This window comes from Cupriavidus sp. 01L45 (assembly GCF_056399885.1).
On record NZ_JBFTSG010000017.1, the window covers coordinates 57,672 to 115,342 of the forward strand.

The 57,671-nt window shown below is 66.4% G+C and carries 49 protein-coding genes (2 of these 49 cut by a window edge); 24 read left to right on the forward strand and 25 right to left on the reverse strand.

What is annotated here, in order from left to right; all coding sequences use genetic code 11:
* The 6 genes from AC1DT6_RS13800 to AC1DT6_RS13825 all read right to left on the reverse strand — a co-directional run.
* A protein-coding gene (locus tag AC1DT6_RS13800) for an Hpt domain-containing protein (protein WP_477114733.1) crosses the window boundary here: on the reverse strand, window positions 1–5,914 show its 5' portion. The gene continues 281 nt to the left of window position 1, outside the view; 5,914 of the gene's 6,195 nt are visible here — the first part of the coding sequence; it begins with the start codon at window positions 5,912–5,914; its stop codon lies off the left edge, out of view.
* A gap of 70 nt (window positions 5,915–5,984) precedes the next feature.
* Window positions 5,985–8,153: a methyl-accepting chemotaxis protein gene (locus tag AC1DT6_RS13805; RefSeq protein WP_477114734.1), complete on the reverse strand. Its 2,169-nt coding sequence runs from the start codon at window positions 8,151–8,153 to the stop codon at window positions 5,985–5,987.
* A gap of 62 nt (window positions 8,154–8,215) precedes the next feature.
* On the reverse strand, window positions 8,216–8,785 hold the full coding sequence (locus AC1DT6_RS13810; protein ID WP_441637088.1) for a chemotaxis protein CheW: 570 nt from the start codon (window positions 8,783–8,785) through the stop codon (window positions 8,216–8,218).
* Window positions 8,786–8,842: 57 nt separating this feature from the next.
* Complete coding sequence (locus tag AC1DT6_RS13815) at window positions 8,843–9,211, reverse strand: response regulator (protein WP_035859363.1); 369 nt, start codon at window positions 9,209–9,211, stop codon at window positions 8,843–8,845.
* 32 nt (window positions 9,212–9,243) lie between these two features.
* Entirely contained in the window at window positions 9,244–9,744 is a 501-nt protein-coding gene (locus tag AC1DT6_RS13820; protein WP_441637090.1) for a response regulator, read from the reverse strand.
* Between the two features lie 419 nt (window positions 9,745–10,163).
* Window positions 10,164–10,334, reverse strand: coding sequence for a rubredoxin (locus tag AC1DT6_RS13825; RefSeq protein ID WP_006159034.1), 171 nt, complete (start codon window positions 10,332–10,334; stop codon window positions 10,164–10,166).
* 215 nt (window positions 10,335–10,549) lie between these two features.
* On the opposite strand from AC1DT6_RS13825, the gene hemL reads away from it, so the two are divergent.
* Entirely contained in the window at window positions 10,550–11,839 is a 1,290-nt protein-coding gene (hemL, locus tag AC1DT6_RS13830; RefSeq protein ID WP_441637092.1) for a glutamate-1-semialdehyde 2,1-aminomutase, read from the forward strand.
* A gap of 44 nt (window positions 11,840–11,883) precedes the next feature.
* Here the strand turns inward: hemL and dapA are convergent, their stop codons facing one another.
* Entirely contained in the window at window positions 11,884–12,804 is a 921-nt protein-coding gene (dapA, locus tag AC1DT6_RS13835; protein WP_441637094.1) for a 4-hydroxy-tetrahydrodipicolinate synthase, read from the reverse strand.
* A gap of 436 nt (window positions 12,805–13,240) precedes the next feature.
* On the opposite strand from dapA, the gene AC1DT6_RS13840 reads away from it, so the two are divergent.
* Genes AC1DT6_RS13840 through AC1DT6_RS13850 form a run of 3 tightly spaced genes read left to right on the forward strand, consistent with a single transcriptional unit; the run spans window position 13,241 to window position 15,253 of the window.
* Entirely contained in the window at window positions 13,241–13,861 is a 621-nt protein-coding gene (locus tag AC1DT6_RS13840; RefSeq protein WP_441637096.1) for a LemA family protein, read from the forward strand.
* 15 nt (window positions 13,862–13,876) lie between these two features.
* Window positions 13,877–14,743 (forward strand): TPM domain-containing protein, encoded by an 867-nt coding sequence (locus AC1DT6_RS13845; RefSeq protein ID WP_477102636.1) that lies wholly within the window; start codon window positions 13,877–13,879, stop codon window positions 14,741–14,743.
* Window positions 14,744–14,749: 6 nt separating this feature from the next.
* Window positions 14,750–15,253, forward strand: coding sequence for a TPM domain-containing protein (locus tag AC1DT6_RS13850; RefSeq protein WP_441626407.1), 504 nt, complete (start codon window positions 14,750–14,752; stop codon window positions 15,251–15,253).
* A 39-nt stretch (window positions 15,254–15,292) separates the two neighbouring features.
* Here the strand turns inward: AC1DT6_RS13850 and AC1DT6_RS13855 are convergent, their stop codons facing one another.
* The 3 genes from AC1DT6_RS13855 to AC1DT6_RS13865 all read right to left on the reverse strand — a co-directional run bounded on the left by AC1DT6_RS13855 (window position 15,293) and on the right by AC1DT6_RS13865 (window position 20,105).
* Complete coding sequence (locus AC1DT6_RS13855; RefSeq protein WP_477102637.1) at window positions 15,293–16,261, reverse strand: phosphatase PAP2 family protein; 969 nt, start codon at window positions 16,259–16,261, stop codon at window positions 15,293–15,295.
* Window positions 16,262–16,310: 49 nt separating this feature from the next.
* Window positions 16,311–18,608 (reverse strand): spermine/spermidine synthase domain-containing protein, encoded by a 2,298-nt coding sequence (locus AC1DT6_RS13860; RefSeq protein WP_477114735.1) that lies wholly within the window; start codon window positions 18,606–18,608, stop codon window positions 16,311–16,313.
* Window positions 18,609–18,800: 192 nt separating this feature from the next.
* Window positions 18,801–20,105, reverse strand: a complete 1,305-nt coding sequence (locus AC1DT6_RS13865; protein ID WP_477102639.1) for an MFS transporter — start codon at window positions 20,103–20,105, stop codon at window positions 18,801–18,803.
* A 77-nt stretch (window positions 20,106–20,182) separates the two neighbouring features.
* Here AC1DT6_RS13865 and AC1DT6_RS13870 point away from each other — a divergent pair, with 77 nt between their 5' ends.
* Window positions 20,183–21,187, forward strand: a complete 1,005-nt coding sequence (locus AC1DT6_RS13870) for a LysR substrate-binding domain-containing protein (RefSeq protein WP_477114736.1) — start codon at window positions 20,183–20,185, stop codon at window positions 21,185–21,187.
* Here AC1DT6_RS13870 and AC1DT6_RS13875 read toward each other — a convergent pair.
* Together AC1DT6_RS13875 and AC1DT6_RS13880 are read right to left on the reverse strand one after the other, a co-directional pair.
* Window positions 21,184–22,344: a M48 family metallopeptidase gene (locus AC1DT6_RS13875; protein WP_477114737.1), complete on the reverse strand. Its 1,161-nt coding sequence runs from the start codon at window positions 22,342–22,344 to the stop codon at window positions 21,184–21,186. The two genes, AC1DT6_RS13870 and AC1DT6_RS13875, sit on opposite strands and share 4 nt — an antisense overlap.
* A 77-nt stretch (window positions 22,345–22,421) precedes the next feature.
* Complete coding sequence (locus AC1DT6_RS13880) at window positions 22,422–23,510, reverse strand: YjgN family protein (protein ID WP_477102640.1); 1,089 nt, start codon at window positions 23,508–23,510, stop codon at window positions 22,422–22,424.
* Window positions 23,511–24,771: 1,261 nt separating this feature from the next.
* Between AC1DT6_RS13880 and AC1DT6_RS13885 the strand changes: the two genes are divergently transcribed.
* The 14 genes from AC1DT6_RS13885 (at window position 24,772) to AC1DT6_RS13950 (ending at window position 38,195) form a co-directional block, all read left to right on the forward strand.
* A complete protein-coding gene (locus AC1DT6_RS13885; RefSeq protein WP_477102641.1) occupies window positions 24,772–24,960 on the forward strand; it encodes a Flp family type IVb pilin in 189 nt (62 codons plus the stop codon).
* A gap of 107 nt (window positions 24,961–25,067) precedes the next feature.
* The gene (locus AC1DT6_RS13890; RefSeq protein ID WP_477102642.1) at window positions 25,068–25,595 is read left to right on the forward strand and encodes an A24 family peptidase; all 528 of its coding nucleotides are present in this window, start codon (window positions 25,068–25,070) and stop codon (window positions 25,593–25,595) included.
* 396 nt (window positions 25,596–25,991) lie between these two features.
* Complete coding sequence (gene cpaB / locus AC1DT6_RS13895; protein WP_477102643.1) at window positions 25,992–26,843, forward strand: Flp pilus assembly protein CpaB; 852 nt, start codon at window positions 25,992–25,994, stop codon at window positions 26,841–26,843.
* A gap of 66 nt (window positions 26,844–26,909) precedes the next feature.
* Window positions 26,910–28,838, forward strand: a complete 1,929-nt coding sequence (locus AC1DT6_RS13900) for a type II and III secretion system protein family protein (RefSeq protein ID WP_477114738.1) — start codon at window positions 26,910–26,912, stop codon at window positions 28,836–28,838.
* Window positions 28,839–28,876: 38 nt separating this feature from the next.
* On the forward strand, window positions 28,877–29,185 hold the full coding sequence (locus AC1DT6_RS13905) for a hypothetical protein (RefSeq protein WP_477114739.1): 309 nt from the start codon (window positions 28,877–28,879) through the stop codon (window positions 29,183–29,185).
* 75 nt (window positions 29,186–29,260) lie between these two features.
* Window positions 29,261–30,472 (forward strand): CpaE/TadZ family protein, encoded by a 1,212-nt coding sequence (locus tag AC1DT6_RS13910; protein WP_477102646.1) that lies wholly within the window; start codon window positions 29,261–29,263, stop codon window positions 30,470–30,472.
* A 64-nt stretch (window positions 30,473–30,536) separates the two neighbouring features.
* Window positions 30,537–31,892 carry a CpaF family protein gene (locus AC1DT6_RS13915; RefSeq protein ID WP_477102647.1) on the forward strand — a complete coding sequence of 452 codons (1,356 nt, stop codon included), beginning with the start codon at window positions 30,537–30,539 and terminating at the stop codon, window positions 31,890–31,892.
* Between the two features lie 31 nt (window positions 31,893–31,923).
* Complete coding sequence (locus AC1DT6_RS13920) at window positions 31,924–32,898, forward strand: type II secretion system F family protein (protein WP_477102648.1); 975 nt, start codon at window positions 31,924–31,926, stop codon at window positions 32,896–32,898.
* 49 nt (window positions 32,899–32,947) lie between these two features.
* Window positions 32,948–33,904, forward strand: a complete 957-nt coding sequence (locus AC1DT6_RS13925; RefSeq protein ID WP_477102649.1) for a type II secretion system F family protein — start codon at window positions 32,948–32,950, stop codon at window positions 33,902–33,904.
* 57 nt (window positions 33,905–33,961) lie between these two features.
* Window positions 33,962–34,423 (forward strand): TadE/TadG family type IV pilus assembly protein, encoded by a 462-nt coding sequence (locus tag AC1DT6_RS13930; protein WP_477102650.1) that lies wholly within the window; start codon window positions 33,962–33,964, stop codon window positions 34,421–34,423.
* A complete protein-coding gene (locus tag AC1DT6_RS13935) occupies window positions 34,423–35,055 on the forward strand; it encodes a TadE family protein (RefSeq protein WP_477102651.1) in 633 nt (210 codons plus the stop codon). Before AC1DT6_RS13930 ends, AC1DT6_RS13935 begins: the two co-directional genes overlap by 1 nt.
* Before the next feature lie 20 nt (window positions 35,056–35,075).
* Window positions 35,076–36,566 carry a vWA domain-containing protein gene (locus AC1DT6_RS13940; protein ID WP_477102652.1) on the forward strand — a complete coding sequence of 497 codons (1,491 nt, stop codon included), beginning with the start codon at window positions 35,076–35,078 and terminating at the stop codon, window positions 36,564–36,566.
* 50 nt (window positions 36,567–36,616) lie between these two features.
* Window positions 36,617–37,288 (forward strand): methyltransferase family protein, encoded by a 672-nt coding sequence (locus AC1DT6_RS13945; RefSeq protein WP_477102653.1) that lies wholly within the window; start codon window positions 36,617–36,619, stop codon window positions 37,286–37,288.
* A gap of 118 nt (window positions 37,289–37,406) precedes the next feature.
* A complete protein-coding gene (locus AC1DT6_RS13950) occupies window positions 37,407–38,195 on the forward strand; it encodes a metallophosphoesterase (RefSeq protein WP_477102654.1) in 789 nt (262 codons plus the stop codon).
* A 132-nt stretch (window positions 38,196–38,327) separates the two neighbouring features.
* Here AC1DT6_RS13950 and groL read toward each other — a convergent pair whose 3' ends face one another.
* The 3 genes from groL to AC1DT6_RS13965 form a co-directional block, all read right to left on the reverse strand.
* The gene (gene groL / locus AC1DT6_RS13955) at window positions 38,328–39,971 is read right to left on the reverse strand and encodes a chaperonin GroEL (RefSeq protein ID WP_150988476.1); all 1,644 of its coding nucleotides are present in this window, start codon (window positions 39,969–39,971) and stop codon (window positions 38,328–38,330) included.
* A 40-nt stretch (window positions 39,972–40,011) separates the two neighbouring features.
* Window positions 40,012–40,302: a co-chaperone GroES gene (gene groES, locus AC1DT6_RS13960; RefSeq protein ID WP_006160236.1), complete on the reverse strand. Its 291-nt coding sequence runs from the start codon at window positions 40,300–40,302 to the stop codon at window positions 40,012–40,014.
* 364 nt (window positions 40,303–40,666) lie between these two features.
* Window positions 40,667–41,815, reverse strand: coding sequence for a YebO family protein (locus AC1DT6_RS13965; RefSeq protein WP_477114740.1), 1,149 nt, complete (start codon window positions 41,813–41,815; stop codon window positions 40,667–40,669).
* 389 nt (window positions 41,816–42,204) lie between these two features.
* On the opposite strand from AC1DT6_RS13965, the gene AC1DT6_RS13970 reads away from it, so the two are divergent.
* Window positions 42,205–43,209, forward strand: coding sequence for a zinc-dependent alcohol dehydrogenase family protein (locus tag AC1DT6_RS13970; protein WP_477102656.1), 1,005 nt, complete (start codon window positions 42,205–42,207; stop codon window positions 43,207–43,209).
* Between the two features lie 12 nt (window positions 43,210–43,221).
* Here AC1DT6_RS13970 and AC1DT6_RS13975 read toward each other — a convergent pair whose 3' ends face one another.
* The 7 genes from AC1DT6_RS13975 to AC1DT6_RS14005 all read right to left on the reverse strand — a co-directional run bounded on the left by AC1DT6_RS13975 (window position 43,222) and on the right by AC1DT6_RS14005 (window position 48,532).
* The gene (locus AC1DT6_RS13975) at window positions 43,222–44,076 is read right to left on the reverse strand and encodes a LysR family transcriptional regulator (RefSeq protein ID WP_441626450.1); all 855 of its coding nucleotides are present in this window, start codon (window positions 44,074–44,076) and stop codon (window positions 43,222–43,224) included.
* A 135-nt stretch (window positions 44,077–44,211) separates the two neighbouring features.
* On the reverse strand, window positions 44,212–44,430 hold the full coding sequence (locus AC1DT6_RS13980) for a hypothetical protein (protein WP_441626452.1): 219 nt from the start codon (window positions 44,428–44,430) through the stop codon (window positions 44,212–44,214).
* Between the two features lie 612 nt (window positions 44,431–45,042).
* Entirely contained in the window at window positions 45,043–45,759 is a 717-nt protein-coding gene (locus AC1DT6_RS13985; protein WP_441626454.1) for a Crp/Fnr family transcriptional regulator, read from the reverse strand.
* A gap of 63 nt (window positions 45,760–45,822) precedes the next feature.
* Window positions 45,823–46,431 carry a 2OG-Fe(II) oxygenase gene (locus AC1DT6_RS13990; RefSeq protein WP_477102657.1) on the reverse strand — a complete coding sequence of 203 codons (609 nt, stop codon included), beginning with the start codon at window positions 46,429–46,431 and terminating at the stop codon, window positions 45,823–45,825.
* A 159-nt stretch (window positions 46,432–46,590) separates the two neighbouring features.
* Window positions 46,591–46,875: an ArsR/SmtB family transcription factor gene (locus AC1DT6_RS13995; RefSeq protein WP_045239210.1), complete on the reverse strand. Its 285-nt coding sequence runs from the start codon at window positions 46,873–46,875 to the stop codon at window positions 46,591–46,593.
* A 346-nt stretch (window positions 46,876–47,221) separates the two neighbouring features.
* Window positions 47,222–47,602 (reverse strand): cupredoxin domain-containing protein, encoded by a 381-nt coding sequence (locus tag AC1DT6_RS14000; RefSeq protein ID WP_441626458.1) that lies wholly within the window; start codon window positions 47,600–47,602, stop codon window positions 47,222–47,224.
* Window positions 47,603–47,650: 48 nt separating this feature from the next.
* The gene (locus AC1DT6_RS14005) at window positions 47,651–48,532 is read right to left on the reverse strand and encodes a metallophosphoesterase family protein (protein ID WP_276286770.1); all 882 of its coding nucleotides are present in this window, start codon (window positions 48,530–48,532) and stop codon (window positions 47,651–47,653) included.
* A gap of 100 nt (window positions 48,533–48,632) precedes the next feature.
* Here AC1DT6_RS14005 and AC1DT6_RS14010 point away from each other — a divergent pair, with 100 nt between their 5' ends.
* Both AC1DT6_RS14010 and AC1DT6_RS14015 read left to right on the forward strand, forming a co-directional pair.
* Window positions 48,633–49,421 (forward strand): RNA polymerase sigma factor, encoded by a 789-nt coding sequence (locus tag AC1DT6_RS14010; RefSeq protein WP_477102666.1) that lies wholly within the window; start codon window positions 48,633–48,635, stop codon window positions 49,419–49,421.
* Window positions 49,408–50,298 (forward strand): anti-sigma factor family protein, encoded by an 891-nt coding sequence (locus AC1DT6_RS14015; RefSeq protein WP_477102658.1) that lies wholly within the window; start codon window positions 49,408–49,410, stop codon window positions 50,296–50,298. Before AC1DT6_RS14010 ends, AC1DT6_RS14015 begins: the two co-directional genes overlap by 14 nt.
* Before the next feature lie 12 nt (window positions 50,299–50,310).
* On the opposite strand, the gene AC1DT6_RS14020 is transcribed toward AC1DT6_RS14015, so the two are convergent.
* Entirely contained in the window at window positions 50,311–52,557 is a 2,247-nt protein-coding gene (locus AC1DT6_RS14020; RefSeq protein ID WP_441626464.1) for a xanthine dehydrogenase family protein molybdopterin-binding subunit, read from the reverse strand.
* 20 nt (window positions 52,558–52,577) lie between these two features.
* Window positions 52,578–53,036: a (2Fe-2S)-binding protein gene (locus tag AC1DT6_RS14025; protein WP_441626466.1), complete on the reverse strand. Its 459-nt coding sequence runs from the start codon at window positions 53,034–53,036 to the stop codon at window positions 52,578–52,580.
* Between the two features lie 260 nt (window positions 53,037–53,296).
* Between AC1DT6_RS14025 and AC1DT6_RS14030 the strand changes: the two genes are divergently transcribed.
* A complete protein-coding gene (locus tag AC1DT6_RS14030; RefSeq protein WP_477102659.1) occupies window positions 53,297–54,508 on the forward strand; it encodes an acyltransferase family protein in 1,212 nt (403 codons plus the stop codon).
* A gap of 38 nt (window positions 54,509–54,546) precedes the next feature.
* Here the strand turns inward: AC1DT6_RS14030 and AC1DT6_RS14035 are convergent, their stop codons facing one another.
* Entirely contained in the window at window positions 54,547–54,960 is a 414-nt protein-coding gene (locus AC1DT6_RS14035) for a nuclear transport factor 2 family protein (RefSeq protein WP_477102660.1), read from the reverse strand.
* Window positions 54,961–55,357: 397 nt separating this feature from the next.
* Here AC1DT6_RS14035 and AC1DT6_RS14040 point away from each other — a divergent pair, with 397 nt between their 5' ends.
* Window positions 55,358–57,671, forward strand: partial view of a diguanylate cyclase gene (locus AC1DT6_RS14040; protein WP_441626471.1) — the 5' portion only. The gene runs 1,070 nt beyond the window's last position; only the first 2,314 of its 3,384 coding nucleotides appear in the window; it begins with the start codon at window positions 55,358–55,360; its stop codon lies off the right edge, out of view.

A 57,671-nucleotide genomic window follows, 5' to 3' on the forward strand; every position in this document is an offset into this window, starting at 1 on the left:
CATCCGGCATCATCTCCTGCAACTGCCGCAACGCATCCACGCCGTCCCGCGCGAGCGCCACCTGATAACCCGCGCGTGTCAGCAAGCGATGCGTGACCTTGCGCACGGTCAGCGAATCGTCCACCACCATGACGGTAGGCTGCGTGCCCAGGCCCTGCACCGGCGCGGCTTCGCCGTGTGAGAGTTCAGCCACCGCGCCCAGCAGCGCCGGTTGCGCCAGTTGCGCCGGTTGTTGCGCCAGGTAGGTGAGATCGGCGATCCGCGGACGCGCCGCCTCGCCGCGTTCGCGCACGAAGCGCTGCGCCAGCACCACCGGGTTGTAGATCAGCACGATCTCGCCATCGCCCAGCGTGGTCGCGCCGGCAATGCCTTCCAGGCGCGCCAGGTGCGGGCCGATGTGCTTGACCACCACTTCGCGGTTGCCGATCACTTCGTCCACGTGCACGGCGATGCGTTCGGCGCCGCTGCGCACCACCACCACCGGCGAATACTTCTTGCCCGCGGCAATCGCGGGCGTTTCCTCCAGCAACGTCCCGAGGTAATGGAACGGCACCGCGCCGCCGGGCACGTCGAGGCTGCCCTGGTTGTAGGCTTCGAGCAGCCCTTGCGAGCGCAATTGCTGGACCTGGTCGATCATGCCGCTCGGGATGGCGAACGGCCGGCCGCCCAGCGTGACCAGCAGCACCTGCGTGATGGCGGTTGTCAGCGGCAGGTGCACGGTAAAGCGGGTGCCTTGTCCGGATTGCGTGGCCAGCGCGATGCGCCCGCCCAGCGCCACGGTCTCGGCGCGCACCACGTCCATGCCGACGCCACGCCCGGCAAGTTCCGAGACGCTATCGGCCGTGCTGAAGCCGGGGGCGAAGATCAGTTCCGTGAGCCGCGCATCGCCCGCGTCGTCGTCCGGGGACAGCAGCTCTCGCTCGATGGCCCGTGCACGGATGCGGGCGAGGTCAAGGCCGCCGCCATCGTCGACGAAATGCAGCACCACCTCGTTGCCTTCCTGCTGCACTTCCAGCGTCAGCGCGCCGGCGGCCGGCTTGCCCGCGGCGCGGCGGACCTCGGCGGCCTCGATGCCATGCACCACCGCATTGCGGATCAGGTGTTCGATCGGGCCGGCCATGCGGTCCAGCACCGAGCGGTCGACTTCCACGGTGCCGCCCTTGATCAGCAGGCGCACGTCCTTGCCGGTCTCGCTGGAGGCCTGCCGCGCCACGCGGTACAGGCGTTCGGCCAGCGCGTCGAACTGCACCATGCGCGCCTGCATCAGGCTGCGCTGCAAGCCGCGCGTGAGGCGGGCCTGCGCATCGAGGTCGCCAGTGGCGCGGTCAAAGCCCCGCTGCAGGTTCTGCTCGACGGTTGCCACGTCGTTGACCGACTCGGCCATCATCCGCGTCAGTTCCTGGAAGCGCGTGAAGCGGTCGAACTCGAGCGGATCGAATTCCTGCTTGTGCTGGGCGTCGGCGATGCGCGAGGCCATCTGCGACTCCGCCTGGATCTCGATCTCGCGCAACTGGCCGCGCAAGCGCGCCACGTTGTCGTTGAGTTCGCCCAGGTAGCTGCGCATCGCATCCAGTTCGCTTTCCAGCCGCGCGCGCGTTGCGCCGACTTCGCCGGCGTCGGTGATCAGCGTATCCAGCGTGCGGGCCTGGACTCGCACCAGCGCGCGCTGGCGTTCGCCGGCGTCCGCTGCCGGCGCCAGCGCGTCGCCCGGCGCAGGCACCACGGGGCGCACGGGCCCGGCTTGCAGCCAGGGCTGTACGGCGGAACGCGCCAACGGCGCCGGGCTGCCCTCGCCACCACCTTGCGGGGCATCCTGTGGTGCATCTTGGGCGGGTACCGGCGTGCCGGCCATGTCCGCCGGGGCCCGCGCCGCCGGCGCGCTGTTCAGCCCGGTCAGGGCGTTGATCAGGTCGGCATCGTCCACCGGCAGCAGGCGGCCAGCCTGCAGCGCCTCGCTATGCGCGAGGATGCGGTCGTACCAGGCATACAGGCGCACGAACAAGACCGGCCCGACGCGATCCGCGCGCACGGCGGCGTCGAGCAGGGTCTCCATCTCGTGGGCTGCCTGGCCCAGCGCCATCGCGCCGGCCATGCGCGCACTGCCCTTGAGCGTATGCAAGGCGCGCAGGATCAGGCCAGCGTGGCTGGCGTGCCGGCCATCGCCGGACGCCGTCTCCCAGCCGCGCAGCAGCTTGCCCAGTTCGGGGAGGCTGCCGTGCGCCTCTTCCAGGAAAATCTCGACGAGCGCCGGATCGAGGGATTCTTCCGCAGCCATTTCATCGGCCAGCGGGTGCGCAGCGCCCGCGATTTCATGCACATCCGCGGCGCCGGGCGCCGGCGGGATCCTGCCGGTGTCGGCATGCGCGAAGAAGGAAGCTTCGCCCGTGTTGGCCGCATCGGCATGACCGGCATCCACACCCGCCGTATCCAATACCGTGATGGCGGCATCGTACAGCGCGCCGGCATTGGCCGCGGGCGCCAGCTTGCCGAACAACAGCGCAACCGGCGCGTCCTCCGCCTCGGGCGGCAACTCCGGCGCCGCCGGCATCGCCAGCCGCGGCCGCACCATGGCACGCTCGCCCAACTCGGCGAGACTGCGGCAGAGCGCTTCGTCGGCGGCCGGCCAGATGCCGGCGGCAAACTGGTGCAACATGCCGCGCACGCGCTCGACCGCCTGCTCCAGCAGGCGGAAGTCGCCAGGGTGCATCGCCACCGGGTGCGCGCCGAGTTGCAGCATCAGGCGCTCCAGCACCTCGGCAATCGCGCGCACCGGCTCCAGTCCGACCGTGGACGCGCTGCCTTGCAACGTGTGCGCCACGCGCAATGCCAGCTCGCTCGGGCAGGGCCGGCCTTCGTGGCGCCACTCGGAAACATCGGTGGCGAACTGGCGGATCAGGTCGTCGGCTTCCTGCAGGTAGACGTTGTACAGCGGCAGGCTGATACGCACCGGGCCGATCAGCTTGTAGTGATCGTTTTCCTCCGCGGGCGTGYTGGCGAAACGGAAGGGAATGACTTTGGCGTCCGCCCCGGCGCTGGCATCGTCGCCGGCTCCGGCCGCCGGAAGACCGGCCTGTGCCTCCTGTTCCGGCTCCGTTTCCGGTTCCGGTTCTGCCTGCCCTTGCTGCACCTGCCCGCTCTGCGCATCCAGGGACTGTGGCGCCACAAGGTCATGGCCCGATGCCGGCTCCGGCTGTTCGCCCGCGCGCACGGACTGTGCCACGGCCAGCAGGCCGGCGGCATCGTGCACCGCCTCGGCATCGCCGCGCAGCGCCTGGGCCCAGCCGGCAAGCTCCTGGTGGGCGCGCAACAACAGGTCCAGCAGGGCCTGCGCGGGGGCGCGTGCCTCGGCAATCCACAGATTCATCACCTGCTCGATGGCCCAGGCCACCTCGCCATAGCGGTGCAGGCCCACCATCCGGCTGGAACCCTTCAGCGTATGGAAGGCGCGCCGCAGGCGGCTGATGGTATCGGCATCCTGCAGCGCCGGCAGACCGCCGTCGAGATCGCTGGCGACCTCGCCCAGCACCTCGACGGATTCGCTGAGGAAAATGTCGAGCAGTTCGGCATCGATGCCGGCCGCATCTGCCTTCTCGGGCTTCTCGCTCTTCTGCGCATCCCCGGCCGCAGCCGGCATCGCGGGTGCGCCCGGTGCACCGGCCGGCAGCGCATCGGCCAGCGCCACCACCAGCCGCTCCGCCGCGCCGTGGGAACCGGCCAGCCAGGCATTGAGCTGGGTGGTGGCTTCGATGGCCTGGCGGCGCAAAGCGGCAGCATCGTCGATGGCGGCCTGTTCATTCATGGCCTGCAGCGCCGCGCGCAGCGTCTTCACCTCGGGCGCGTCGGCGGCGGCCGGGTGGCGCACGGCATCGCTGGCAGCCGCGCGCGCCCTGGCAAGCAGGGCCGCGTGGGAGACGGCGCCGCTTTGCACGGCCTGGCCGTCAGCCTTGGCGGCCTCGTCCCGCACCTCCGCCGCCGGGCTCCGGCCAAAGGCCAGCGCATCGATAAAGGCATGCACGGCGCCGAGTTCGCCGGCGATCGCGGCAAGCCGGGCGGCGCGCTCGCTCGCGGCGTGGGCCTCGTTGCCCGCACCGGTAGCGGCATCGCCCGGGACTTGCGTGGCGCGGGCGCCAGCGAGCCACTCCAGGGCTGGCATCACGCGCTCCAATGCCATCGCTACCGCCTGCGCGTCGGCGCGCAGCGCGTCGGGCAGCGCGCCGGCGTCGCGCAATTGCTCCAGCGTGCCGGCCAGCGCCACGAACGCGCGCTCGGCATCGCGCAGGTGTGCGCCGGCCTCGGCGCGGGCGGCGTCGCGGTCATAGGCATCGAGCCACGATTCGCCGCTGTCGAGATGGCCGCGCAACTGCGCGACCGCGGCCTCGCGCAAGCGTTGCGCGCGCGCCTGGTCCACCATCTGTGCGAGCCAGCGCGGGGGCGGCGTCGCCTGGTCGCCGCGCTGGCGCTCGCCGAGATGCGAGGCCAGTTCATCGCAACGGTGCGCGAATTCAGCCGCCGCGGCATGGCCGGTGCTGCCATGCACACGCCACGGCAAGGCAAGCGCACGCCCCAGGAACAGCGCGATGGCGCCGATGCCGCCAAGATTGTCATCGCCGGAACGGACCTGCAGCGCAGGGTGCGCGGCGGCATCCAGGCAGCGCTGCAACGCCGGCTGGGCCAGCGGCTGCGCGGCTTCGGCCAGCACCGCCAGCGCGTTTTGCCATTCAATGTATTCCGCGCCGGCGCCCGCCGCCCGTTCGAGCGCGGCGGCCGCCTGCTGCAGGTTGTGCGTATCGATCGGGTCGAGCCAGCCGTAGTAGCGCACGCGGAAATCGGCATGCGCCGACGCATGCGCCGCGTCGATGCGGAAGGCTTGCATGCACTCGCGGATGGCAGAGCGCAGCACCAGCACGGCCGCGCTCTCCGGCTCGCTGGCGGCCGGCATCCTGCTCGTGGTGACCAGCAAATACACGGCATCGTTGAGCAGCGCCTGGGGCACCCGCACCTGGCCCTGCAGGTACTGGCGCAGCAGCAGATGCGCACGCCCCGCCAGCCGCTTGGCCAGCAGGTCCGACGGCAGCAGGCCGTGGGCCAGCGCGCCAAACACCAGCGCCAGCACGTGCCACACGCCGCGGTCCGGGTGATCGGTGGCGCGGCGCAGCTCCTGTTCGCTCGCGCGCACGTCTTCCAGCGCGGATTCCAGCGGCAGATACGCTTCGCGCAACAGGCTGGGTTCGGAGCATGGCACCGGCAGGCGCAGCGCCTTGAGCAAGGCGCCCTCGAAACGCTGGCGCGCGCGCGTCACGGTGGAGGCCATGCGCGTCGGCAGCAGGATGCCGGGCAGCATCTGCAGTTCGTCGACCCACAGGTCGGCAGGGTGCACGCGGTCCTCGCCGAGCCGGCCCAGCACGTCGGCATAGGAGCAAAACAGCCGCACCGGATCTTCATCGTCGCCGACCATCAGGTCATCGACGTACTCGGCCAGCGCCTGCACGCCAAGGCGGAAGGCGGCCAAGGTCTGGGCGTCGGCGGCGACTGCCCCGCCGTCGATGCCTTCCAGCAGCCGGCGCAACGCCTGGCAATACGGATCGACACCGCGCAGGCCAACGATATGCACGGCGCCCGCGGCCTGGTGCAGATGCTGCCCCGCCAGGCGCAGCGAGGTGGTGTCCCGCGCGCCCAGCGCTTCGGGCGCCTGCTGCACTTCATCGACGTAATGACCCAGTTCGGCCGCGGCATCGTCCAGCGCGGCGCGCAGGCTCGGCGCCAGCCAGGCCAGCACGGAAAGGTCGCGCGCTACCGGGGCGGCGGGCGGAGCGACGGACAGGTCCCGTGCCGCAAAGGGCATCGGCGCCAGTGGATCCTGCACGGCCGGATCGGAGCCGGCGGCCTCGCGCGAGACAGGGAAATTCAATGACATGACTGCTTCCAATGCGTCCAATGCGGTGGCGCCGGCCCGTGGCCCGCTCGCGCGGCCCTTGCGTAACCCGTCAGGCGATCTTGAATCGCAGCACGGAGTTGCGCAGCTCTTCGGTCAGCAGAGTCAGCTGGCGCACCGACAGTGCGGTCTGCCGCGTGCCCGAGGAAGTCTGCTCGGTCACATGCAAGATGCCTTCGATATTGCGAGCCACCGCGGTGGCGAGCCCCGCCTCGTGCGAGGTGGTCTGCGAAATCTGCTCGATCAGCTCGGCGAGCTGGCGCGACACGCGGCCGATCTCCACCAGCGCGGCGCCGGCATTGTCGGACAGCTTGGCCCCTTCCACCACGCCTTGCGTGCTGCGCTCCATGGCGTGCACCGCATCCTGCGTATCGGTCTGGATGGTGCGGATCAGCGCGCCGATCTGCTTGGTTGCCTCGCCGGAGCGCTCGGCCAGGCGCTGCACTTCCTCGGCCACCACCGAGAAGCCGCGCCCGGCTTCGCCAGCCGATGCGGCCTGAATGGCGGCGTTGAGCGCCAGCACGTTGGTCTGCTCGGTAATGTCGGAAATCAGTTCGACGATTTCGCCGATCTCCTGCGACGATTCGCCCAGGCGCTTGATGCGTTTGGAGGTGTCCTGGATCTGCTCGCGGATGTCGTTCATGCCGACGATGGCGTTCTGCACCGCGTGCTGGCCCTGCTCGGCCGCGGCCAGCGAGGCGCGCGCCACGTTGGCGGATTCCGCCGCGCCGCGCGACACCTGCGTGATGCGATCCGCCATCTCCACCACCGATTCGCCGGTCTGGCGGATCTGGCGCGATTGCTCTTCCGACGCCGCGACCAGCTCGGTCGAGGTGTCCTGCACCTGGCTCGATGCCTGCGTCACCTCGCCGGCGGTCTGCTGCACGCGGCCCACCAGTTCGCGCAGTTCCTCCACCGTGTAGTTCACCGAGTCGGCGATGGCGCCGGTGATGTCCTCGGTCACGGTGGCCTGCTTGGTCAGGTCCCCGTCGGCGATGTCCTGCAGTTCGTTCATCAGCTGCAGAATGGCCTTCTGGGTAGCGTCGTTGTTGCGCTTTTCGTCCAGGCGGCGGGCTTCCGCCTCGCGTTCGCGGGCCTCCGCTTCGAGGGTACGGGCGCGGGAGTCGCGCAGGTACAGCGCGGCCAGGCCAGCCAGGAACAGCAGCGTGAGCAAGGCCGAGACGACGGTGGCGCCCAGCGTCAGCGGGCGCACGCGCGCGCCTTCGGCATAGGCTGCCTGCAGCGCGGACAGTTCGCCGCGCAGCGCCTCGTTGTCATTGAAGATCTGCTGCTGGGCGCGCTTGGCGGCGATCAGGCCGGGCAGGTTCTGCAGAATGGTCTGGGTGGTCTTCTGCACCGCGTCGAACCGCTGCGACAGCAGCTGCAGGTAGCCGCGGGTCTCTGCATCGCCGGCGGCGGACAAGCGCAGCGCTTCGCTGCCGTTCATCAGCCCGTCCAGGGTTTCGCGGAAGGTATTGGTGTCCTTGCCCAGCAGGAACGCGGTTTCCGGATTGACGCCTTCGCCCGCCAGGAACTCGTTGAGGTTCTTGCCCAGGCGCTGCGTCAGCATCACCAGCTGCGCGGAGGCAGCCACCTCGCGCGCATTGGCGCCGCTCTGCAGCTTGATCGCCGCCACCTGCTCGGCGCTTTCCAGCAGTTCCGGGTTGGAAGCGTTGAAGATCTGCAGGGTCTGGYCGATGGTGGTCAGGGTTGGCTGCTGGGCCAGTACGTCGCCAGCGCTCTTCTCGGTGCGCTGCCAGGACTCCATGGCCTTTTCCAGCAACGGCGCGGCCGCCCCGCCGGTGGCACGCACGTGCTTGGCGTCGCTGCCGTTTTGCAGCGCCTGCAAGTCGCCGGCGAGTTCGCTCTTGGACTGGCGCAGCTGCGTGAAGGCCTGCGCATTGCCCAGCAGGGCCACCGGCACCGCCTTGGCCAGGCGCTGGGAGTGCATCAGCATGTCGCCCGCGATCTCGATCTGCGCGGCGCCGTTGTTGGCTTCACGGTTGTCGAAATACACCGAGGCCAGCAGGGCGGTCAGCGACAGCACCACGCCCGCGGTCAGCGCGCGTTGCTGGCTGGCAAACGGGAGGCGGGAAAGCCTGTCCGAGAACCGCCGGGCCGGGGTGCTACGCGTGCCAGGCGCGGCGGCGGCATTCACCGCCGGTTCGGCGGCACTGACCACCTGTGCCTGGCGACCCAGGTTGAACATCTTGAAGCCCATAGCACCCTCTGTCCGTTATTTTTCGATTTTGATTTGTTGCAGCGGGCATGCCCGCGCGACGCTCAGGCGGCCTGCCGGCCCACCTGCAGGAAGGCCGGAGACGCCAGCAACCTGCGCACGTCGAGCACCTGCCAGTCACGCCCGTCGCGGTCGGCAAAACGGGCGCCCTCCCACTCCGGCGCCGCCTCCTGCCGAGCCGGCGCCCGGTCCGCGGACTCCGCCGGCAAGGACAGGTCGCCTGCATGACGCAGCCCGATCACGCGCGTGGCAAGAATGCCGCAAGCGCGCTCCACCTGGCGCGACAGCACCACGATCTTGCTGCCCGGCTGCAGCGCGGTGGCTCCCTCGCCGCAGAACAGGCCGAAATCGATCACGCCCAGCAGGCTGCCGCGTGCATTCACCAGTCCCGTGTACCAGGACTGCGTCAGCGGCACGCGGCTGGGCTGGCGCATCTCCAGCACCTCGCCCGTCTGCGGCAACGGCAGCAGCCAGTGCCGCTGGCCTACCTGCAAACCCAGGTAGCTGTCCACCGCCGGCAGGTTGCGCGCCTCGCGCAGGCGGCGGGCCAGCATGGCCTGGTAGTCCTGCAGCCGGGTCTGGCGGGCACGGAGGTCCTGGCGCGGCGCGTTCATGGTCTAGGTCCGGATGATAGGCGTAGGGAGGGAGCGGGTGCAGGATCGGCGCCTGGCTCAGTGGGTCAGCGCGGCGATCTTGGTGAGCAGTTCTTCGCCGTCGACCGGCTTGACGATGTAGTCTGCCGCGCCCTGGCGCATGCCCCAGATGCGGTCGGTGTCCAGGCCCTTGCTGGTGCACATGATCACGGGAATGTCCTTGAAGCGGTCGTCGCGCTTGATCGCGCGGGTCGCCTGGTAGCCGTTCTGGCCAGGCATCACCACGTCCATCAGGATCAGGTCGAAGGCTTCCTTCTCGAGCCGGGCGAAGGCCTGGTCGCTATTGCCGGCCACCGACACCTTGAAACCCTTCTTGCCGAGCAGGTCGGACATGAACAGGGCTTCGGTCGGGGAGTCGTCAACGATAAGGATTTTGCTGATAGTCATGAATATTCCTTGATATGCGCCTTGATATGCGCTCAAGCCGGCAAGGGGCTGGCCACGGCGGCGGCGCGCGGCACGCAGGCATCGACCGCCAGCAGCAGCGACTCGCGGGTAAACGGCTTGGCGAGATGGTCTTGCGCGCCGACCAGGCGGCCGCGCGAGCGGTCGAACACGCCGTCGCGGGAGGACAGCATGATCACCGGGATGGCATGGAATCGGGGGCTTTTCTTGATCAGGGCGCAGGTCTGGTAGCCATCCAGGCGCGGCATCAGGATGTCGCAGAAGATCAGGTCCGGATGCATGTCGCCGACCTTGGCGAGTGCCTCGAAGCCGTCTTCGGCGAGCAGCACCTGGCAGCCTGCCTGGGACAGGAAGATCTCGGCGGTGCGGCGGATGGTGCTGGAATCGTCGATGACGAGCACCTTGCGGCGCGCCGGCGCAGGCGCAGCAACGCCGCTGGCGCTGACGCCAGTTTCGACCGCGCCGCTGACCTCGGCGTTGACCCGAATGCTTTCTTGTAGTTGAGCGACCCGCATCTCGTTCCCGCGACCAGCGTGCTTCCCAGGGGGAAAGCGCCGGCATTCACTTGAGAACTTCCGCGCGGCGCAGCTGCCTGCCCCGACGGACCCCCGAAACAAAAACGATTTGATTCCCGAAAACGCGCCGGACCGGTGACCCGGTACGCGGCAAACGGCGGCGCGTGGTACCCGCGCCTGCCAAGGTCCACCCCCCTAAGGGATGGATTTTCAAATTTGAAACAGAGTGTGACAAGTCGCCGTGGGGCCGTCAATCCGGAAACCGGGGCAGCCCCGCCCGATCTGTCGCATTGACGCGACGCGCTACGGCGGGCCGGCGGCGTTCGTCACGGCCGCGTCATGCCCCCGCATTGCCAAATCACGCCGGCCGGCCTGACCTGGCGGGCGACGAACGGCTTGCGCGGTACGATGCGGCAGCTTTACAGGGCCACCATCTCGAAATCTTCCTTGCGCGCGCCACATTCCGGGCAGGTCCAGTTGATGGGCACGTCTTCCCATTTGGTGCCGGGGGCAATGCCGTCTTCGGGCGCGCCGGTGGCCTCGTCGTAAATCCACCCGCAGATCAGGCACATCCAGGTCTTGTATTCCATAACGGTACAGTCACTCTCCATTAAAATTCAGGGCCAGATGGTACCGAATCGGCGCCGCCGGCGCCAGCAGGGCAAGTACGATTCGGGCCAAATACGCCGTGTTCGCGCACGTTACCCGGCAAATGCCTCGCATTTCGACTCTTTTGCCGGCATTTTCCACGTAACTTGCTGCCTGATAGAACGCGTTTCTCCCGCTTTTGATTTCACGCAAAGCCATGTCTCGTAACCAGCAGCTCTTCGACCGCGCACAGCAAACCATTCCGGGCGGCGTCAATTCGCCCGTGCGCGCCTTTCGCTCGGTGGGCGGCACCCCCCGCTTCATCACGCGCGCCGAGGGCGCTTACATGTGGGACGCCGATGGCCAGCGCTACATCGACTATATCGGCTCCTGGGGCCCGATGATCGTCGGCCACGCCCACCCCGAGGTGGTGCGCGCGGTGCAGGAGACCGCTGGTCTCAGCTTCTCCTTTGGGGCGCCGACCGAAGCCGAAATCGAGATGGCCGAGGAAATCTGCAAGCTGGTGCCGTCGATCGAGCAGGTGCGGCTGGTTTCCTCCGGCACCGAGGCCACCATGAGCGCGCTGCGCCTGGCGCGCGGCTTTGCCAAGCGCGACCTGATCGTCAAGTTCGAGGGCTGCTACCACGGCCACGCCGACAGCCTGCTGGTCAAGGCGGGGTCCGGCCTGCTGACCTTTGCCGACACCACCAAGAACGCGCCCTCCTCGGCCGGCGTGCCCGCCGACGTGACCAAGCACACCATGGTGCTGGAATACAACAACGTCGAGCAGCTGGAGCAAGCCTTTATCAAGCATGCCGACGAAATCGCCGCGGTGATCGTGGAGCCGGTGGCCGGCAATATGAACCTGGTGCGCGCCAGCGATGCCTTCCTGCAAGCGATGCGCTCGCTGTGCACCAAGTACGGCGCGGTGCTGATCTTCGACGAGGTGATGACCGGCTTCCGCGTGGCGCTGGGCGGCGCGCAGGCGCACTACGGCATCACGCCGGACATGACCTGCCTGGGCAAGGTGATCGGCGGCGGCATGCCGGCGGCGGCCTTTGGCGGCCGGCGCGACATCATGGCCTGCCTGGCGCCGCTGGGCGGCGTGTACCAGGCCGGCACGCTATCGGGCAACCCGCTGGCGGTGGCGGCCGGGCTGACCACGCTCAAGCTGATCCAGGCGCCGGGCTTCCATGACCGGCTCGCCGCGCAAACCCGCAAGCTGGCCGACGGACTGGCCGCGGCTGCCCGCGAAGCCGGCGTGCCGTTCGCCGCGGACGCCATCGGCGGCATGTTCGGCCTGTACTTCCGCGAGGGCGTGCCGGGCAGCTTCGCCGAAGTCACGCAGTGCGATACGGCCCGCTTCAACCGCTTCTTCCACGCCATGCTGGATACAGGCGTCTACCTGGCGCCGTCCGCCTACGAGGCGGGCTTCGTCTCGGCGCAGCACGACGACGCCATCCTGGCCGCCACCATCGACGCCGCCCGCAAGGCCTTCGCGGCCTGAGGGTTCGCCGGCCGCGACCGCCCCGCCCTGGGGCTGGGCGCGGCTCAGCCGAGCAGATCGGGCGCAGCCGCCCCGATCTGCTCGCAGGCCTGCGCCAGTGCCGCCTGCAGCCCTGCGCTGGCGGGGGTCATCGGCGCGCGCAACTCATCGCGCAGCCATCCCTCCCGCGTCAGCATGGCCTTGAGCGGACCCGGATTGGGCTCCGTGAACAGCAGGCGGATCATCGGCATCAAGGCATGGAAGATCCGGCGCGCCGGGTCCAGCCGCTGCCCGGCCACTGCCCTGGCCAGCGCCGCGAACAGTTCCGGATATAGGTGGGCCGACGCGATGATCGCGCCCGTGCCGCCCAGGCACAGCGTACCCAGCACCTGGTGATCCTCGCCCGCCAGCACGGCGAGGCGTCCGTCCGCAATCACGGACTGCGTGCCGTGGTAGTCCCCGCCGCAGTCCTTGATGGCACGGATATTCGGATGGGTGGCCAGCGCCAGGATGGTTTCCGTCTCCAGCTTCACGCCGGTCCGGTAGGGAATGTCGTACAGCACCAGCGGCGCGGCGGCGCTGTCGGCCAGCGCATGGAAATAGTCCAGCAGGCCCGCCTGCGACGGGCGGACGTAGTAAGGCGCGGGCGCGAGCAGCCCGGCCAGCGGCCGCTCGGCAAGGCGGCGCACGCGCACCTGCACCTGCTTCAACTGGCTGCCCGCCACGCCCATGATCACCGGCAAGGCGCCGGCGCCGGACAGCACGGTGTCGAGCACGGCCAGTTGCTCCGCTTCGTCGAGGGCAGCCGCCTCTCCGGTGCTGCCACACACCACGAAGCCAGCGATGCCGCTACCGGCATAGCGCGCCACTAGCCGGGCCAGCGCGCCATGATCGACGGCGCCGCCGGCAAACGGCGTCACCAGCGGCAGCCAGATTCCAGAAAATACTTGTTGTGCTTGCTGCTGTGCTTGTTGAACTGCTTGCATCGGATCACTCCTGTGCGACCGGTCAATAAAACCGTGCAGAAGTGCGCCGGGTGGCAGATGAGCCCGCGTGGGCAGTGGGAAAGCATGAACCTGGCCTCGCCCCCTGTACGCCTGTGCGCAGGTGCCGTTCCGTCGCTCATCTGACGGAACAGCGCCCCGGTCAGACGAGCGGCTGTTTTTTGGCTTTGGCGCGCGCCGGCACCTGCCGCTGCGAGGCAGCGGAAGCAGGAGCGGAAATCATCGAAAAGGCGCGCATTGCAGGTTCGGGCTGGATGGTGATGCGGCACGGCGCCCGGCGGACACCGCCGTCGCAACCACGGCAGAGACGACAATCTACCCGTCTGGCCATGCCGCCGTCAAGCCACCCCCAAGTCATTTTGATTGCCCAGCCGGCCCCTGCGCTACACTGGTAATTCCACGAATTCCGGAGTCCTCGATGCGCGCATCCCTTCCCCTGTCCCTGTCCTCCGGGCAGTCCGTCTTGCGCTGGCTCATGCTGGCCTTGTGCGCGAGCCTGTTGTCCGCCTGCGGCTACAACGACTTCCAGACCAAGGACGAGGCCGTCAAGGCGGCCTGGGGCGAGGTGATCAACCAGTACCAGCGCCGCGCCGACCTGATCCCCAACCTGGTCAACACCGTCAAGGGCTACGCCACGCATGAGCGCGAGACGCTCGAGGCGGTCACCAAGGCCCGCGCCGCGGCTACCAGCATCCAGGTCTCGCCCGAGACGCTCAACGATCCTGAAGCGTTCAAGCGCTTCCAGCAGGCCCAGGGCGAGCTGAGCGGCGCGTTGTCGCGCCTGCTCGCGGTGTCGGAAAACTATCCGCAGCTCAAGGCCGATGCCTCCTTCCGCGACCTGCAGTCGCAGCTCGAAGGGACGGAGAACCGCATCACGGTGGCGCGCCAGCGCTACATCGCCGCGGTGCGCGACTACAACATCCTGGCGCGCAGCTTCCCCACCAACCTGACCGCGATGGTCTTCAAGTACCCGGTCAAGCCGTCGTTCTCGGTGGAAAACGAGAAAGCCATCTCAGCGCCGCCGGCGGTGAAGTTCTGATACGGACCGATGGCTATGCCGCATCTCCCTGAGCGCAGTGGCTGGACGGCCGCCATGCTGGCGCTGATGCTGTGGCTGGGCGCGCTGCTGGCGCCGCCCGCCATGGCCGCCGGCGACGGCTTCGTGGTGGTGCCGCCGCTCACGCAGCGGGTCACCGACCTCACCGGCACGCTGAGCGCCAGCCAGCGCGGCGCGCTGGAGAACGTGCTGGCCGAGTACGAGCAGCAGCGCGGCAGCCAGATCTTCGTGCTGATGGTGCCGACCACCGAGCCCGAGCCGATCGACGCCTACAGCATCCGCGTGGCCGACGCCTGGCGCGCCGGGCGCAAAGGCATCGACGATGGCGTGATCCTGCTGATCGCCAAGGACAATCCGCCCGGTCTGCGCAAGATGCGCCTGGAGGTGGGACGCGGCGTGCAGGGCTCGCTCACCGACGCGATGTCCAAGCGCATCCTGCAAGACGTGATGGCGCCGCATTTCCGCCAGAACGATTTCTACGGCGGCATCGCGGCCGGCGTATCGGCCATCCAGGCCACCATCGACAAGGAGGCCCTGCCGGGCCCGCAGGCCGGTGGCAAGCCGGCCCAGAGCGGCTCGTGGACCGACTGGCTGCCGGTGCTGTTCCCGCTTGCCATCATCCTGTTCTTCTTTATCTCCGCGGCACGGCGCTCGGGCGGCTCGCGCATCGTGACGCGCGGGCGCGGCTGGGATGCTGCGGCCGGCGGACTGGGCGGCACCCTTGGCGGTCTCGGGGGCGGCGGCTGGGGACGTGGCGGCGGCGGTGGATTCGGAGGCGGAGGCGGAGGCGGTGGTGGTGGTGGCGGCTTCGGTGGCGGCGGCGGTGGTGGCTTCGACGGAGGCGGCGCCTCCGGCAACTGGTAACGGCATATGCCCCATTTCAAACGCGCACTGCGCCACCTGGGCACGCGCCCCGGTGCCGCCAGCAAGCACTTCCCCGCCGAAGCCCAGCAACAGTTGCAGCAGGCGGTACGCGCCGGCGAACGGCAGCATCGTGGCGAAGTGCGGGTGGTAATCGAATCCAGCCTGCCCGTGGGGCTAGCCTTCTCGGGCGTCAGCCCGCGCGAGCGCGCACGCGCCTTGTTCGGTGCGCTGGAGGTGTGGAACACCGAAGGCCATACCGGCGTGCTGCTGTATATCAACCTGGCCGATCACGCGGTCGAACTTCTGGCCGACCGCGGCATCGATGCCCGTGTGGGCCCGGATACCTGGCGCGCGATCTGCGACGAGCTGGCGAGCGGGCTGGCGCGGGAGCTGTCGGTCAGGCCTGTGCTGGCGGCGGTGGAGAAGATCCATCAGCTGCTGGCTGTGCATTTCCCCGCGGGCGACCGGCCCAATCCCAACGAACTCGACGACCGGCCGGTCATGCTGTAGCGCGCGGCGCGATGAAGCGGGCGCCGCGGCGCATCCCGCTCAGCGCGCCCGCCCGAACCTGCCTGCAGGCACGAGCGGTATTGCCGCAACCCACTGCAGTGGATTGCCTGCGCGCCGCAACGCGCGCACCAGCGCCGCCGTGATCGCCCACACGGCCACGCCTGCCAGTACGTCGGCCAGGTAGTGGCCTCCCTGGGTCGGCGTGGACAGGATCATCACGACATTGAACGGCAACACCACGATCAGCGCCAGGCGTGACCACCACATCGCCTGGATGAACAGCAGCCCCATGACCGTGTGAAACGATGGCATCGAAACCAGGCCCTGCGCCGCTTCAAGATCGAACACACGCAGCGTGCCGTCGCGCAGGGGAATGAAGTGGGACGTCTGCGCCAGCTCCGCCGCCGACACGCCACCGAAATAGTGATAAGCGCCGCTTGCCGGGAACGGCGTCGACACGAGCAGCACCAGTGACAACGAGATGAACAGGCCGGACAGGAACTCCCGCAAGCTGGCTACAGGGCCAAACAAGGCGATCGCCAACGGAACCAGAAACAGCTCCATCCGACCCGAGTTGTAGCACCAGTCCAGCGCTTCGCTCAGCTCGGTCCGCGCACGTACCCAGGCATGCACGGCCGGCCAGTGGAAACCCAGCGCGGCATCCGTGGCGGCAAGCTGGCCATCGATCAGCGGCGGCGCCAGCGTGACCAGCAAATACGAAAGCACGCACATGCTGCTCATGAACACCGTCAGCCAGCAAAGGCTGTGCATCGCCACGGCCAGTTCACCGATGCGCAGCCTGCGCGATGACTGGCGGCTGGCCACAAGGACGAGGAAGCCGCTTATCGCGCCAAGCGCGGCGAAGGCTTGCAACCGCCCCTCGAGCCCCTGCGCGCCGATTGTCCTGCCGCTGCTTTTCAGCCACAGCGCTTCGACGGCCAGCAACAGCAGGACCAGTCCCCACCTTATCGTATCGCCCCGCGTCCAGAGCCTGCTATCCGATGTCATGCTGCCTCCCCGTGCCGGCCAGCGTGCGGCACCGCCGATTAGGCGGTCCTCAATCAAGCCCCATCAAATGACGCCACTCGCTGCCCATGTTGTCATCGGTAACCACCGGCAGCCCTGCCGTGCGAGCCAGGATGCCCGGGCRTCCCTCTATCACATTGGAGCGCCCAGCCTCACCGCTGTCCTGGGCAGCTTTCCACTCGCCCAGCATGCCATCCACGATGCGGCGATCGTGGCCGCCGCCTGCGTCGAGCACCGGGCGGCCGTCGATGCGATAGGCGGCCAGCGTCTTGCGCCAGTGCTCGAAATCCCATGCCAGCGGCGCACGCGATACTACGACGTGGTTCTTGAAACGGGCGCCGTGCGGGAATGCCAGGCAAGCCGTGCGCTGGACCCGCGGCGAATCGGTGGTGTTGTAGTAGAGGACGCCCCCCGGAGCCAGATGCGCGTCGGCCAGGCGAAGGAATTCCATGGACAATAGATTGGTGGTATTGGCCCTGAAGTGCCAGGTCGTGTTCGACACGATGGCATCGAAGCGCCGTTCGGGATGCATGCGCAGCCATCGGCGCCCGTCGTCGGTCACGATCCGCACCTTGGGATTGCTGAGCACGGAGGCCTCGGCCGGCATGCGCGCCACCAGGTCGACATAACCAGGGTTGATCTCCACGATGGTGAGCGAGCGCACCTCGGGATTGTTGGCGATCACCTGCGCCCACGAACCGGACGAGAGGCCAATCATCAGAACATCGCGCGAGTGCGGCTGGAACAGGTTCAGTGCATAGGGCCGGATGATGCCGTTGGTGTCATTCCGCAGGTCGACATTGAAACGGCCGTCATACATCCCGCCGCCGTACACGGCGCCCTCGCGGTCCACAGCGATGATGCCGCTGCGATTCTCGATCACGTGGGCAAACGGTCCCTTGGGGTCCGGCGCATCCTTCCACAGCAGCGCCTCGAGCACGCCGCGGCTCGACACYGGCAGCGCCACCACGGCCAGCACCCACAGCGCGGCGGCAGCGCCCGCATGCCAGCGCCGCGTCTGCCGCGACAACGGCAGCCATGCGTTCAGCAGGACGGCGCATGAAAGCCCGGCGCATACCAGCGCCACGCCAATGCCAACCAGGCTGATATGCTCCATCAGGATGAAGCCGGTCAGTATGCTGCCTGAGGCGGAGCCGACGATGTTCGCGAGATACAACAGTGCGGTGCGCATGCCCGCCCGGTGGTCGGCCGCGACACCCCAATGGGCCAGACACGGCAGCAGCGCGCCCCAGCCTCGCGCGACCAGAAACACAACCAGCAACATGGCGCAGAGCAACACGATCCCGGGCACGGCGAGATGCGCCAGCAGGGGCAGGAACAGCAGACCCGCAAGGTTGGCCGTGAGCATCCCGCCAGCCAGCCTGCGCATGCCATGCCCGACCGCGGCACTACACCAGTCCCCGGCCTGGCGCGCTCCCGATGCAATACCGATCAGGAAGATGCCAAGGGTCAGCGCGAATGCGGAGGCGTTGCCCCCGGTGGCATAGGACATCGTGCGAAAGAAGAAGATCTCGTACGACAACGAGATGGCCCCACCGGCGCAGGCAAGTACCAGCACCGCGCCAAAGCGCAGGACGGGCGCGGCAGCCGCCGCCCGCTGCGCGATGGGCGCAACACCATCACGCCCATCGCCTGCGCGCCAGTGCGCCACCAGGGCCCCCAACGCCACCGTGACATTGATGGCAACTGCCACGTACACCGTGGCCCGCATGCCGAGAAAAGGGAACAACCCGAAAGCGCCAATCAGGCAGGCCGCGCCGGCACCCAGGGTATTGACGTAGTACAGAAGCCCGACAGAACTGCCCACATTGCCGGACCGGCGGGCAAGCTGGCCGACGAGCAGCGGCAGCGTCGCGCCCATCAACAAGGTCGGCACCAGTACCAGCGCCAGTGCAAGCGCCGCCGTCGCGCTCAGCGGCAAGCCCAGTGCGAAGGCCCCCACCCGGTCGAAAACGTCGAGCGACACCAGGCCGAAGGCGCCGGTGAGCAACTCGATGGCGGCCAGCAGCGGAAGCAGCGCCAGGCCGCGCCGCCTCGACAACAAGCCGCCTGCCAGGCTGCCGAGTCCCAGCCCCAGCATGAAGGCGGTGACGACGATCGTTACCGATTCGATATTGACGCCGAAGATGCGAAACAGGGCGCGCTGCCACACCAGCTGATAGATCAGTGCCGGGAATCCGGAGAAGAAAAACAGGACGCAGAGGGTGCGTCGCCAGCGCAAGGCCTGTGCGCCAGCCGCTGCCATGCGAATGTCTTCTGGCAGGGCGGCCGCCGGCACGGCGCCAGCAACCGGATTGCTCAGTTTCATGGGACCCCCTTCCCGTTTTCACCTTCCGGTCAGGTACCGCCGAGCCTGCCGGAAAGCCTTTCGAGCCACTGTATGTCATGGCGTCCCGATCCGGGATCGGCTTTTCGGGGGGTCATCCCAATGGACTAGCATGGCCTTGCGGGCCAGCGCGCGACGCCGGGGCGGCGTCTGTCCAGCCTGTCTATATAGAGGTCATTGCGCCGATGCCGCGTGGCCGGCGGCCGCGCGCTTGCGGCCCGTCGCATACCAGATTGCCGCCGCCACCTGCAGCGCCACCAGGCCGCACCATACCGCGAGATGGGCCTGCCGGGGATATTGGCCGCCCGTTGCCGGCCACAGGTCTAGCACCAGCCCCACCCCGACCTGGCAGGCAAACGTCGCCAGGAACACGGTCAAGGTCAGCGCCGTGGTGGCGCGGCCGATCAGTGCATCGGGAAAGCTGCGCGCCAGCACGGCGTAGGCTAGGATGCCGCTCGATCCGAATACGCCGTAGGCCGCCCATGTCAGCGCCGGGGGCAGCGGCGCGCCGGCGATGATCAGGCACTGGATCACGATGAACCCGCTCATGCCGGCGCCGGCGAAGGTGTACAGGCTCACGCCGGCGCGCTCCAGATGCCGTGCGGCCCAACCGGCACACACGCAGCCGCCCATCATGGCAAAGCCGATGACCGACACCAGGCGCGCGCTCTGCTCCGGCGAATAGCCGGCCACGTCACGCAGGAACGCCCCCACCCACAGGGTCTGCACCGCGAGGAAAACCCCCTGGTTAAGCAATGCCAGCGGCACCACGCGCAGGAAGCGCTCATTGCGGAACACCTGCCAGGTGCCGCGCAACTGATCCGCCAGGCGCTGCTTGCCGGCGCGGCTGGTATCGGGGGCGCCGAACCACAGCAGCGCTGCCATGGCCAGCGTCAGCGCGGCCAGGCCGTAGCTGACCGTGCGCCAGTCGGTCCAGGACAGCAGCCAAGCCAGCGGCGCGCCGACCACTACGGCGCCGAGGCCGCCAATCGCCATCACCACGCCATTGAGCAAGGGCATGCGCGACAGCGGGAACCAGATCGACAGGGCCTGGATGGCGGCGCCCAGGCAAACCGAAACGCCAACCCCGATCATCAGGCGCCCTGCCGCCAGCGCCGCCATATTGGGCGCGGAGGCGAATACCAAGGCACCCGCCACGGCAGCCAGCAGCAACGCGGCCTCGGTACGGCGCGGGCCGAAACGGTCGAGCAGCAGCCCGGCCGGCAACTGGGCACAGGCGAAACCCAGGAAATAGAAGCTGGTCAGCAGGCCCAGATCGGCTGCACCCAGGCCCATCTCGCGGGTCAGGTGGGGCGCGAAGCCTAGGTTGACGCCCCGGAAGATATAGGAAACCAGGAAACCGAGCGAAAAAATGCACAGCACGCGCCAGCGTGCGGCGGCTAACGGGGGAGCGCTAGCCCGCGTGGTGGCAGAAGAGGCGGAAGAGGCGGAAGAGGAGGATGAGGAAGCAGAAGTCATGTCTGCATTGTCGCCAGTCGCCCGGCGCAACACCAACGAAAGATACCCGCYGCAATTGTGAGTAGAATTTGACGGCAATGACCTCCAAACACCCAAAAGCCTCCCAGGCCGGCCTGCCGGTCCAGCCCGCCGGGCACGACGAACCCGCCGGACTGGCCCCGCCGCCCGAGCCGCACCGCGCCCAGCGCCTGCCTCACCTGCCCGCGCTGCAGGCCTTGCGCGCGCTCGAGTCAGCGGCGCGCCACCGCAGTTTCTCGCGCGCGGCGGAGGAGCTTGCGCTGACCCACAGCGCCATCAGCCATCATATCCGCGCGCTGGAAGACAACCTGGGTACCAAGCTGTTCCAGCGCACCGGCCACCTGATGATGCCCACCAATGTGGGCGCGCGGCTGGCGCAGCGCGTGCGCGACGGGCTTGGCGAACTGGAAGACGGGCTGCGCGAGGCCAGCAATGGCGGCGCCCCGCAGGTAGTGCGGCTGGAGGTCAGCGTCATGGCCGATCTCGCCAACGCCTGGCTGATCCGCCGCTTGCCGAGCCTGCATGYGGCGCAGCCGGGACTCGACCTGCACCTGCGGCTACACGCCGAGATCACGCCGCCCGATCCGTACTCGGTGGACGTGGGCATCTGGCACCAGCGCGTGGACCTGCCCGGCTTTGCCTGCCACAACCTGATCGAGGACCATGTGATCGCCGTCGCCAGCCCGGCGCTGCTGGCGCGCTATCCCGGCTTCACGCTGGCCGACCTGCCGCGCCTGCCGATGCTGCGCTTCGCCCTGCGGCCCTGGCGCGACTGGCTGGAAAGCGCCGGCCTGCCTGGCACCGAACCCGAGCGCGGGCCGATCTTCCAGGACGCGGGCATGATGCTGCAATCGGCGGTGGCGGGCCTTGGCGTGGCCACGGCCCGCCTGCAACTGGCCCACGATTACCTCGCCAGCGGCGAACTGGTGCAGCTTGGCACCACTAGCATCCCGTCCAGCCTGCACTACTGGGTCACCTGGCGCGAAGGCAATCCGCGCGAGAAGGCGATCCTGCAGTTTCACAGCTGGCTGCAAGGCCAGGTGGCGGCTTCGTCCGGGGACTAGCGCCCCGCCGCGCGCAGCGCTTCGATCCGTTCTCGCGTCAACGGATGGGTGGAGAAGAAGCTGCCGCCATCGTCGTCGTTGCCGGCATCCTCCGCGGCGCGGCGGCTGCGCCGCTCCCGCTTGGTTTCCCGCTCGGCGGAGGCGGCCGACGCGCCGCCCTGCCCTCCGGACCCGGCCTTGGCGGCCTCGTCCTCCGCCTGCTGCTCATGCGCGGACTCCAGCGCTTGCAGCACGTCGGCGAACGCCGACACGGGCAGCCGGTTCTCCTGCATGACCTCCAYCGCGTACGCATCCGCGTCGCGCTCGTGCTCGCGTGAATAGCGCAGGGTCAGGATGGCGGCGGGCACCCCCGCCAGCACACTGGAATAATCGCCGAAGAAATACGCCGCCAGCGCACCCACGGCCGAGGCCTGGAGCACCTGCTGCAGGCCATGGCGCTGGGCCACGTGGCCCGCCTCGTGAGCCAGCACGCCCATCAGGCCGGCGCCCGGGCCGGCCAGCTTCACGAGTTCGTCGGTCACCACGATGGTGCCGCCCGGCAAGGCCAACGCATTGGCCCCGAGCTGGCCGCCCCGGCGAAAGAGGATGCGGTACTGGTGGTCCGGATCGGGCGGGCGCCTGAGCGCGGCGAAGCCGGCGCGAATGCGCTCCTGCTCCGCCACCGGCAGGGCCGAGGGCTTGAGCAGGCCGCCGTCGATGCTGCCCAGCGTGGCTTCGCCAATCCGCGCCTCCAGCGCAGCCGGCACGCTGCGCGCCACCACGCCGGCGCCCCACGGCAACACCACGAAATATCCCGCCACCAGCACCGCGGCCAGACCCAGCACGGACAGCGCCGCCAGCCGCCAGCTGTTCTGCGCCCTCACCACCCAGCCCTCCCGGTGGCCGCTGGCCGCCAGCAGCGCGGCAAAGCCGGCGTGGTCCGTGACCTCGCAGAAGGCGCCGTCGGCAAACGTCACCAGGCGCGGCGCGCGCCTGACCCGCTCGGAAACGCGCAACGCCGCCAGCGGCGCGCGGCGCAGCACCGAGCCATCCGCTTCGCGCAACACCGCGTCGCGCCCTTCGATCGATAGCAAGCACGCATGGGCGCGCGACGAGCGGCCGTCGAAGTAAGTGGCCGCAACCGCGGCGGCGGCCGGTGCTTGGGCAGAAGCCTGCATCAGGGTCCTGGGATCGGAGTGAACCGGGTGGTAAGAATGATCATGGCGGCCAGGGGGTATCAAGGTGCCCGGCGCGCTCAGAGTGCGATGTCGATGTCGTACCAGTCCACCGCGGCATCGCCCAGCGCCCCGACCTGCTGCGTCTCGCCGGCCACGAAGGCATCCAGCGGCCCGGCTGCGAGCATGGTCATGCACTCGATACGGTAGCGCATCGAACGCACCCGCGCGAACGGCATGAACAGCCCCAGCGTCAGCACATTGGCGATCATGTTGGTTGCGAAGATAAAGAACAGCCGGCTCGCCTTGACCTCGCTGCGAAACGCGTGCGGCGCCAGCGTGGTGTGGTTCCACACCAGGTTCTGCAGGCGGGCCATGAAGAACGGGCCGACCGCCATCAGCGCCACGTAGAAGCCGATCACGGCCATGCCAATGGCCAGGAACGGCGCGCCATGCGCCACGCCTATCGCGTTGCCAAGCAAAGCGCCGGCAATCGACGTCACCGCCACCACGGCCAGCATCATGCCAAAGGCGCGCAGATAGACGCCATAGAAGTCGCCCGCGGTGGCGTCAATACCAAAGGGCGCCGTGCCGAAGCGGGTGTTGTCATGCTGGTACTGCTTGAAGCGCTGATGCGCCAGCGGCGCCAGCGCATACAGCGTGAACACGCTCAGCACGGGCCAGAGCAGGAAGACCTTGTAAGCCAGGGCGTCGCCGCCGGTGAAGGCAAAGCGCAAGCCACGGTAGCTGGAATTGGCCATGCGAAAGCGCAGCGAGCGCACCAGCAGCAGCGGGAACACCGCTGCCAGCGCCAGGCCCAGCGCCACGGCCAGGAAGGGGGAAACATGACTGCTGAGCTGGAAGACCACGGCAAGGCCAAACACGATGGCGCGGCCCTTGAGGATGGCAGAGGCACGGCCGTGGTAGTCGAAGCTGGCGCCGTCCAGCCGCGTGTTGCGGTAGAAGTACTGCATCGTCCGAACCTTGGCCCAGGCCGAATAGATGCCCAGCGTGACGATGCTCAGCAAGGCATTGACGATCCAGATACGGAAATATTCGGAACCCGAGCCGATGAACTCGAACTGCAGGGGGCGCGGCTGGCCAGCAGGCACCGGCGCTGCGGGTGCTTCGCCTGCCGTCGGCTGAAACGCGTTGTTGTCTTGCTGCATCCTTGTTCTCTCCCGTGAAATCTGCAATTGGCATGACGCCGGCGAATCACATTTGCTTGTAAGCCGTGCGCACGATATTCCTCATCCCCGCATTGCGGCCAGCAATGTATCAGGAATGCAACCAATTCGATCGTAGCCGGCCCGGAATGCAGGAAGTTCCCCCCTCATCCAACTAGGCGAGGAACGCGCCGTGCCAATGTGAGCCGGTCAACATTCGTAACTCACACGGGCTACATCTTTTGTCGCCTGCGCCCCTTCCGGCACGCGCGCCGCACGGCAAAGCTACGGTCCGGGCAAGCCATGTGCTTTGGCGTGCATAAGCTATTTGCACTGCGTTGTATCACGCTTGCAACCATTCATACGGTCGTGCGGCGGCTGCTCCACCACCCGCCACGCCCTGCGCACTTACCCTCATCCCGCTGCCGGGGCATGACCGGCAAACACATCATATGCGTCTATTGATGCACCTGACAAAGCCTGCAGGCCATGAAAACATCACTATTTTGCAGCCTCGCCATATTGCAGTGCACGCAAGACGGGTGCAAGGCAGTAACACCAAGGAAACATCCTGTTACAAGAAATCGAAGATGTAACAAGTGGCAAAAAAACATCACCAATGTAATCAATAACTTAGGTCGACTGGCACGTTCGTCGCTCTTATGCTCGTTACAAAGACCAGAGCGACCGGAACAGACAAGCACGGTACGCCGAGGATGCCGAAGCCAAGGGGGTGCAAACCGCCAGCAAAGACATCACGAGAACAAAGACTTGAACGGGGGGTGGGGTGGTGGCCGTGACAGGCAACTGCTTCGCGGGGAGGTTTGGCGCTGGGTCAGCGCAAATTTTAAGAATCCATGGCCCACGCCGCACACGGTGGAAGGCAAAGCACCGGCGCGACGATCACAAGCAGTCTTGTAGCATTTTCAGGCGCGGGACCGATTCCTGAGGGAGGAAAAGAATCGGCCCGCGGCACCTACCAAGGCGCAATAAGCCGCAAGAAACGGCAACGCGCCAGGTGAGGACCAGATGGTTGGCACGCCAGCCTGACGGGTTCCCTGGAACATGGTGGAGCTGGGAGGCCCGCCTTGTCGAGTTGCGCACCGGGGAGACAGCGGTTCCTAGACCGCTGTAGCGCCAGCGTGTACCCGTCATCGAGGAATCCCCCCTGTCTTGGCCATGGCTGGCACTTCCAGCCGAATCCTGTGCCCGATCTTCAGCGGGCGCTTTTTCCCCTTTAAACCATGACGTGAAGGAGATGGACATGAACACCATGTTCGAAGGCATCAAGCGTTTTGTCCGTGACGAAGATGGCGCCGCTGGCATCGAGTATGCCTTGCTACTCACATTCGTGGCGCTGGCCATGATCGTGGCAGGCCCGACGGTCAAGAGTGCGGTCGGCACCATCTGGACCAATATCAGTAACGCCTTGACCGGCACTGCCGCCACGTGATCGAAAGCAGCATCACGGCCCAGCCGGCTCCTGAAGCCGGTTGGGTCGTGCCAGCGCTGCTACCACGGCAATTTTCGTGCCCCTTGTACTTTTTGCAGGATAGAGCCATGAGCACGTTCGACCCCGTCGCATCTGGACTCGTGCTGGTCATGGTCGCCATTGCCGCCGCCAGTGACCTGCGCAGCCACCGCATTCCCAACTGGCTGGTCGCAACGGGCTTGCTCGCGGCACTCCTGCTGCAGGTTTTCGAACATGGCGCCAGCGGCGGCTCGCGCGCATGGCTAACTGGCGCTCTTGCCGGACTGGCTCCGTTCCTGGTGCTCTATCTCGCGGGCGCCGTCGGCGCCGGCGACGCCAAGCTCATGGCTAGCATCGGTGCCTTCGTGGGCGTACAGCCGGCGCTACAGATTGTCCTGGCGAGCTTTCTGGTCGGAGGCGTGATGGCGCTGGCCATCATGGTGGCGCGCAAAAACGCGCGCCAGACCCTCGCGGGCCTGTCCGCGCTGCTGCTGTGGCTGCCATTCAGCTGGCGCGCCACCGCGGCAGACACGGCCAAAACGCAGACAACTGCGCGCCTGCCCTACGCCGTGGCGCTGGCCGGGGGCGTACTACTGGTGATGACAGGCACGCTCTGAAGCGCGGATCGGTGTGCCCAGAACATAAGTACACAGGCCCCGCGAGCGGGCCGGAAAGGGAGAGAAGAATCATGTACGAGCACACATCGGCTGTCTCGGCCTCATCCGCGCCTGCGCAGCGGCGCCGGTGCAAGACACCTCGGCAAGCTCGCAACACCCTGCCACTGGCGGCATCACGTGGAGCACGACAAGTCCCGCGCCAGCAGGAAAAGACCGGCGTCAACACGCGGCTGGGTGACCGACGACCTCGCCGCCAGGGACACTGCATTTTCGCCCGCCACTGAACACTGCCACACGGTTTGGAAGACATGGAGCTTGGCGTAGCCGCCAAGGGGGCGCGCTCGTGCCTAGCCTGGCCGCGCCGATGCCGCGATTCACACTGGGGAGGACCATCAAATGAGAAACGTACGCGCAATCGTGATGCTGCTGGTGGCGGCCCTGGCCGGCCTGGCCGCGGTCGTGCTGGCCTCGCGCTGGATGATGCAGCAAAGCTCCGGCAGCGTGACCAAGGTCGTGGTGGCAGCCACGGACATCAATCTGGGGCAGCGGCTCGCTCCGGAGTTCGTCAAGACCGTCGACTGGCCGCGCGACAGCCTGCCGCCGGGAGCCCTGACCGAGCAGAAGCTGATCGATGGGCGAGTGACCAAATCCAGCGTCATGCGTGGCGAGCCCATCCTGGAATCCAAGCTAACGCCCGTCGGCACCCGCGGCGGACTCTCGGCGGTGATCGCCGAAGGCAAGCGCGCCATCACCGTGCGCGTCAACGACGTGGTTGGCGTAGCGGGCTTCGCACTGCCCGGCAGCTTCGTCGACATCATCGTGAACACCCAGAAAGATGCGAACAAGGGTGATGCCTCGGCGCAAAACGAGCAGTCCATTTCGAAGATCGTGCTGGAAAAGATCCTGGTCCTTGCCATCGCGCAGGAGGTCAATCGCGATGAGACCAAGCCCAAGGTGGTCAACGCCGTGACGCTGGAAGTCTCGCCCGACGAAGCCGAGAAGCTCGATCTGGCGCGCAGCGTGGGCACGCTCTCGCTGGTATTGCGCAACCAGATCGATCCGCGCCCCGTCGACACCGCGGGCGCCACCAAGCGCAGCCTCCTCAACGAACCCGTGATCAAAGCCGCCGTGGCCGTGCCGGTGGTGGCCAAAGCCGTCCAGGTCGTGCACCGCATAACGGAAAAGAAGATCGCCACCAACTGTGTAGGCGTCATCAGTGGCATGCAGCAAAACCAAGAATGCTTCTGATGCACAGACGTTGAGATTGCAAATTGCCGACCCCTTCACCAGGGTCAACAACCGGGGGGAATTCAAATGGACCGATACCACCACCAGGAGGGCAGCCTTCGCACCTGCGCGGCTCGCAGCGGCCCCACACGACGGAGCCTCATCACGCTGGCCGTGCTGTCGCTATCCAGCATCTGGCTGGCCAGCGAGCAAGCCCAGGCAGCCGATGCCGCGGCTGCCGGCCAGCCGGCAGCCGCCAATCCGCAGGCCATGAAGCTGGCCGCCAACGGCCCGATCCAATTGACCATTGGCGCGGCCAGCGTACCCCCGCCACCCAGCGATACCGGCATTAGCCGCGGACCCAACTGCAGCAGCGCAGCGCGCGAGCCACAACAGGTGATCGTGCCGGTCGGCAAGTCCCGCATGCTGTCTCTGCCGGAGCCCGTTCGTACACGCACGCTAGGCAACCCCAGCGTGGTGCAAGCCATGCTGGTGTCGCCACAAACCCTCTACCTGCTCGGCCTGGACGTTGGCACGACGAACATGATCGTGCAGGGCAAGAGCGGCGGTTGCACGGTGATTGATGTGACCGTGGGCGCAGACCCCGGCGGCTTGCAGTCGACCTTGCACGAACTGCTGCCCCAAGCCAGGCAGGTGCGTGTCGCCTCTGCCGCGGATAGCCTGGTGTTGAGCGGCAACGTGCCCGATTCCACTGTGGCGCAGATGGTAATCGACATCGCCAACGCCTTCGTCGCGCGGCAGACCCGCAGCCCGCTGCAAGCGCCGCAGCAGCAGATAGGCGCCCCCGTGGGCCAGAATCCGATGCTGGCCATGGCCGGCACCAGCATGGGCGGACTCGGCATGCTCGGCGCCGGCGCCAACGGCGGGCAGCCGCTGCGCAGTCCACGCATCATCAATATGATGACGGTGGACTCGCCCCAACAGGTGATGCTGGAAGTCAAGGTCGCTGAGGTGTCGAAGACGCTGATCGACCAACTCGGCGCCGCAGCCAACCTGAACGGCGCCTTCGGCAGCTGGACCTTTGGCCTGCTGGCCAATTTTCTCTCCGGCGGCGCGGGAGTGATCTCCGGCATGAAGTCGAACAACCTGCCCTTCAACTTCCAGATCGATGCGCAGAAGGGCGACAGCTTGTTCAAGATCCTGGCTGAACCCAACCTGATGGCCATCAGCGGCCAGGAGGCGAGCTTCCTCGCAGGCGGCAAGGTGTTTATACCAGTGCCGCAAGCCTCCAGCGCCGGCGGTACCACCATCACCCTGCAAGAGGAAACCTTCGGTGTCGGCCTGCGCTTCACGCCAACCGTGCTTGCCAACGGGCGCATCAACCTGAAGGTGGCCCCGGAAGTCTCCGAGCTCTCGCCGACCGGGGTAGCGCTCACCGCGCCCAACCTTGCCGGCACCACCATCCTGCCGCTGATCACGACCCGCCGCGCGTCCACCACGCTGCAGGTGATGGACGGCCAGAGCTTTGCCATTGGCGGCCTGATCAAGAGCAGCGTCACGGGTAGCCTGAAGGCGCTGCCGGGCGCAGGCGAGCTGCCTGTGCTGGGCAACCTGTTCCGCAGCACCAACTTCCAGCAGGACAAGAGCGAACTGCTGTTCGTGGTCACGCCTCGCCTGGTCAAGCCGCTGCCGGCCAACTTCCCGATGCCGACCGACTCCTTCGGGCCATCGACTCGCGGCGAGGTCTTCATCAACGGCAACATGGAAGGCCATCCTGTGGTCGACAATCCGCAGGGCATGCCGCCGGGAATGYCCGCTCCGCAGACACCGACTGGTGCCCCGACCGCACCGATGGCACCTGCCCCGGTCGCGCCGACCACCAGCACCTCGCCCGCAGGCAGTGGCCGCGACACCGCCGCGGCCCGCGCCCTCGTGCCTTCGAGCAATGCCTTGCCGACAAGGACCGGCAGCGACACGGCATCACCCGCAACCGCCGACGCGCCCTTGCCCACGGCAGCCGCGGCGCCAGCGCCGGCCTCCGGCTCCGCGCTGTGAGCCCGGTACCGGCGGACCGCAATGAACAGGGGAATATCATGAAGATCCGGAACCTCCTTGCCACCTCCACCCGGCTTGCCGCCGTCGCCCTCGTCGCCGGCCTGGCCGGCTGCATGACCACCACGCCGGTGTATGACACGCGCTTCGGCGATGCCGTGYGGACCGTGCGCGCCATGCAGACGCTCAACCCGGACGCCTCGATGAACACGGACCCGGTGACCGGCGTCGACGCACGCAGCGCCACCTACGCCATGGACCGTTACAACACATCGTTCCGCAATCCGCCAGTCGACAGCAATGCCTACGCGGTCGGGGTGGGCAGCTCGGCCTCTGGCTCCGCGCCCTGACCGCGTGGCGGCACGCGCCGGCCCAGGACACCGCCGCATGCCGCCAAGGCAAACCGAAATTTGGGAGAAATCGAGATGGCAAAGCTCATTCTGGTCTCGGCCGACGAGACGCGGGCCCGGCAGATGTCCGCGATGGCAGGACAGGTCATCACGCACCGGCAGGTGCAACTGGTCTGCGCCGACCCGGAGAAGGCGCTCGGCATGGCAGGGCTGATCCACCCATCCGACTTCCTCATCTTGCTGGCCGACGATTTCAGCATCAACGTGCTGGAGCGCTTGCGCCAGCGCTTTCCCGAACCCGGCGATGTTCCCTGCATCCTGGTCACGCCGTCGCCATCCACTGAGCTGCTGATGCGCGCCATGCGAATGGGCGTTCGCAGCGTACTGCGCTGGCCGCTGGATTCGCGCGAATTCAATGAGGAGCTGGAACGACTGGCCGTCAAATCGCAGGGAGGCACCGAGACGGAGGCCCGCACGCTGACCTTCGTCTCATGCAAAGGCGGGAGCGGCACCACGTTCGTTGCGGCCAACCTTGGCTATGCCATCGCAGCCAACCACGGCAAGCGCGTGCTGCTCGTGGACCTGGTTCAGCAGTTCGGGGATGCCGCCTTCCTGGTTACCGACAAGGCACCTCCGGCTACGCTGACGGACATTTGCCAGCAGGTGGACCGGCTGGACCTTGCCCTGCTCGACGCCTGCATCACCCACGCGCATCCGAACTTTGATGTCATCGCTGGTGCCGGCGACCCGGTGAAAGCGGGAGACATCAAGGCTGCCCATATCGAGAGCATCCTCGACCTGGTGAGACCGGTATACGACGTCATCATCTTCGACGTCGGCCAGGACATCAACCCTTCCACGATTATGGTGCTGGACCACAGCGACAGGATTTATCCGGTCATGCAGCTTAGTCTGCCGTACCTGCGCGCCGGACGGCACCTGATGGAGATATTTCACTCGCTAGGCTACCCGTCCGACCGCCTGTACATCGTGATCAACGAGTACGAGAAGCATTCGGCAGTCAGCTTGCGCACGATGGAAGACACGCTTGGCGCAAAAATTGCGCACATGCTGCCGTCCGATCCAAAGGCGGCCCGAGACTCGAGCAACCAGGGCGTGCCCATACTGCAGTTGGCCGAGCGCAACCCGATCTCGCGCGAGTTGCTGCAGATGGCCGATGGCGTCTACCCGAGTGCCGTGAAGAAGAAGGAGGGCCTGCTGCAAAAGCTGCTGGGCCATCGCAACCGCCGGGCCACCCAAGTCCAGTCCATCGAAAAGCATGCATAGCCACGCGGCGGCAACGCTCAGCCCGGTACGATCATAGGCGCACGGCGCCCTGCGGAGAATCAATATGTCACTGCGCGAACAACTCATTGAAAAGGCCGGCGAGACCGTGGCAGAGCGGGTCGGCCCCGTCAGCACCACCGCGAATGCCGCCTACCAGCAGCTAAAGATTGAGATCCACGAGGCCATCATCGAGCGTGTGGAACTGGAAAAGCTGCAGCGCCTCACGCCGGAGCAGGTGCGCCGCGAACTGGCACTGATGGTCGAGCGCATTATCGAAGAGCGCAACGTGCCCATCAATGAGACCGAACGCAAGCGCCTGGTATCGGACGTGCGCGATGAGATGCTGGGCTTCGGACCGCTAGAACCGCTGCTCAGCGATCCCACCGTTTCCGACATCCTGGTCAATACGTCAAAACAAGTCTACGTGGAACGCCGCGGCAAGCTCGAACTGACGGCCGTCACCTTCCACGATGACGCCCACCTGATGAAGATCATCGACAAGATCGTGTCACGCGTGGGGCGGCGCATCGATGAATCCAGCCCGATGGTGGACGCTCGGCTTCCCGATGGCTCGCGTGTCAATGCCATTATCCCGCCCTCGGCGGTAGACGGCCCGCTGTTGTCGATCCGGCGTTTCTCCGTCAATCCGCTGATGGTCAAGGATCTGGTGGAATTGCAGACGCTCACGCCACCGATGGCTCAACTGATCGAAGCCATGGTCAAGGCCAAGCTGAATATCCTCATCTCGGGCGGCACCGGCAGCGGCAAGACCACCATGCTCAATATCCTATCGGGCTTCATCCCGGCGAGCGAACGCATCGTCACCATCGAGGACGCGGCGGAACTGCAGTTGAGGCAAGACCACGTGCTGCGCCTGGAGACACGGCCGCCAAATATCGAGGACAAAGGCGAGATCACACAGCGGGCGCTGGTCAAGAACGCGCTGCGGATGCGCCCGGACCGCATCATCCTTGGCGAAGTCCGTGGCGCCGAAGCACTCGACATGCTGCATGCCATGAACACCGGGCACGAAGGTTCGCTCGCCACCATCCACGCCAACACGCCTCGCGACGCACTGACCCGGCTCGAAAACATGGTCAGCATGTCCGGCCTATCGCTGCCGCCCAAGACCATGCGGCAGCAGATCACTTCGGCCATCACCGTGATCCTGCAGGTGTCGCGGCTGACCGACGGCAGGCGCAAGTTGATGAGCGTGCAGGAGATTACCGGCATGGAAAGCGACATCGTCAATATGCAGGAGATCTTTACGTTCAAGCGCACGGGAGTGGATACGGAGGGGCGTGTCAAAGGGCATTTCTGCGCCACCGGCGTGCGACCCCATTTTTGCGAACGCCTGCAGGCCTTCGGCCTGAGCTTGCCGGATCGGTTGTTCGAGCCCTCACTCCGCTTCGAGGTATGAGCCACCCGCCCTCTGCGCAGGAGATCAAATCATGAACACAACCCTCGCTGGCTTCGCCCTCGCGCTCTTCATCGCCATCGTGCTGCTGATCGTCACCACCTACCTGTGGTGGCAAGGCAAGCACAGCACCGGCGCGCGACGCCTGGGCCGTCGCCTGCGCTCTGTGGCAGAGGCGGCCTGGCAGCATGAGCCTTCGTCCATCATGAAGGAACGCACGCTCAGCCGTTCGGCGTTCGTCGCGAACTTGCTGCGCAAGCTGCCGCGCGTCCGCGCGCTGGACCAGTTGCTGATGCAGTCCGGCCTCTACTGGAACGTGTCAACCTTCCTCGGCTTCACCTTGCTGCCCGCGGCGGCGCTGTATCTCACGGCCATATTCCTGGCCGTGCCCGCCCTGCCGGCGAGTGTCGCGGCCCTTTGCTGGCTGCCGGTACCACTTTGGTTCGTGAACAAGCGCCGCACCCGTCGGCTGCAGCAGATCGAAGCACAGCTTCCAGAGGGAGCCGACCTGATGAGCCGCGCGCTGCGTGCCGGCCACTCCTTCTCCAGTGCGCTCGACATGGCCGGCGATGAATTGCCAGACCCGCTGGGCGCCGAGTTCCGTCTTACCTTCGACGAGATCAACTATGGGGCCTCGATGCAGGACGCCTTGAACAACATGGCCTCCCGCGCGCCACTGCCCGACCTGCGCTACCTGGTGATCGCTGTACTGATCCAGCGCGAGTCCGGCGGCAACCTGGCGGAGATCCTCGGCAACGTCAGCCACATCATCCGCGAGCGGATGAAGCTGATGGGCCAGGTCCGCGTGCTTTCGGCCGAGGGCCGCCTTTCCGGCGTGATCCTGTCGGTGCTGCCCTTTGGCCTGGCTGGCGCAATGTATCTGCTTAACCCGGAGTTCCTCACGCCCCTGGCGACAGATCCCGTAGGCCCGTGGATCGTGGGCTATGCCGTTGGCCTGATGATGCTTGGCCTGATATGGATGCGCAAGATCGTACGCATCCACGTCTAGGCATAGCCGGTTCCAACATGAAAGAGGATGGGCGCCGCCCAGCATAATCATGAGACTCGAGCAAATTCTCATCCTGGTCTTCACTTTCCTGCTAGCCTTTGGCATAACGCTGGCCGCCATGACATTGCTGCAGCGCGACGAACTGCGGCGGCGCATCTCCCAGGTAACCAGGGCCGCTACCGGCAGCGACGGTACGCCGTCAGTGCTGCAGGACAACTGGATGCACAAGCTGGAACGTGTGTCCAAGCCCTTGGCCAAGCTCGCGGTACCCAAGGAGGGTTGGGACGGTTCCGCAATGCGCACGCGCTTCATGAACGCCGGCTGGCGCAACTCCTCTGCCATTCCGCTCTACTTTGCCGCGAAGACGGCGCTGGCCCTGGCGTTCCCGCTGCTGCTGTTCTTGCTGACGGGCGGAGTAATCAGCGAGGACAACCCCCGTCTGCTGCCCACTGCCCTTCTGGCCATCGCCATTGCCGGCTTCTACCTGCCTGACCTGGTCTTGCGCAGGCGCGTCTCGCAACGCAAGCAGCAAATATTCGAGACCTTCCCCGATGCCCTTGACCTGATCACTGTATGTGTCGAGGCAGGACTCGCGCTCGACGCGGCGCTGCTCAAGGTGGTGGACGAACTGCGCGGCCAGCAAGGCGCGCTGGCGGAGGAGCTCGAGTTGCTTGTGCTGGAACTGCGCGCTGGCCTTTCGCGGGAGAAGGCACTGCGCAACCTCGCGCTGCGCACCGGCGTGGAAGACGTCGACATGCTGGTCAGCATGCTGATCCAGGCCGACCGCTTCGGCACCAGCGTCGCCGATTCGCTACGCGTGCATGCCGATACACTACGCGTAAAGCGGCGCCAGTACGCCGAGGAACGTGCAGCGAAAATCTCTGTCAAGCTACTCTTTCCGCTGATCTTCTTTATCCTTCCGTCGCTGTTTGTCGTGCTGCTCGGCTCCCCCGCCATTCAGTTCTATCGATCGCTGTTCCCCTACATGATGGGTACTTCCGGCTGACGGGAACAAGCCATGTGCTCCAGACCGGCAGCGTAGGAACAGACAAGGGGTTAAGCCATGCATACCCAGGGAATCAAGAGATCACGGTGGCAGCGGGGGGCCAGCGCAGTGGAGTTTGCGCTAGTGGCCCCGCTCTTCTTCCTCCTGCTGTTCTCCATCGTCGACTTCAGCGCGATGATGTGGGCCAATCTGACCATGCAGCATGCCGTGCGCGAAGGGGCACGCTACGCCATCACCGGGCAGAGCAGTTCGCCACAGCGCTACCAGGCCGTGCTGGCGAAAATCCATGACAGTTCGCTGGGCGTCTACGACATGTCAAACGCCACGGTCAGCACCTGGGTCAACGGTACCAGCCAGAGCAATGGCAACAGCATGTTTGGCGGCGCCGGCGACATCGTGGTGATCGAAGTCAACTGCTCGTGGCCGCTGCTCACGCCGATGGTCGCAGCCTTCTTCAAATCCACGGGCGGCAAGTACAACTTCAGCGTGGCTGCCACCATGCGCAACGAGGCCTTCTGATGAAACGCACCCGCCCACTGCCCCGCAGGCGCGCCGCGCGCGGCATCGCCAGCATCGAGTTCGGCATCCTGCTGCCCATCTTCATTTTCCTTACGCTACCGGTGATCGACTTCGCGCGGGCGATCCAGGCCAATCTGATCCTGGTCAACCTTACGCGCGAGGGCGCCAACCTGGCTTCGCGCAGTTCGGCTTATACACCGCAGGTCATCATGAACACGCTGGCCCAGACCACGCCGCCTTTGAAGATGAGCCAGCGCGGCATGATCTACATCACCAAGATCATGGGCAATGCCGAGACCTGCGCCGGCAAAGGCTGCGTGCGCAATATCGTGCTTGAGCAGTATCGCTGGACAGGCGGCTGGTCCCTGGGCGGCACGGTACCAGGGAGCCAGGTGTGGAACTGCGGCACCGGCAGCGGCTCATGGGCGAGCGACGGAAGCTGCAGCGGCCTGCCCACCGGCGGCACCTCCTCGCCCACGGCTAATGCGATGGCCGGCCTGCTTAACGACGGCGAAATCGTCTTCGTGGTCGAGTCCTACTACAACTTCGACATGTTCTTCAAGGGACTGACGATGGGTGTGCTGAAGATGCCGGATATCGGCCCCAATTTGTATTCGGCCACCTCATTCTGACGCAACGGCAAGGAGCAACCATGAGGAAGCAACATGCTGGCAAGCAGCGGGGACAAATCACCCTCATCGCTGCCGCGCTAATGATCGCGCTGCTGGGAACCGTCGGGCTCGCCATTGATGCTGGCATGGCCTACGTGATCAAGGCCAGGCTGAACGCAGCAGTCGACTCCGCCGCCGTCGCCGCAGCGAGGGCGGTCACCAGCGGCAGTACGCAGGCCGACCAGACCGCGAACGCCCGACAGGCCGCCCAGGACTTCTTCAACACCAACTTCCCCACAGGCTACCTGCGTGCGACACCGACGCTGGATACGACCTCGGTACAGTTCGACACCCCAACCCTTGGCGCAGTCACCATTGGGGTTTCCGCGACGGCAACCATGCCGCTGACGCTGATGAAGGTGCTCGGCTTCAGCAATATCGCCGTTGCCGCCACTTCACAGTCGATCCGAAAGGATCTCGACCTGATTTTCGTGATTGACTCGTCGGGGTCGATGGGCCCGGTGTGGAGCACGGTGAAGAGCAACGCCAACACGTTCCTGGATCAGTTCAGCCCGACCGAGGACCGGGTGGGCCTGGTACATTTTTCGGCCGGTGCGGTGTCCGATATTGCAATCAAAACGACGCAGCGCGGCTTCGATCGCACAACCATGGAGAGCACGATCAGCAAGCTGACCAGTGGTGGCACCACCAACTATGCGGAAGGGTTGTACCAGGCGCGCGCGCAGCTCGACTTGATTCCGACGGCCAACCGTTCCAGCCTGCGCGTTGTCGTGTTCTTCTCGGATGGCGAACCCAATACGCTGGCCGCCAGCTACAACATGGGTACCCGCACGGACGTGACTACGACAACCAACGTCGTCACCTGCACCAACGGCAAAAACAAGACGTGCACGACCACCCAGACCGTCAACAACACCAGCAACACGGTGAATGCCAACAAGACCTGCGCGGGGGGCGCCAGCGCCTCATCGAACCCGCCCACGGGACTGTATTACCCCGACAAGCAGTCCGCTTCCATGCCGAGCCCATGTGCGATGAGTTCATCAACCGACACCTCGGGAAGCCTCGGGAACGGCAACAAGGCAGGGACCTATACACAAACAACCACGACTGTCGCCTACGGGCCGACCGCCATGACACCGACCTATGACGTACGCCAGGAGACAAATCCGACGCTGAAGTTCAAGGTGGTCGGCAGCGAGGCAAACACCAACTCCGGTTTGCCGGTGGCGGCTACCTTTAACGCGACGAACCTCGGTAACGCTTCACAGAACGTGGCGATGGAGATGGCGTCCTATTTGCGCGACAACAACGTGTACATCTTCACCCTCGGCCTGGATGGCAATGGCGGCTTCAACGAAGCGCTGCTGAAGAACATGGCGAACACACCGGATGCCACTCTGTACAACAGCAAGCAGCCCGCGGGCATCTATTGCTACGCCGCCAACATCAGCGGTCTCAAGCCGTGTTTTTCGAAACTCGCATCAGAAATCCTGCGAATTTCCAAGTAGGCGTTTCCGCAGCGCATTGGGCCAACTGGCAGTGGAACCCGAGGGGCATCATGTTCGACAGTAAAACCGTCCAGCTTGTGAGGGAGCCGGTGGTGCCGATGCTGCTGCGTTTTCGCGAGGCAGCGTTGGAGATCTGCCTGCGAGGCGGTACCGCGTTCCTGTTGGTGATGTTCGCCTGCGTGGCGATCAAGCACTGGCTCGCCGACCCGACGCGTATTACTCTGCTGCTCATCGTGGTGGCGGAGATCCTGACGGTTGGCCTGTCGCTGATAGTACGGATACCTGCCCGGCGTGACTGGAGTCCTGTCGCCATACTCTGCTCGCTGTGCGGCAGCTATTACTTCCTTGCCGTCCAGCTCGCTCCGGGTACGCGGATCGTGCCCGAAGCGGTCGGTGCCGGGCTACAGATCGCGGGGCTTGCGTGGCAGATCTTCGCCAAGATGTCGCTACGTTTGTCGTTCGGCATATTGCCCGCCAATCGCGGGATTGTGTCGCGCGGCGCTTATCGCTTCGTGCGGCATCCGATCTATCTTGGCTACCTCGTTGCAGACATCGGCTTCCTCCTTGTGAACTTTGGGCTGCAGAACCTGCTTGTCTATGCCGGGCAGTTCGTACTGCAGGGGGTCCGGGTCGCGCGCGAGGAAAAACTCCTGTCCGACGATCCCGCGTATCGTTCGTATCGGGACAAGGTACGCTTTCGCATCTTGCCGGGTCTGTTCTGAGCGCAGGGCCCGTGCCTGGCGTTCGCCTAACAGCCCGGCCTTGACCGGGCCCGCTCTTTTCTGAAGAATCCACGCATAACCGTGCCCGGAGCCAGCGCACGGATTGCATGGAGCCAGCATGAGAATCCGCATCCTCAGCGATCTGCACCTCGAGCACGATGTGCCGGCGGCGGTGCCCGCCTGCCCCGCCGACCTGGTGGTGCTGGCCGGCGATATCGCCAACGGCCGTGCCGGCGTCGACTGGGCCGCGCGCACTTTTTCCGGGCCGGTGGTCTATGTGCCGGGCAATCACGAATACTACGAGAGTGCCTTCGGGCCGGTGGATGCGGCAATGGAAGAAGCCGCCCGCGAGGCGCTGCACGTGCGGGTGCTCAACGATACCGTGGCCCATTTCGATAGCCTCGCGGGCAATCCGGTCCGCGTGATCGGCACCACCTGGTGGACCGACTACGCGTTGTTCGGCACCGCCCGGCGCGAAGAGTCGATGCTGGCCTGCGCCGGCGTGATGGTCGACCATCGCCTGATCGAGGTCGAGGACGCTAACGGCCAGCGGCGCCGCTTCACCACCGCCGACGCACTGGCGCGGCACGAGGCGGCCAGCGCCTGGCTGGCCGTGCAACTCGCCACGCCCTTCGAAGGCAAGACGGTGGTGGTGACCCACCACGCCCCCGATCTCGGCAGCCTCGACCCGCGCTTTTCCCACGACCTGGTCTCCAGCGGCTTTATCTCGCGCCGGCCTGACCTGATCGCGCAGGCCGACCTGTGGGTCCACGGACATACCCATACAGGGTTCGACTACCGCCTCGAAAACGCCCGCGTGGTGTGCAACCCACGCGGCTATGTGCGCCGCAAGACCGGCGAACTGGAGAACCCGGCTTTCGACTGGTGCTACACGGTGGAACTCTGACGCCGCCGGAGCGGTCGCCCGCGCGGCAACCGGCGCACAAGCAAAAACCCCCGCCGGCTCGCGCCAGCGGGGGTTTTTGTTACTACAGGTAATGCGGATAAAGCAGGCTGCCAGGTTGGCAGGCCGGCAGATTTACATCATGCCGTCCATGCCGCCCATGCCACCCATGCCGCCCGGCATTGCCGGAGCCGACTCGTCCTTCGGCAGTTCTGCCACGGCGCAATCCGTGGTCAGCATCAGCGAAGCGACCGAAGCAGCGTTCTGCAGCGCGGTGCGGGTCACCTTGGTCGGGTCCAGCACGCCCATTTCCACCAGGTCACCGTACTCGCCGGTGGCGGCGTTGTAGCCGTAGTTGCCCTTGCCTTCGATGACCTTGGCCACGACGACCGAAGCTTCTTCGCCAGCGTTCAGCACGATCTGGCGCAGCGGCTCTTCCATGGCGCGCAGCACGATCTTGATGCCGGCGTTCTGGTCAGCGTTGTCGCCGGTCAGGTTGGCGATGGCAGCGCGAGCGCGCAGCAGGGCCACACCGCCGCCGGGGACGATACCTTCTTCCACGGCTGCGCGGGTTGCGTGGAGTGCGTCTTCCACACGTGCCTTCTTTTCCTTCATTTCGACTTCGGTGGCTGCGCCAACCTTGATCACTGCAACGCCGCCGGCCAGCTTGGCCACGCGCTCTTGCAGCTTTTCACGGTCGTAGTCCGAGGTCGCTTCTTCGATCTGGGCACGGATCTGCTTCACGCGTGCTTCGATCGAGGCTGCGTCGCCGGCGCCGTCGATGATGATGGTGTTTTCCTTGCCGATTTCGATGCGCTTGGCTTGACCCAGTTCTTGCAGGGTTGCCTTTTCCAGCGTCAGGCCGATTTCCTCGGCGATCACTGCGCCGCCGGTCAGGATGGCGATGTCTTCCAGCATGGCCTTGCGGCGGTCGCCGAAGCCCGGAGCCTTGACAGCGGCGGTCTTCAGGATGCCACGGATGTTGTTCACCACCAGGGTCGCCAGGGCTTCGCCTTCGACGTCTTCAGCGATGATCAGCAGCGGGCGGCCCGACTTGGCCACTTGCTCCAGCACCGGCAGCAGGTCGCGGATGTTCGAGATCTTCTTGTCGAACAGCAGCACGAACGGGTTGTCCAGGGCGACAACTTGCTTTTCCGGGTTGTTGATGAAGTACGGCGACAGGTAGCCGCGGTCGAACTGCATGCCTTCCACGACTTCCAGTTCGTCGGCCAGCGACTTGCCGTCTTCCACGGTGATSACGCCTTCCTTGCCGACCTTGTCCATCGCTTCAGCGATCAGCTTGCCGATCACTTCGTCGCTGTTGGCGGAGATCGAGCCAACCTGGGCGATTTCCTTGCTGGTGGTGGTGGTCTTGGTCAGCTTCTTCAGCTCTTCGACCGCGTTCACCACAGCCTTGTCGATGCCGCGCTTCAGGTCCATCGGGTTCATGCCGGCGGCAACGTACTTCATGCCTTCGCGCACGATCGACTGGGCCAGCACGGTTGCGGTGGTGGTACCGTCACCGGCGTTGTCGCTGGTCTTGGAAGCCACTTCCTTGACCATTTGCGCGCCCATGTTCTGCAGCTTGTCCTTCAGCTCGATTTCCTTGGCCACGGACACGCCGTCCTTGGTCACGGTCGGGCCGCCGAAGCTGCGCTCCAGCACAACGTTACGACCCTTCGGGCCCAGGGTAACCTTGACTGCGTTGGCGAGAATGTTCACGCCTTCGACCATCTTGGCACGGGCGGCGTCGCCGAATACTACGTCTTTAGCTGCCATGTTCTGAATCTCCTAAATCGGTACGAATGGGGTGCGTGGATTACTTGTTCACCACAGCCATGATGTCTTCTTCGCGCATGACCAGCAGTTCCTGGCCATCCACCTTCACGGCTTGGCCGGCATACTTGCCGAACAGCACGCGGTCACCCACCTTGACGTCGAGGACGATCGAAGCGCCCTTGTCGTCCTTCTTGCCGGGGCCCACGGCCAGCACTTCACCTTGATCAGGCTTTTCGGCAGCATTGTCGGGAATCACGATGCCGGAAGCGGTCTTGGTTTCATTGTCCAGACGCTTGACGATCACGCGGTCGTGCAAAGGACGCAGATTCATACGGACTCCTTGGTACAAAAAGTGATTTCAGGTTCACAAAATTGGCCGCCAGCACTAACGGCCAGCAGAATTGGTGCGCCGGGCGAGGCCTGTTAGCACTCATGCCCGACGAGTGCTAATTATAGGGACGGGGGTTTACGTTTTCAAGTCAGCGACTTGATACGTGTTTACCCTTCCTCCGGCAAAATTCTTCATGCCGAAGTTCGTTCAACCTTGAACCCGCGCAGCCAGAGGCGCAGCCAGGCTTTCAAGATTCTCATTTAAATACAGAGGCTTATGAGGAATGGCGGCACAGCCGCGCGCTGGCGCCGCCGGGAGGCAACCATGGAATTTCATGTGGACTGGCTGACTGTGGCTTTAATCTCTAGGGCTTCGCCGTCCTGGCATCCTTGTCAGTGAAATCGTAGAGGTGCGTGTTATCCGGCGTTTCCCCGATCCTTGTCCCTCTCTGGCTAAACGGGATGCGGCGGCGGAAATTCTCGCTGTCCGACCTGGCGCTCTGAGTGGCAAGTCTGGCTGCCTCCGGGTAGGCCATTGGTCGCTTGTCCTTCTCAATCTCAAGCAGCCTCGTCTGCTCGTTCACGCGTACGCTGTACTTGCCCAGGTTGTAGAGGAGATACATGGCGAAGAGGTTGTCGAAGTCCTCGTAGGCGCCTTGCTCCCTGCGGAAATCCATGGACAGGACCGAGGGGAAACGATTGGGCAGGTCCTTGAAGGCCACCTTTTCGTCCTCGTGCGGATCCATATAGGTCGAGCCGCCGTATTTCTTGTACAGCACCACGTCCATGCCGTACCCGCGCTTGCCCCACTCCTTGATGAGCTTCATCGCCATCTCGGTGGGGAGGTTGGCCGTGGCGGCCGCCACCACCCGCCGTCCGGACAGGACCTTGGCACTGGTGACCTCCAGGTCCTTGTAGCCCGCCCCGAACTTGAATGCGGCGCCGACGGTTTTGGCGCAGTTGAGGCGCATGTAGTCGTACTTGATCTCGCCGCGGTGATACTCGGTATTCCTGGCGCGCTGGTGATAGTCGTCATTGATGCGCCTGAAGTAAGCCACCAAGGCCTCCTTGTCGCTGGCCGGTATGCCACGGACGCGCACGCCGATGACCGAGCGCTTGTAGATCTCGCCGAAGTCCAGGCCAAACGAGGCCGTTTCCGCGATCGAGGAGACAGTCTTGAACAAGTACTCTTTCTTCGGGATGCCAACCATCAGATCCGAGGTGTAGAAGCCGCTCTGGTGCTTACGTGTACGGTCGGCATAGAAGTTGGCCGAGTAGACCAGATCGTCGCCAGGCGCATCGTCCCGGATCGCCAAGGCGAGATGGCCAGCCGACCCGCCCTTGGAGGTGCCAAAACTGATCAGCAACTCCAGAYCATAGGGATCCTCGCGAAGGAGATCGGTCAGTTTGTCGATGTTGGCAGGCTCAGGCCCGCCCTTGCTGCCGAAGTCGACGGCGACGGCCCCCTCCGGCAACAGAACGGCTATCACTACGAGCCAAATCGCTAACCTCATCCTCATTGCACTCATTGCTCCATTCACGCCCCTGGATACTGTAATGCGAATCGGCGCCCCCCGAAACACCGCAGGCAACGCGGGAATGACGCGCCGCAAGGTAACGGTAGGAGGCGGTACACGGGACAGTTTGATTGGGATCAACAGAATGACAGGACGTACGCGGGTGATGAGTCAGCCATGCCTGTGCAAGTCCGAATGATTGCCTCCGCACGCAAGCCTGTGCCCGGAGGCGTGAGGTTGAGCGGCAACGCCCTGATTCAGCCCCGAGCCGCACCCACAGTCATGCAGATACGCATGAAACATGTGCAAATTAGTTGATTTACGAAAATTTGCGCATAACCAAGAATGGTGACACCAACCCACGACATTCCTTTCGGGAGTTCACCATGTCACAAGCCTCCATGCTGGCCCTCATCGTCGAAGCCGCCGGCTCGCCGTTCTCGACCGTCCGGCTGACCAGGCCGGAGGCCGGCCCCGGCCAAGTGCTGGTGCGCATCCTCGCCAGCGGCGTCAACCCGCTCGACACCAAGATCCGCGCCGGCAATGCGGCGCACGCCCGCCACCCCTTGCCGGCCGTGCTGGGGCTGGATATGGCTGGCGTGGTCGAAGCCGTCGGACCGGGTGTGACGGCCTTTGCCCCCGGCGACGAGGTCTATGGCATGACCGGCGGCGTGGGCGGCCTGCAAGGCTCGCTCGCGCAGTACGCGGCGGTGGATGCCGACCTGCTGGCGCCCAAGCCCGTCAATTTATCGATGCGCGAAGCCGCCGCGTTGCCGCTGGTGTTCATCACCGCGTGGGAAGGCCTGGTCGACCGGGCGCGGGTGCAGGCCGGGCAGAAGGTGCTGGTGCATGGCGGTGCGGGCGGCGTCGGGCACATCGCGGTACAGATCGCACGCGCGCTCGGCGCGCAGGTCTATGCCACCGGATCGGCCCGCCATCGGGAGATCATCGAAAGCTATGGCGCCACCGCGATCGACTTCGCGACGGCATCGGTCGAACAGTATGTCGGTGAACATACGGCAGGCGAAGGCTTCGACGTGGTCTACGACACCGTGGGCGGCGCGGTGCTGGACAGTGCCTTCCGGGCCGCGCGCACCTATGGCGGCCATGTGGTCAGTTGCCTGGGCTGGGGCACGCACTCGCTGGCGCCGCTGTCGTTCCGCGCCGCCACGTATTCGGGCGTGTTCACACTGATGCCTTTGCTGACCGGCAAGGGCCGCGCCCATCATGGYGAAATCCTGCGCGAAGCCACCCGGCTGGCCGAAGCCGGCAAGCTCACCATGCGGCTCGACCCGCGCGAGTTGCATCTCGGCAACGCGATCGAAGCGCACCAGGCCATCGAAAACGGTACGGCCAGCGGCAAGCTGGTGGTGGAAATTGCGAAGGACTGAGCGCGCGCCGCGCTAGCCACCGCCGAGGCGCTCGATGGTGGCATCGAGGAAGGCACGCAGCCGTCCGAGCCGGCGCAGGTCGCGGTGATAGCCGACCCATACATCGCGCCGCGGCGGCGGCTCGCCCATATCGATGGCCTGCAGGCCTCCGACGCGCTCGGCCAGCAGGCAGGGCAATACCGCCAGCCCGGCGCCGGCCGCGCACATCTTTGCCTGCGCCTCGCGGCTGTTGCTGCCGAACGCCACCCTGGCCCCGGGCAGGAGCTTGCGCATCCAGGCCACGTCGGGCAGGTCGGCCAGGCCGGTATCCAGGGTCAGCAGGGCATGGCCCTCGCCATCGCCGGGGCGCGGCGGCGCCACACCGGGCGCCGAGTAGAGCGCGTAGTCCATCTGCATCAGCTTGCGTTGCACGACATCGGGTTCGTCGAACGCGCGGATGCGGAACACCAGGTCGGCCTCGCGGCGTGCCAGGCTGAGCAGGCGCGCATCGGTCACCAGTTCCACCGCGACGCGCGGATGGGCGCGGATAAAGTCCGCGATCACTGGCGTCAGCATGTGCACGCCAAACCAGTCCGACGACGAAATCCGCAACATGCCATCGAGTTCCCGCGCCTGGCCCGACAACTGGCGCTCGAAGGCAATGGCCTCCTCCTCGATGCGCTCCGCGTGGGCGAGCACGGCAGCGCCCTCGTCGGTCAGCACGAAACCCTCGCTGGTGCGCTGGAACAAGGCGTGCCCGACGGCCTCCTCCAGCGCCTTGAGCCTGCGCCCCATGGTCGGCTGGGTCTGCCCGGTCATGCGCGCGGCGCCGCCGAGGGTGCCGGCGCGGGCAATCGCCAGGAAGACTTTGATATCGCTCCAATCCATCTGCGGAATTTGCCGGCCTTGAAGTTGAGAGGCAGTTGAATGCGGCGCGGCAAGGACATCGCCCGCGGCTGCGCGATGATGGCACGGCGCCGCGGCGCCAACAACAGGGTGAGCGGCGGCCCTGCCGACAGGCGCTCAGGCGCTGGGCGCCTCGTCGCCGCCCAGCGCCCAATAGTCCGGCACTTCCGGGCTGGGGCTGCGCAGCACCATGGTATGGCCGCACTGGCGGCATCGATAGACATAGGCCGCGCCACCCACCGCCGGCGCGTCTGTCCGCGCGGCCTCCAGGTCCGGGTGGGGCGGCAGGTGTCCTGGCCTGCCGGCCTGGCGCTCGCATCGCTCACACGGCAACATTGCGCTCCTCTTGCTGATTGTTGATCGCTAATTGCTGATGGACGGCCAAGGTCCGGATGGTCGGCCACGGCCGCGGAACGGGTCTTGTGGAGACCGGCGGGCGTCACATTGCGGCGATGGGCGATGGAAACCGGCACACGCAGGCCGCCGGCACTGCCATGGCGTGTAGTGGCCATGCGCGCATGCATGAACAAGCCGGGAGGACGGAAAACCAGTGGCTTCGTGCCGCGCTCCATCCTGGCTTCCGAGGGTCGCATGCGAACTGCTGCGACGCACAATAATTATAGGCGCTGGATACCGTATCGCGTTATATAAAGGCCAACGGGACACATTTTGCGGTGCAATAAAACAACCGTCAGAAAACGCAACAATCCCGGGACCGCGGACGATCGCCAATAGGCCGGCGCGCAACTCCCATCTTCGAAATAGCGCGCAACAGCAAGGAGGGCGGGGCCAGGCAGACACGGATTTCGTCAAAAAACCTGCCATCCCCGTGAGGGAGAAGTATCTGCTGGCCCCGCCGGATCTTAGCCGCCGGTTATTTCAATGTTGCGACGATGCGCGATGCCGGTTGCGGATGCGCACCGCACATGCCGCCCATGCCGCCCACGCCTATGGTGCCGGCGCGGCCTCGCTGCCGATGGCCTGCAGCGCTGCTTTGTCGCACAGGATCAGGCGTCCGTATTCCAGGCGCAGCACCCCCTGCTTCTCCCAGTCCTTGAGTTGCCGGTTGACGCTCTGGCGAGACACGCCGAGCATGTGGCTCAGCTCCTCCTGGGACAGCTTCAGCGCGGGGCGCCCGCCCTGCGTTTGCATGCCTTGCGCCGACAGCGCGTGCGCGTGCTCGACGGCAAGCAGGCGCCGCGCCAGGCGCACCGGGAACGGCATCAGGATCACCTCATCGATCCATTCCAGCGCGCTACGGTAGCGCCGGCAGATCAGTTGCGTGAATTCCATCAGCAAGCGCGGTTCCCGTGCAATCAGCGCATGGAAGGTGGCCGCGGGAATCACCAGCACTTCGCTCGCCTCGGCGGCGCGGGTGTCGTACACGCGATGCGCATCGATAAACAGCGAGACCTCGCCAAACCACTGCCCCGCTTCGAGCAGGCTGAGGACAGCCTCGCGCCCGTTTTGCGCCGTGCTGCTGACCTTGATGGCGCCGCGCTCGACGCAGAAGAGCGCATCCGGGTTGGAGCCGTAGGTGAACAGCACCTCGCCCTTCGCCAACTGGCGGCGCATGGCATGCGATCTGAGCAGGGCTTCCAGCCCGGCGGAAAACTGCCCGCTGGCGGCGGCATGGCCTTCGTGCGACTGCGGGTGTGGGCTCATGTGCATGGGCTCGGATTGGACACTTGCTGGCGGGACGGCAGCCCCTGGAACATAAAGCGCGTTCTACGCGGGATCGGTGCGAAACCAGCCGGTCAGCGCCCAGCGGGTCTTGTGGCAGGGCAGCACCTCATGCGGGACCAGGTCGCTGCGAAACACCACCAGCCGCGCGCGCTTCGGCAGCACGCGGTGCAGTGCGGCGGCATCGCCGTCCCGGGCGTAGAGAGCGAGTTCGCCGCCGTCGTGCTCGTCCCATTGCGGATTGAGATACAGCACCAGCGAAATCTTCCGGTGGAGGGTCGCACGATGCTGGTCGATGTGCTTCTTGTAGGCCGTGCCCACGGGATAGTGAGAGAAGTGAAATTCCTCGCGCTTCAAACCCAGGAAGTACCTGGCGTTCAAATCCGCGCGAAAGTCCACCGCCCACGCCTGGAAATCCTGCCTGGCCGTGCCGGCAGGCGCATCGTCGAGCCACAGGATCGAATCGCCGCGAATGCCGGCGTCGCGTGCCGTCTCTTCGCCTCGCCCGATCCGGGCCGGGTGGAACAGGCCGGCCTCCCACGCAGCGCGGCTCTCGTCATGCAGCCGCGCGGCCAGCGTGCTGTCGATAAGGTCGTCGGAAACAGCCCAGCCCCGCTCTTCGAGGGCGACAAACAGACTTTCCAGTGCGGACATAGATACCTGATTTCAATACGGAACAACATAAACAACGAGACAAAAAACCAAAGCGCGCCGCACGCGCTTGCCCGCGAGACGGCGCGCGAATTCGGCACGCATCCTGCGCCGGACAGCTTGACCGGCGCCGGCTGAACAACTGGTGTGGGCCGGGAGCGACTAGAGTCCGCTACTGTCGAGATACTCCAGCGCCAGGCTCACCGCGCGCCGTGCCTTGAGTGCATAGATCACCTGCCGGTCCCGGATGATGAGCGCCAGCACGTCGGCCTGCGTCAGCTCCTGGAAGTGATGGCTGGCGCGCGGCAGGCTCAGCCCGGCCACGACGGCCAGTTCGGAGGCCGGCATGCCAGCGTCACCCGCATCCAGCAGCGCGCGGCAGATGGCGGCGCGCGCCGGCACCGCCAGCAGCGCGTAGGTCAGTGTGCTTTCTTGATCGGTCTCCATGGCCACGTCTTCCCGCTCGTCGTCCAGATATCGTTATTGTGCGTCGCCGGCCGTCGGGATTGCTGCAGCTCGCCCGCCGCGACCGCCTGACATCTACTTTCTACGCGGCAGGCGCGGCAAAAGCAACCAGCCAGGGCATGCCGGCGCACAATGACACAAGATTACAACAGGCCGCGACACGCGCGTGCAGGCCGCGCCCGCTCGCACAAGCCGCGGCTGAGGGATGCGCACAAGCGATCCGGCGCGTGGTCGCGCAACGGTCGTCACTGCGCTCATGGGACGAACTACCGCACTGCACAAATCGGCGAGATTTGACTTTATGCCTTTGACGCTGAGTCGCGCCCCCCTACGTCACTTCAATCACCCCATTCATCGTCTCGTGCCCCGACCCGCAGAAAATATCGCACAGGAACCCGAATGTCCCGGCCGTCTTCGCCATCGCCGGAACCCGTACCACCTTGCCGGGAGGCAAGTCGGCACGAATACCGAAATCCGGCACGCTAAACCCCATCATCGCATCCTGCGCCGTCAACTCGAACACCACCGGCTCACCGGCGCGCAGCGCAATCCGGTCCGGCGTGAAGACAAACTTCCGCGCATGCACCTTGATCACCCGCGGTTCGGCAGCCGCGCCATGCAATAGCGGCACGCCGCCCGCCAGGGCAAGCAGGCAGCACAGCGCCCGCCTGCGGCTGATTCCTTCCCGTAGTGTCAGTGTTGCCGGCATGATCCACTCCTGATTGTTTCCCCGGCACGATGGACGGACCACCGCGCCTCAGCCCGTGACTGGCTTTTCCTCGATCCCGAGATCGCCCGACGCGCGGCGCGCCTCCACCTCTCGCCACCCCAGCCCGCGATAAGGCTGCGCCGGATCCCACGGCAGCGGCAAACGCTGCGCCTGCGACCCCGCCGCCGGCAGCGGGAACATCAGCGAACGCGCCGCGTGATGCGCGATATGCCCGGTCATATGGTGATGCTCCTGGTGGATGTGTCCATAGAACACCGTCACGTTGGGATGCGGCATCAACCGCTCGATCACCTGCGCGCCATCGCGCGTCGCCCAGTCCCATTGCGGATAGAGGTCGAACAAAGGCCGATGGGTGAACACCACGATCCGGGCCGACTGCGGCTGCCGTGCAAGATCGGCGGCGAGCCAGTCGAGTTGCGCCGCGCCGACCCGGCCGGCGGGATCCGACACGTTGTCCAGCACGATGAAATGCACGCCCTTGTGGTCGAACACATAGTGCGTGGGCCCGAACAACTCGCGGTAGGCGGCGCCCTCGTCCAGGCCGGCATCGTGCTCGCCCGGCATCAGGTGCACAACCGGTACCTTGAGCGCGGCGATGATGGACTGGAACTCGCGCATGCGCCGGCGGCGCTCGGCGGGATCGTCGGTGGTATGCGTGAGATCGCCAGTGAACATCAGGAAATCCGGCGGCTCCGCCAGCGCGTTGACCGCCGCGACCGCCTTGGGCAAGGTGCCGCGCGCATCCGGGTTGGGCGGCCCCTGGAAACCCCAGTGCGCGTCCGACAGCTGGACAAAGTAAAAGGCTTCATCGCGCCCGGCCGCCCATCCGGGCAAGGCCGACGCAAATACCGCACCGCCGGCGCAGGCGGCAAGCCCGAGGAAATCGCGCCGTTTCCATGCTCGCTTCATGTTGGCTCCATCCGTGGCTTGGGGGATGTCTGTCATACCGAAGCGAAGCCGTGTTTATTCCCGCCGCCCGCGCTATTTTTTTCCGCGGTGGGACACGGCGATCGGGAATAAACTCGGGGCGTCACAGGTATACGCTGACAAGCAGGCACGCAGGACGAGCGGCACCGACGCGCACGCTCGGCCGTCGGGCCGAAGGAGTGACGTGAACGCAGCCGACCGGCGCCGCCGATTCAACGATCTGGTGCTTCCGCATCTCGACGCCGCCTACAACCTGGCGCGCTGGCTGTCGGGCAATCCCGCCGAGGCGGATGACGTGGTACAGGAAGCCTGCCTGCGTGCCTTCTGTTTTTTCGACAGTTTCCGGGGCGACCAGCCGCGCGCATGGTTGCTGGCAATCGTGCGCAATACCTGGTTCACCGCCTGGCGCAAGCGGCATCAGCCTGGCCAGGGCGACGGCGCGGGCTACGACGACGCGCATTACGATGGCACGCCCCTGCCCGGCTGGCAGGACGGCCACGGCGACGGCCCGGAGCAGTGGCTGTTGCGCGCCGAGGATGTCCGCCTGCTGCATCTCGCGCTGGAGCAACTCCCGCTGGCCTTCCGCGAAGTCCTGGTGCTGCGCGAACTGGAGGATCTGCCTTATCGCGACATCGCCACCATCGCGGATATCCCGCTGGGCACCGTGATGTCGCGACTGGCCCGTGCGCGCAAGCTGCTGGCGGTGACGGTGATCGCCCTGCGCGCGCAGGGGACGCGAACCGCCAGCGGCAACACCGGCGCGGCAAGCACCCTGTCCGCCGCGCCGGCAACGGGCAGGACAGCCACGGCAACCGGCATGCACGGAACGCCGCCGCAACCTGCCGGGGAGACAGGCCATGAACTGCACTGACGCGCGCTTGCTGCTGCACGCCTGTGCCGACGGCGAACTCGGCGCGGGCGATGCCTTGCGTCTGGAACGGCACCTGGCGCAATGCGCGGGCTGTACCGCCGAACTAGCCCAACTGCGCGAGCTGGGCACCGCCTTGCGCGCGCATGCGCCCTACCATCGTGCCGGCCCGGCGCTACGCGCGAGCCTGAGCGCCGCACTGGCCCAGGCGCAGGCCACCAGCCCCGCGGAGCCGGCGCAGCGTTTTGCCGGCAGCGGTGGCGTCACGGCATCCTCCGGCAACGCCAGCGCCTGGTGGCAACGGATACGGCGCTATTTCGAATGGAGCCCGGTCGCCAATGCCGCCATGGCGACACTCACGGTGGCGACGCTGGGCGTCAGCATGGTCCGGTACGCACTAAACGACGGGCCTGAGCAATCGGTGCAAGGCGAGACGGTCAGCAGCCATGTGCGCGCGCTGCTCTCGGGGCACACGATCGATGTCGCCTCATCGGACCGGCACACGGTCAAGCCCTGGTTCAACGGCAGGATCGACTACGCGCCGACCGTGCGGGATCTGGCCGCGCAAGGCTTTCCGCTGGTCGGGGGGCGGCTTGACTACGTGCACGGAAGGGCGGTCGCCGTGCTGGTCTACCGCCGCAACCAGCACCCCATCGATGTCTTCGTGCTGCCGTTGCAGACTGACGACAAACCGGACAGGACAAACACCGGCGCTCGCGGCAACCGCGCGCCGCCCGAGATGACGGCACGCAACGGCTACCAGCTCGCCACCTGGGACGCGGACGGCATGCGTTACGCCGCCGTCACCGATGCGTCCGCCGACGACTTGCTGCGCTTCACGCAGGCCTGGCGCGCGGCCGGCGACAGCCACGCGCCCTGAGCCCGCGCCCGCTCAGCCCAGCACAAAAGGCAGCTGCCGCTGGCGCTTGCCGGTCAGCGTAAACAACGCGTTCGCCACTGCCGGCGCAATCGCCGGCACGCCCGGCTCGCCCAGCCCGGTGGGCGGATCCCCGGAGGGCACGAAGAACACATCCACCACCGGCGCATCGGTGATGCGCGGCGGCGGATAGTCGGGGAAATTGCTGTTCTTCACCGCGCCGTTTTCGATCTCGATGGCAAAGCCCGGCCGCGTCATCGCCAGTCCGAACACGCACGCGCCCTGCACCTGCGCCTCGGCGGACATGGGATTGACCACGCGGTTGGCATGCACCCCGGCCGTCACGCGATGCACGCGCGGCTCGTTCTTCACCAGCGACACTTCCACCACATAGGCCACCACCGTATTGAACGACTCGTGCACCGCCACGCCCCAGGCCTGGCCCTTGGGCAGCTTGCGCTTGCCGTAGCCGGATTTTTGCACCGCCAGCTCCAGCGCCGCGCGATGGCGCGCGTGCTTTGCCCCGTCCAGCCGGGAAAGGCGGTACGCCACCGGATCCTGCCTGGCGTTCACCGCGATTTCGTCGACCAGCGTTTCCTTGACGAAGGCGGTATGCGTGTTGCCTACCGAGCGCCACCACAGCACCGGCACGTCCACCTGCGGGTGGTGCACCGACAACTGCAGCGGGAAGCCGTAGTCGTTCTCGACGATGCCCTCGACCATGGTCGCGTCCACCCCGCCCTTGACCATGAAGGCCTCGAACGGCGTGCCCGCGAGGATCGACTGGCCAACGACGGTGTGTTGCCAGCCGAGCACCTGCCCTTTCGCGTCCATGCCGATGCGCGCGCGATGCACATGCAGCGGCCGGTAGTAGCCGCCGCGGATATCGTCCTCGCGGCTCCACATCACCTTGAGCGGCTCGTCATGGCCGTTCTTGACCCAGGCCAGCAGGACGTTGGCGGCCTCTACCAGATAGTCGGAGGTGGGCACGGCGCGCCGGCCGAAGCCGCCACCCGCCATCATGGTATTGAGCGTGACCTTGGCCGGGGGCAGCCCGAGCACGCGCCCGATGGCGGCCTGGTCCACGGTCTGGAACTGCGACCCCACCCATACCTTGACGCTTTGCACTGTCTTGCCGGTCAGCTCCGCCTGCATGGTGCAGTTCAGCGGCTCCATCGGCGCGTGCGCCAGGTAGGGGAATTCATAGTCCGCCTCGATGGTGCGCGCGGCGCCCGACATGGCGCCGGTATCGCCCCGCAGCGCGACCGTGCCGGGCGATGCGGCGAGCGTCTTGTATTGCGCGAACAGCGCCTTGGTGGAAGCGCGGGAGCCGGCGTCCTCCCATACGAGCTCCAGCGCATCGCGCCCCTGCTTGGCCGGCCAGTAGCCGTCCGCCACTACCGCCACGCCGGTGCCGCCGCGATCCACGGGCACCAGCATCACATCGGCCACGCCTTTGATCGCGCGCGCCTTGTCGGCATTAAAAGACTTCACCTTGCCGCCAAAGCGCGGCGGACGGGCCACTACGGCCACGACCATGTCCTTGAGGCGCACGTCGATGCCGAAGGCGGTGCTGGCATCCAGCTTGCCGCGCGCGTCCAGGCGCCGCGTGGGCTTGCCGATCAGCTTGAACTGCGCCGGATCCTTGAGCGTCACCTGCTGCGGCACCGGCAGCGCCATGGCCGCCTTTGCCAGTTCGCCGAAGGTGGCGCGATGGCTGCCGGAGCTGACCACGCCCAGCGCCACCTGGCAGCTCGACGGATCGACCTCCCATTGCTTTGCCGCCGCGGATACCAGCATGGCGCGGGCGCGCGCGCCCAGCTCCCGGTATTGCTGGAAGGAGTGATTGAGCGCGGTGGAGCCGCCGGTCATCTGCATGCCGAAAGCGGGATCCTTGTAGGCGTCGCCGGCGGGCGCCAGCGTGGCGCGCACATTGCGCCAGTCCACGTCGAGTTCCTCGGCCAGCGCCATCGGCAACGCGGTATGCACGCCCTGGCCGAATTCGAGCCGGTTGACCGCTACCGTGACCGTATTGTCCGGCGCGATCAGCAGGAAAGCCTGTGGCGGAGAAGGCGGCGCCTTGGGCGCCCCGCCTTCCTGCGCCAGCGCGGCCGGCACGGGCAGCACGCCCAGCGCCAGCCCGCCGCCGGCAAAGCCGGTCAGCTTGAGAAAGCCGCGGCGGTCCAGCGTGGCGGCGGCCCCGGCAGCCTCGGTGCCCCGGGGGTTGCCGCCGGCCAGCGCTTCGAGTTGTCTGATTCGCATGGTGTCGTCCCCTTGTCCCCTTAAGCCAGCGCGCGCGCCGCGTCCTTGATGGCCGCGCGGATGCGCTGGTAGGTGCCGCAGCGGCACAGGTTGCCGGCCATCGCCTGGTCGATGTCGGCGTCGCTCGGGTGCTTCTTGGTGCGCAGCAGCCCTATCGCGCTCATGACCTGGCCGTTCTGGCAGTAGCCGCACTGGGCCACGTCATGCTTGATCCAGGCATCGAGCACCGCGCGGCCGACCTTGTCGCCGGAAACGCCTTCGATGGTAGTGATGCGCCCGCCCTGCGCGGCCGAGACGGGTGTCACGCAACTGCGCGTGGCCTGGCCGTTTACGTGCACCGTGCATGCGCCGCACGCGGCCATGCCGCAACCGAACTTGGTGCCGGTCATGCCGAGGTTGTCGCGCAACGCCCACAGCAGGGGCGTGGAAGGATCAACGTCTACCTGCACAGGCTTGCCGTTGATAACTAGCGTGGTCATGGGGGAAGCTCCTTGGGTCTGTTTGCCCTGGTCCGCCCCGGCATGGTGCAGAGGTTGACTCCTGCCGCACCGGGCCGCCGGCGGCCGGTGAGCGGCGTCCGCCCATGCCTCGGCGCGGGCGCCATGCAACTTTCTGAGAATAGTGCAAAAAGGGCGTACGCGTGCAGTACGGGGCACCGGCCCCAGGGACGCAGCGAACTTGGCTGCGAGGCTGGCAGTCAGCTTCTTATCGGCAGCCAGCCACACGGAAGCCCGGACTCGTGCCCGAATCATCCACCACCATGTTGCCTTCCGGATCGCGCCCCCCTCTTGAGCCCGCTCCGGCCGCAGCACTCCCGGCACCCAGCCGCGCCAGCCGCCCGGTGGCGAATGCGGCGCCCGCCACGCTCGACAGCATCCAGGCGCTGCGCGGGCTGGCCGCGGCCTACGTGCTGGTCTATCACTCGGGCCTGCGCCTGGGCGGCGAACAGTTCCCGCTGCTGGCGTGGCTCACCGAACATGTGATCAAGCGCGGCCATGTCGGCGTGGATGTGTTCTTCGTCATCAGCGGATTCATCATCGCCTGGGTGGCGGTGCTCGGGCGCACCGAGCCCGAACCGGCGCTGGTTTTCTCCATCCGCCGCGCCTGCCGGCTTGCGCCGCCGTACTGGATCATGTCGGCACTGCACGCGCTCACGCTCAATCCGGTGAGCCTGGCGGTGTTCGCCGGTTCGCTGGCCTTCCTGCCGGTCGCGCACGAGGACCCGCCTTATTTCGGCTATCCGGCGCTGTACGTGGGCTGGTCGCTCAACTACGAGATGGCCTTCTATGCGATCTTCGCGCTCGGCCTGCTGGTGGCACGGCGCCGGGCGCTGCTGGTGGTGGCCGCAGTGCTGGGGTGCACCACGCTGTTGTTGCCCTGGTGGCGCTTCGGCGCGGTGGACCCCGACCCGGCGCATCTCTACCCGTTCACCTCGACGTGGGTGGCCATGATCGCAAATCCGCTGGTGCTGGAATTCGCGCTCGGCTGCGCGCTGGCATGGGTCTACGCGCGCGCGCGCCATCGATTCACGCGCCGCGTGGCCATCGCCTTGCTGGCAATCGGTGTGGGCAGCTTCGCCCTTTCGCTGTGGCTGGTGGAGCCGGAGTTCAGCCTGGCGGGACGCGGCTTGCCCGCGGGCGCGCTGCTGTTCGGCGCGGTGGCGGCCGAGCACGCAGGCCTGCTGCGCGTGCCGCGCTCGCTGGTATGGCTGGGCGAGCTATCGTACGCGCTCTACCTGACCCATCCCACGGTGATCGAAGCCGTGAAGCGGCTGATGCCGGAGCTGGCGCCGGAACAAGTGGGCCTGCAGCTCACGCGTTTCGCCATCGACGCGGCGCTGGCGCTCGGCCTTGCCATGCTGCTGCATCGCTGGGTGGAGTTGCCGGCGATGGCAACAGGCAGGCGCCTCGCCGGCCGCTTCGCCACGCGCCGCCCAAGGGCAGGCGCGTGAGGGCGTGACAGACAGAGACAGCGCAGGCTGCCTCACGCTCACGCCAGGCCTTCCGGCGCGCGATCGATAAAGCCGGTCATGCTCTGCAGCCGGCCATCGGCCGCCACCGTGGCAAAGTCAGTGCCTACCACCACCGCGGCCGCCCCCGCCGGCGCCAGCTCCCACGTAAAACGCAGGTTGCCGCCGTGCGCATCGACAGGCGTAACGCGCGTAAAGCGAAAGCCGGGAAAGCGCTGCTGCACGGCGGCGATCATGGCGTCGATGCCCGCGTGGCCATCGCCGCGCATCAGCGGGTCGGCGTAGCTGGCGGACTCGGTCCACGTGCTGCCGATCAGCGCGCGCCGGCGCGCCGCATCGGTTTCGTTCCAGGCCGCGAGATAGCGGTCGGCCAGCGCGGCAAGGTCGGGGGCGGCGAAAGTGGCTGCAGCGGCGGTGCGATCCGATTCGGACATGGCGTTCTCCTTGGGTTGAGTGAGGAAGCTGTCCATATCATCGGCGCGCGCAGCGCCGTGCGCGATTACGCGCGAGGTAATCGTGGATGAAGTCTTCCGCGATACCCCTCCTCAGGGGGGCATTAACCGAAATGGCCGCGGGACCTGGACGATACGCGCCGTGCATCACGGCGCCAGCCTGGCCGCCGGCGCCGTTCGGGAGCCACTGCGCCGGCTTGCATACCGCAAAACCGCGCGGCGCGCTAGTGCGAACAGCGGGAACACACCTGGGCTTATCGCCTCGTGCTCCCGGCATATCGCCGCTATATTGGTCGATTAGGCTGGGCCGCGCGTGCAACTTGCCGCAACACCCCGCCATCGCTCCCCTTTTCAGAACGCAGCTGCAGGCTGACGCGACATGACGCCAGATTTGGAAGTCCGCCCCTTGCCCATTCACTGCCCGCGCTGGCAGCGTGTGTTGCTGGCCGCCCTCGGCTTCTTCCTGCTGGCCCTGGCCGGCCTTGCCGTGTCTCGTTATCCGGGCAATGTGGCCATGCTCTGGCTGGCCAATGCGTTCGGCCTCGGCATCCTGCTGCATCAGCGGCACGGCGATGCGCCCTGGCTGCTGGCCGGCATGCTGGTGGCCGGCGTGCTGGCCAATGCGGCCATGGGCGACTTCCCCGCCGTTGCGGTGGCGCTGGCGCTGGGCAACGTGGCCGAAATCGCCTTCTCGGCCTGGCTGGTGCGCGCCATGACCAGCGGCGCCACGCTATCCCGGCCAGGTCCGCTGGCGCGCTTCGGGCTGACCCTCGGCGCCGCCGGCACGCTGGGGCCGGCGGTAGGCGCCACGATCGGCGCCGCCACCATCAGCACCGCCCACCACAGCGGCTTTGCTTCGGTGTGGTGGACCTGGTGGACGGCGGACTCGATGGGCATCGTGATGCTGCTGCCGCTGATGGTGTCGGTCACGCGCGAGCGCGTCGGCGATACCTTCCGCCGCGCGCGGTTGCCCCGCTTCGCCGCGCTGCTGGCGCTGTGCCTGGCCGTCGGCGCCGTGGCGCTATACAAGAGCAACGAGCCCTTCGTGGTAATGGCGCTGCCGCTGGTGCTGGCGGCGCTGATGACCAATCCCTTCGCTACCGCCCTGCTCACGCTGCTGGCAATCTGCGCCACGGTGGCGCTGGGGCTGGTGACGGCCTCGCTGGGGCAGGGCCCGAACGAGCCCTTCCTGTTGCAGTCGGTGCAACTGTCGACCGCGCTGATCATGGTGTTCCCGGTCTGCATCGCCTTCTTGCTGGAGCAGAACCGGCGCGACCGCAGCGAGCTGCGCGGCAGCGAACGGCGCTTTCGCCAGGCCATGGAGCACTCGGCCATCGGCATGGCGCTGGTAGGGCTGGACGGCCGCTGGCTGCAGGTCAACCGCGCCATCTGCGACCTGTTCGGCTACGAGGCCGGCGAACTCGCCGAACTGCCCTTCCCGATGATCACCCACCCGGACGATCTCGCCCCCGACATGCACCAGGTCGAACGGCTGCTGGCCGGCGAAATCGAGTCCTACCGGATAGAAAAGCGCTTCCGCCACAAGGACGGCAGCTACCGCTGGACCTTGCTGGCGGTATCCCTGGTGCATGACGAGGTCAGCGGCAAGCCGCTGCATTTCATCTCGCAGGTGGAGGACATCGACGAACGCAAGACCGCGCAGGAAAAGCTCGAGGCGCTGTCGCGCCGGACCCAGCTGGCCGTGGAAGCGGGTGGCGTGGGGATCTGGGAGTGGGACATCGCCAGCGGCGCCATCGAGTGGGATGCGCGCATGCACGCGTTGCACTGCGTCGATCCCGCGCGCGGCACGCCGGACATCAAGCGCTGGATCGCCATGGTGCATCCGGAGGACGTCGAGCAGGCGCGCAGCGAAATGCGCGACGCCGTGCGTGGCGTGCGCTCCTTCGATACCGAATACCGCATCCTGCTCCCCGACGGCGAGGTGCGGCATATCCGCGCCATGGCGATGGTATTGCGCGAGGACGACGGCACCGCGCTGACCATGATCGGCACCAACTGGGACATCACCGAACAGCACCGGCTCACCGACGCGCTGTTCGAGGAGAAGGAGCGCCTGCATATCACGCTGCGCTCGATCGGCGACGCGGTGATCTGCACCGACGCCGCCATGGGCGTGACGTTCATGAACCCCATCGCCGAGCAGCTTACCGGCTGGACCATGCAGTCCGCCGCCGGCCAGCCGCTCGAATCCATCTTCCGCATCGTCGACGAGCACAGCAACCTGCCGATCCCGAGCCCGGTGGCGCAGTGCCTGCAGACCTTGCGCCCGGTCTACCTGCAGGACGGCGCGGTGCTGCAAAGCCTGACCGGCGACCGCCACGACGTGCAGGACTCGGCCGCGCCCGTGCGCACCGCGTCCGGCGAGGTCATCGGCGCGGTGCTGGTGTTCCAGGACATCACCAGCGCCCGCGCGCTGCAGCGCGAGCTGGCCCATTCGGCCTCGCACGATGCGCTGACCGGCCTGCCCAACCGAATCTGGTTCGAGAAGCGGCTGCGCGAGGCCTGCGAGGCCGCGCGCATGCAGCAACGCCATCACGCGCTGTGCTTTATCGACCTGGACCGCTTCAAGATCGTCAACGACACCGCCGGCCACGCCGCCGGCGACGTGCTGCTGCGCGAGCTTGGCCATGTGATCCGCCACCATGTGCGACCCGACGACCTGCTCGCGCGCC

Excerpts from the sequence above, each read along its gene's own strand:
- AC1DT6_RS13925 (WP_477102649.1), top strand. The coding sequence starts at position 32,948 with ATGAGACTCGAGCAAATTCTCATCCTGGTCTTCACTTTCCTGCTAGCC.
- AC1DT6_RS14000 (WP_441626458.1), bottom strand. The coding sequence starts at position 47,602 with ATGCCGGCAACACTGACACTACGGGAAGGAATCAGCCGCAGGCGGGCG.
- AC1DT6_RS13920 (WP_477102648.1), top strand. The coding sequence starts at position 31,924 with ATGAACACAACCCTCGCTGGCTTCGCCCTCGCGCTCTTCATCGCCATC.
- AC1DT6_RS14020 (WP_441626464.1), bottom strand. The coding sequence starts at position 52,557 with ATGCGAATCAGACAACTCGAAGCGCTGGCCGGCGGCAACCCCCGGGGC.
- cpaB (WP_477102643.1), top strand. The coding sequence starts at position 25,992 with ATGAGAAACGTACGCGCAATCGTGATGCTGCTGGTGGCGGCCCTGGCC.
- AC1DT6_RS13820 (WP_441637090.1), bottom strand. The coding sequence starts at position 9,744 with ATGCGGGTCGCTCAACTACAAGAAAGCATTCGGGTCAACGCCGAGGTC.
- AC1DT6_RS13940 (WP_477102652.1), top strand. The coding sequence starts at position 35,076 with ATGAGGAAGCAACATGCTGGCAAGCAGCGGGGACAAATCACCCTCATC.
- AC1DT6_RS13880 (WP_477102640.1), bottom strand. The coding sequence starts at position 23,510 with ATGCAGCAAGACAACAACGCGTTTCAGCCGACGGCAGGCGAAGCACCC.
- AC1DT6_RS13980 (WP_441626452.1), bottom strand. The coding sequence starts at position 44,430 with ATGTTGCCGTGTGAGCGATGCGAGCGCCAGGCCGGCAGGCCAGGACAC.
- AC1DT6_RS13985 (WP_441626454.1), bottom strand. The coding sequence starts at position 45,759 with ATGAGCCCACACCCGCAGTCGCACGAAGGCCATGCCGCCGCCAGCGGG.
- AC1DT6_RS13995 (WP_045239210.1), bottom strand. The coding sequence starts at position 46,875 with ATGGAGACCGATCAAGAAAGCACACTGACCTACGCGCTGCTGGCGGTG.
- AC1DT6_RS13885 (WP_477102641.1), top strand. The coding sequence starts at position 24,772 with ATGAACACCATGTTCGAAGGCATCAAGCGTTTTGTCCGTGACGAAGAT.
- AC1DT6_RS13810 (WP_441637088.1), bottom strand. The coding sequence starts at position 8,785 with ATGAACGCGCCGCGCCAGGACCTCCGTGCCCGCCAGACCCGGCTGCAG.
- AC1DT6_RS13845 (WP_477102636.1), top strand. The coding sequence starts at position 13,877 with ATGCCGCATCTCCCTGAGCGCAGTGGCTGGACGGCCGCCATGCTGGCG.
- AC1DT6_RS14025 (WP_441626466.1), bottom strand. The coding sequence starts at position 53,036 with ATGACCACGCTAGTTATCAACGGCAAGCCTGTGCAGGTAGACGTTGAT.
- dapA (WP_441637094.1), bottom strand. The coding sequence starts at position 12,804 with ATGCAAGCAGTTCAACAAGCACAGCAGCAAGCACAACAAGTATTTTCT.
- AC1DT6_RS13975 (WP_441626450.1), bottom strand. The coding sequence starts at position 44,076 with ATGGATTGGAGCGATATCAAAGTCTTCCTGGCGATTGCCCGCGCCGGC.
- AC1DT6_RS13890 (WP_477102642.1), top strand. The coding sequence starts at position 25,068 with ATGAGCACGTTCGACCCCGTCGCATCTGGACTCGTGCTGGTCATGGTC.
- AC1DT6_RS13915 (WP_477102647.1), top strand. The coding sequence starts at position 30,537 with ATGTCACTGCGCGAACAACTCATTGAAAAGGCCGGCGAGACCGTGGCA.
- AC1DT6_RS13840 (WP_441637096.1), top strand. The coding sequence starts at position 13,241 with ATGCGCGCATCCCTTCCCCTGTCCCTGTCCTCCGGGCAGTCCGTCTTG.
- AC1DT6_RS14035 (WP_477102660.1), bottom strand. The coding sequence starts at position 54,960 with ATGTCCGAATCGGATCGCACCGCCGCTGCAGCCACTTTCGCCGCCCCC.
- AC1DT6_RS13910 (WP_477102646.1), top strand. The coding sequence starts at position 29,261 with ATGGCAAAGCTCATTCTGGTCTCGGCCGACGAGACGCGGGCCCGGCAG.
- AC1DT6_RS14015 (WP_477102658.1), top strand. The coding sequence starts at position 49,408 with ATGAACTGCACTGACGCGCGCTTGCTGCTGCACGCCTGTGCCGACGGC.
- AC1DT6_RS13930 (WP_477102650.1), top strand. The coding sequence starts at position 33,962 with ATGCATACCCAGGGAATCAAGAGATCACGGTGGCAGCGGGGGGCCAGC.
- AC1DT6_RS13825 (WP_006159034.1), bottom strand. The coding sequence starts at position 10,334 with ATGGAATACAAGACCTGGATGTGCCTGATCTGCGGGTGGATTTACGAC.
- AC1DT6_RS13950 (WP_477102654.1), top strand. The coding sequence starts at position 37,407 with ATGAGAATCCGCATCCTCAGCGATCTGCACCTCGAGCACGATGTGCCG.
- AC1DT6_RS13990 (WP_477102657.1), bottom strand. The coding sequence starts at position 46,431 with ATGTCCGCACTGGAAAGTCTGTTTGTCGCCCTCGAAGAGCGGGGCTGG.
- AC1DT6_RS14005 (WP_276286770.1), bottom strand. The coding sequence starts at position 48,532 with ATGAAGCGAGCATGGAAACGGCGCGATTTCCTCGGGCTTGCCGCCTGC.
- AC1DT6_RS13935 (WP_477102651.1), top strand. The coding sequence starts at position 34,423 with ATGAAACGCACCCGCCCACTGCCCCGCAGGCGCGCCGCGCGCGGCATC.
- AC1DT6_RS13850 (WP_441626407.1), top strand. The coding sequence starts at position 14,750 with ATGCCCCATTTCAAACGCGCACTGCGCCACCTGGGCACGCGCCCCGGT.
- hemL (WP_441637092.1), top strand. The coding sequence starts at position 10,550 with ATGTCTCGTAACCAGCAGCTCTTCGACCGCGCACAGCAAACCATTCCG.
- AC1DT6_RS13865 (WP_477102639.1), bottom strand. The coding sequence starts at position 20,105 with ATGACTTCTGCTTCCTCATCCTCCTCTTCCGCCTCTTCCGCCTCTTCT.
- groES (WP_006160236.1), bottom strand. The coding sequence starts at position 40,302 with ATGAATCTGCGTCCTTTGCACGACCGCGTGATCGTCAAGCGTCTGGAC.
- AC1DT6_RS13855 (WP_477102637.1), bottom strand. The coding sequence starts at position 16,261 with ATGACATCGGATAGCAGGCTCTGGACGCGGGGCGATACGATAAGGTGG.
- AC1DT6_RS13815 (WP_035859363.1), bottom strand. The coding sequence starts at position 9,211 with ATGACTATCAGCAAAATCCTTATCGTTGACGACTCCCCGACCGAAGCC.
- AC1DT6_RS13945 (WP_477102653.1), top strand. The coding sequence starts at position 36,617 with ATGTTCGACAGTAAAACCGTCCAGCTTGTGAGGGAGCCGGTGGTGCCG.